The organism is Sphingopyxis sp. (assembly GCF_034380315.1).
Classification (GTDB): Bacteria; Pseudomonadota; Alphaproteobacteria; order Sphingomonadales; family Sphingomonadaceae; genus Sphingopyxis.
The window spans coordinates 282,690-339,064 of sequence record NZ_JAXMPB010000002.1 but is presented as its reverse complement, the minus strand read 5'-3'; the positions used below and the strand labels follow the sequence as shown (position 1 = coordinate 339,064).

General features: G+C 64.3%; 57 protein-coding genes (2 of these 57 cut by a window edge). 38 read left to right on the top strand and 19 right to left on the bottom strand.

Translation table 11 applies throughout. The features are described from left to right. The 7 genes from thiD to U0S50_RS04650 form a co-directional block, all read left to right on the top strand. Positions 1-832 carry the 3' portion of a bifunctional hydroxymethylpyrimidine kinase/phosphomethylpyrimidine kinase gene (gene thiD, locus U0S50_RS04680; RefSeq protein WP_322307599.1) on the top strand. Its footprint begins 311 nt before the window's first position, so only the last 832 of its 1,143 coding nucleotides appear in the window; the start codon falls outside the window, past its left edge; its stop codon occupies positions 830-832. Positions 833-866: 34 nt separating this feature from the next. Next, positions 867-1,424 carry a ribonuclease HII gene (locus U0S50_RS04675; RefSeq protein ID WP_322307598.1) on the top strand — a complete coding sequence of 186 codons (558 nt, stop codon included), beginning with the start codon at positions 867-869 and terminating at the stop codon, positions 1,422-1,424. 28 nt (positions 1,425-1,452) lie between these two features. Beyond that, positions 1,453-2,349, top strand: a complete 897-nt coding sequence (locus U0S50_RS04670; RefSeq protein WP_322307597.1) for an oxidoreductase — start codon at positions 1,453-1,455, stop codon at positions 2,347-2,349. A 29-nt stretch (positions 2,350-2,378) separates the two neighbouring features. Continuing rightward, positions 2,379-3,413, top strand: coding sequence for a DUF2804 domain-containing protein (locus U0S50_RS04665; RefSeq protein WP_322307596.1), 1,035 nt, complete (start codon positions 2,379-2,381; stop codon positions 3,411-3,413). A gap of 260 nt (positions 3,414-3,673) precedes the next feature. Then, entirely contained in the window at positions 3,674-4,813 is a 1,140-nt protein-coding gene (locus U0S50_RS04660; protein ID WP_322307595.1) for a site-specific DNA-methyltransferase, read from the top strand. Positions 4,814-4,923: 110 nt separating this feature from the next. Continuing rightward, the gene (gene folP / locus U0S50_RS04655) at positions 4,924-6,054 is read left to right on the top strand and encodes a dihydropteroate synthase (protein WP_322307594.1); all 1,131 of its coding nucleotides are present in this window, start codon (positions 4,924-4,926) and stop codon (positions 6,052-6,054) included. A 100-nt stretch (positions 6,055-6,154) separates the two neighbouring features. Beyond that, positions 6,155-6,535, top strand: a complete 381-nt coding sequence (locus tag U0S50_RS04650; RefSeq protein WP_322307593.1) for a host attachment family protein — start codon at positions 6,155-6,157, stop codon at positions 6,533-6,535. Positions 6,536-6,567: 32 nt separating this feature from the next. Here U0S50_RS04650 and U0S50_RS04645 read toward each other — a convergent pair whose 3' ends face one another. Then, positions 6,568-8,001 (bottom strand): sigma-54 dependent transcriptional regulator, encoded by a 1,434-nt coding sequence (locus U0S50_RS04645; protein ID WP_322307592.1) that lies wholly within the window; start codon positions 7,999-8,001, stop codon positions 6,568-6,570. Between the two features lie 257 nt (positions 8,002-8,258). On the opposite strand from U0S50_RS04645, the gene U0S50_RS04640 reads away from it, so the two are divergent. The 6 genes from U0S50_RS04640 to U0S50_RS04615 all read left to right on the top strand — a co-directional run bounded on the left by U0S50_RS04640 (position 8,259) and on the right by U0S50_RS04615 (position 13,016). Continuing rightward, the gene (locus U0S50_RS04640; RefSeq protein ID WP_322307591.1) at positions 8,259-8,381 is read left to right on the top strand and encodes an aa3-type cytochrome c oxidase subunit IV; all 123 of its coding nucleotides are present in this window, start codon (positions 8,259-8,261) and stop codon (positions 8,379-8,381) included. A 12-nt stretch (positions 8,382-8,393) separates the two neighbouring features. Further along, the gene (locus U0S50_RS04635) at positions 8,394-9,521 is read left to right on the top strand and encodes an NAD(P) transhydrogenase subunit alpha (protein ID WP_322307590.1); all 1,128 of its coding nucleotides are present in this window, start codon (positions 8,394-8,396) and stop codon (positions 9,519-9,521) included. Positions 9,522-9,669: 148 nt separating this feature from the next. Then, positions 9,670-10,269 carry a fasciclin domain-containing protein gene (locus U0S50_RS04630; RefSeq protein WP_322307589.1) on the top strand — a complete coding sequence of 200 codons (600 nt, stop codon included), beginning with the start codon at positions 9,670-9,672 and terminating at the stop codon, positions 10,267-10,269. Positions 10,270-10,436: 167 nt separating this feature from the next. After that, positions 10,437-10,718: a proton-translocating transhydrogenase family protein gene (locus U0S50_RS04625; RefSeq protein WP_322307588.1), complete on the top strand. Its 282-nt coding sequence runs from the start codon at positions 10,437-10,439 to the stop codon at positions 10,716-10,718. A 59-nt stretch (positions 10,719-10,777) separates the two neighbouring features. Further along, positions 10,778-12,205, top strand: coding sequence for an NAD(P)(+) transhydrogenase (Re/Si-specific) subunit beta (locus U0S50_RS04620; RefSeq protein WP_322307587.1), 1,428 nt, complete (start codon positions 10,778-10,780; stop codon positions 12,203-12,205). A 112-nt stretch (positions 12,206-12,317) separates the two neighbouring features. Beyond that, on the top strand, positions 12,318-13,016 hold the full coding sequence (locus U0S50_RS04615; protein ID WP_322307586.1) for an aspartate/glutamate racemase family protein: 699 nt from the start codon (positions 12,318-12,320) through the stop codon (positions 13,014-13,016). A gap of 54 nt (positions 13,017-13,070) precedes the next feature. Here U0S50_RS04615 and U0S50_RS04610 read toward each other — a convergent pair whose 3' ends face one another. After that, positions 13,071-13,493 (bottom strand): DUF2147 domain-containing protein, encoded by a 423-nt coding sequence (locus tag U0S50_RS04610; protein WP_322307845.1) that lies wholly within the window; start codon positions 13,491-13,493, stop codon positions 13,071-13,073. Between the two features lie 103 nt (positions 13,494-13,596). Here U0S50_RS04610 and U0S50_RS04605 point away from each other — a divergent pair, with 103 nt between their 5' ends. From U0S50_RS04605 to U0S50_RS04570, 8 genes are all read left to right on the top strand, one after another. Further along, entirely contained in the window at positions 13,597-14,799 is a 1,203-nt protein-coding gene (locus U0S50_RS04605; RefSeq protein WP_322307585.1) for a parallel beta-helix domain-containing protein, read from the top strand. Beyond that, the gene (locus tag U0S50_RS04600; protein ID WP_322307584.1) at positions 14,796-15,821 is read left to right on the top strand and encodes an SO2930 family diheme c-type cytochrome; all 1,026 of its coding nucleotides are present in this window, start codon (positions 14,796-14,798) and stop codon (positions 15,819-15,821) included. The genes U0S50_RS04605 and U0S50_RS04600 overlap by 4 nt, the downstream gene beginning before the upstream one ends. An 8-nt stretch (positions 15,822-15,829) precedes the next feature. Further along, positions 15,830-16,474 carry a maleylacetoacetate isomerase gene (gene maiA, locus U0S50_RS04595; RefSeq protein ID WP_322307583.1) on the top strand — a complete coding sequence of 215 codons (645 nt, stop codon included), beginning with the start codon at positions 15,830-15,832 and terminating at the stop codon, positions 16,472-16,474. A 230-nt stretch (positions 16,475-16,704) separates the two neighbouring features. Beyond that, complete coding sequence (locus U0S50_RS04590; protein ID WP_322307582.1) at positions 16,705-18,531, top strand: TonB-dependent receptor; 1,827 nt, start codon at positions 16,705-16,707, stop codon at positions 18,529-18,531. A 36-nt stretch (positions 18,532-18,567) separates the two neighbouring features. Next, positions 18,568-19,014: a MarR family winged helix-turn-helix transcriptional regulator gene (locus U0S50_RS04585; RefSeq protein ID WP_322307581.1), complete on the top strand. Its 447-nt coding sequence runs from the start codon at positions 18,568-18,570 to the stop codon at positions 19,012-19,014. Continuing rightward, a complete protein-coding gene (locus tag U0S50_RS04580; protein WP_322307580.1) occupies positions 19,007-19,288 on the top strand; it encodes an HPr-rel-A system PqqD family peptide chaperone in 282 nt (93 codons plus the stop codon). Before U0S50_RS04585 ends, U0S50_RS04580 begins: the two co-directional genes overlap by 8 nt. Next, positions 19,285-20,151: an HprK-related kinase A gene (locus U0S50_RS04575; RefSeq protein ID WP_322307579.1), complete on the top strand. Its 867-nt coding sequence runs from the start codon at positions 19,285-19,287 to the stop codon at positions 20,149-20,151. Before U0S50_RS04580 ends, U0S50_RS04575 begins: the two co-directional genes overlap by 4 nt. Further along, the gene (locus U0S50_RS04570; RefSeq protein WP_322307578.1) at positions 20,148-21,194 is read left to right on the top strand and encodes a nucleotidyltransferase family protein; all 1,047 of its coding nucleotides are present in this window, start codon (positions 20,148-20,150) and stop codon (positions 21,192-21,194) included. Before U0S50_RS04575 ends, U0S50_RS04570 begins: the two co-directional genes overlap by 4 nt. Here the strand turns inward: U0S50_RS04570 and U0S50_RS04565 are convergent. After that, positions 21,158-21,826: an HAD-IA family hydrolase gene (locus tag U0S50_RS04565; protein WP_322307577.1), complete on the bottom strand. Its 669-nt coding sequence runs from the start codon at positions 21,824-21,826 to the stop codon at positions 21,158-21,160. The genes U0S50_RS04570 and U0S50_RS04565 overlap by 37 nt on opposite strands. A 47-nt stretch (positions 21,827-21,873) precedes the next feature. Here U0S50_RS04565 and glmU point away from each other — a divergent pair, with 47 nt between their 5' ends. The 9 genes from glmU to U0S50_RS04520 all read left to right on the top strand — a co-directional run bounded on the left by glmU (position 21,874) and on the right by U0S50_RS04520 (position 28,515). Continuing rightward, positions 21,874-23,232: a bifunctional UDP-N-acetylglucosamine diphosphorylase/glucosamine-1-phosphate N-acetyltransferase GlmU gene (gene glmU, locus U0S50_RS04560; protein WP_322307576.1), complete on the top strand. Its 1,359-nt coding sequence runs from the start codon at positions 21,874-21,876 to the stop codon at positions 23,230-23,232. Between the two features lie 4 nt (positions 23,233-23,236). Further along, positions 23,237-23,791, top strand: a complete 555-nt coding sequence (locus U0S50_RS04555) for a GNAT family protein (RefSeq protein ID WP_322307575.1) — start codon at positions 23,237-23,239, stop codon at positions 23,789-23,791. Next, positions 23,788-24,102: a hypothetical protein gene (locus U0S50_RS04550; RefSeq protein ID WP_322307574.1), complete on the top strand. Its 315-nt coding sequence runs from the start codon at positions 23,788-23,790 to the stop codon at positions 24,100-24,102. The genes U0S50_RS04555 and U0S50_RS04550 overlap by 4 nt, the downstream gene beginning before the upstream one ends. Positions 24,103-24,111: 9 nt before the next feature. Next, a complete protein-coding gene (locus U0S50_RS04545) occupies positions 24,112-24,747 on the top strand; it encodes a Pr6Pr family membrane protein (protein ID WP_322307573.1) in 636 nt (211 codons plus the stop codon). A gap of 30 nt (positions 24,748-24,777) precedes the next feature. Then, on the top strand, positions 24,778-25,002 hold the full coding sequence (locus tag U0S50_RS04540; RefSeq protein WP_322307572.1) for a CopG family transcriptional regulator: 225 nt from the start codon (positions 24,778-24,780) through the stop codon (positions 25,000-25,002). Continuing rightward, the gene (locus U0S50_RS04535) at positions 24,999-25,367 is read left to right on the top strand and encodes a PIN domain-containing protein (protein WP_322307571.1); all 369 of its coding nucleotides are present in this window, start codon (positions 24,999-25,001) and stop codon (positions 25,365-25,367) included. The genes U0S50_RS04540 and U0S50_RS04535 overlap by 4 nt, the downstream gene beginning before the upstream one ends. Before the next feature lie 16 nt (positions 25,368-25,383). Further along, positions 25,384-27,207: a glutamine--fructose-6-phosphate transaminase (isomerizing) gene (gene glmS, locus U0S50_RS04530; RefSeq protein ID WP_322307570.1), complete on the top strand. Its 1,824-nt coding sequence runs from the start codon at positions 25,384-25,386 to the stop codon at positions 27,205-27,207. Between the two features lie 178 nt (positions 27,208-27,385). Further along, positions 27,386-28,066 carry an HAD family phosphatase gene (locus U0S50_RS04525; protein WP_322307569.1) on the top strand — a complete coding sequence of 227 codons (681 nt, stop codon included), beginning with the start codon at positions 27,386-27,388 and terminating at the stop codon, positions 28,064-28,066. A gap of 50 nt (positions 28,067-28,116) precedes the next feature. Next, the gene (locus tag U0S50_RS04520; protein ID WP_322307568.1) at positions 28,117-28,515 is read left to right on the top strand and encodes a DUF6157 family protein; all 399 of its coding nucleotides are present in this window, start codon (positions 28,117-28,119) and stop codon (positions 28,513-28,515) included. An 83-nt stretch (positions 28,516-28,598) separates the two neighbouring features. On the opposite strand, the gene U0S50_RS04515 is transcribed toward U0S50_RS04520, so the two are convergent. Continuing rightward, positions 28,599-29,504: an SDR family oxidoreductase gene (locus U0S50_RS04515; RefSeq protein WP_322307567.1), complete on the bottom strand. Its 906-nt coding sequence runs from the start codon at positions 29,502-29,504 to the stop codon at positions 28,599-28,601. A gap of 193 nt (positions 29,505-29,697) precedes the next feature. Between U0S50_RS04515 and U0S50_RS04510 the strand changes: the two genes are divergently transcribed. Further along, positions 29,698-31,083 carry an OprO/OprP family phosphate-selective porin gene (locus tag U0S50_RS04510; RefSeq protein WP_322307566.1) on the top strand — a complete coding sequence of 462 codons (1,386 nt, stop codon included), beginning with the start codon at positions 29,698-29,700 and terminating at the stop codon, positions 31,081-31,083. Positions 31,084-31,147: 64 nt separating this feature from the next. Here U0S50_RS04510 and U0S50_RS04505 read toward each other — a convergent pair whose 3' ends face one another. The 7 genes from U0S50_RS04505 to U0S50_RS04475 form a co-directional block, all read right to left on the bottom strand. Then, on the bottom strand, positions 31,148-31,531 hold the full coding sequence (locus tag U0S50_RS04505) for a hypothetical protein (protein ID WP_322307565.1): 384 nt from the start codon (positions 31,529-31,531) through the stop codon (positions 31,148-31,150). Between the two features lie 106 nt (positions 31,532-31,637). Next, positions 31,638-32,336: a phosphate regulon transcriptional regulator PhoB gene (phoB, locus tag U0S50_RS04500; RefSeq protein WP_322307564.1), complete on the bottom strand. Its 699-nt coding sequence runs from the start codon at positions 32,334-32,336 to the stop codon at positions 31,638-31,640. Then, the gene (gene phoU, locus U0S50_RS04495) at positions 32,336-33,055 is read right to left on the bottom strand and encodes a phosphate signaling complex protein PhoU (protein WP_322307563.1); all 720 of its coding nucleotides are present in this window, start codon (positions 33,053-33,055) and stop codon (positions 32,336-32,338) included. The genes phoB and phoU overlap by 1 nt, the downstream gene beginning before the upstream one ends. A gap of 25 nt (positions 33,056-33,080) precedes the next feature. Continuing rightward, positions 33,081-33,863, bottom strand: a complete 783-nt coding sequence (pstB, locus tag U0S50_RS04490; RefSeq protein WP_322307562.1) for a phosphate ABC transporter ATP-binding protein PstB — start codon at positions 33,861-33,863, stop codon at positions 33,081-33,083. A 2-nt stretch (positions 33,864-33,865) separates the two neighbouring features. After that, positions 33,866-35,080, bottom strand: a complete 1,215-nt coding sequence (gene pstA / locus U0S50_RS04485; RefSeq protein ID WP_322307561.1) for a phosphate ABC transporter permease PstA — start codon at positions 35,078-35,080, stop codon at positions 33,866-33,868. A gap of 49 nt (positions 35,081-35,129) precedes the next feature. Beyond that, positions 35,130-36,506, bottom strand: a complete 1,377-nt coding sequence (gene pstC, locus U0S50_RS04480) for a phosphate ABC transporter permease subunit PstC (protein ID WP_322307560.1) — start codon at positions 36,504-36,506, stop codon at positions 35,130-35,132. A 126-nt stretch (positions 36,507-36,632) separates the two neighbouring features. Beyond that, a complete protein-coding gene (locus U0S50_RS04475) occupies positions 36,633-37,682 on the bottom strand; it encodes a substrate-binding domain-containing protein (protein ID WP_322307559.1) in 1,050 nt (349 codons plus the stop codon). 160 nt (positions 37,683-37,842) lie between these two features. On the opposite strand from U0S50_RS04475, the gene U0S50_RS04470 reads away from it, so the two are divergent. Continuing rightward, positions 37,843-38,202, top strand: a complete 360-nt coding sequence (locus tag U0S50_RS04470; RefSeq protein WP_322307558.1) for a putative quinol monooxygenase — start codon at positions 37,843-37,845, stop codon at positions 38,200-38,202. Positions 38,203-38,341: 139 nt separating this feature from the next. Here the strand turns inward: U0S50_RS04470 and uvrA are convergent, their stop codons facing one another. Further along, a complete protein-coding gene (gene uvrA, locus U0S50_RS04465; RefSeq protein ID WP_322307557.1) occupies positions 38,342-41,248 on the bottom strand; it encodes an excinuclease ABC subunit UvrA in 2,907 nt (968 codons plus the stop codon). Positions 41,249-41,470: 222 nt separating this feature from the next. Between uvrA and U0S50_RS04460 the strand changes: the two genes are divergently transcribed. Together U0S50_RS04460 and U0S50_RS04455 are read left to right on the top strand one after the other, a co-directional pair. Further along, the gene (locus U0S50_RS04460; protein ID WP_322307556.1) at positions 41,471-41,884 is read left to right on the top strand and encodes a hypothetical protein; all 414 of its coding nucleotides are present in this window, start codon (positions 41,471-41,473) and stop codon (positions 41,882-41,884) included. Positions 41,885-42,332: 448 nt separating this feature from the next. Beyond that, the gene (locus U0S50_RS04455) at positions 42,333-42,674 is read left to right on the top strand and encodes a UrcA family protein (protein ID WP_322307555.1); all 342 of its coding nucleotides are present in this window, start codon (positions 42,333-42,335) and stop codon (positions 42,672-42,674) included. 36 nt (positions 42,675-42,710) lie between these two features. On the opposite strand, the gene U0S50_RS04450 is transcribed toward U0S50_RS04455, so the two are convergent. The 7 genes from U0S50_RS04450 to U0S50_RS04420 all read right to left on the bottom strand — a co-directional run bounded on the left by U0S50_RS04450 (position 42,711) and on the right by U0S50_RS04420 (position 53,352). Then, positions 42,711-43,445 carry a LytTR family DNA-binding domain-containing protein gene (locus U0S50_RS04450; RefSeq protein ID WP_322307554.1) on the bottom strand — a complete coding sequence of 245 codons (735 nt, stop codon included), beginning with the start codon at positions 43,443-43,445 and terminating at the stop codon, positions 42,711-42,713. Between the two features lie 2 nt (positions 43,446-43,447). After that, a complete protein-coding gene (locus tag U0S50_RS04445; RefSeq protein WP_322307553.1) occupies positions 43,448-44,620 on the bottom strand; it encodes a sensor histidine kinase in 1,173 nt (390 codons plus the stop codon). A gap of 93 nt (positions 44,621-44,713) precedes the next feature. Then, complete coding sequence (locus U0S50_RS04440) at positions 44,714-46,069, bottom strand: MATE family efflux transporter (RefSeq protein ID WP_416194959.1); 1,356 nt, start codon at positions 46,067-46,069, stop codon at positions 44,714-44,716. Positions 46,070-46,167: 98 nt separating this feature from the next. Next, positions 46,168-48,855: a valine--tRNA ligase gene (locus U0S50_RS04435; protein WP_322307551.1), complete on the bottom strand. Its 2,688-nt coding sequence runs from the start codon at positions 48,853-48,855 to the stop codon at positions 46,168-46,170. Positions 48,856-49,082: 227 nt separating this feature from the next. Further along, positions 49,083-51,146, bottom strand: coding sequence for a S9 family peptidase (locus tag U0S50_RS04430; protein ID WP_322307550.1), 2,064 nt, complete (start codon positions 51,144-51,146; stop codon positions 49,083-49,085). A 41-nt stretch (positions 51,147-51,187) separates the two neighbouring features. Continuing rightward, positions 51,188-52,471: an amidohydrolase family protein gene (locus U0S50_RS04425; RefSeq protein ID WP_322307549.1), complete on the bottom strand. Its 1,284-nt coding sequence runs from the start codon at positions 52,469-52,471 to the stop codon at positions 51,188-51,190. Continuing rightward, entirely contained in the window at positions 52,444-53,352 is a 909-nt protein-coding gene (locus U0S50_RS04420) for a neutral zinc metallopeptidase (protein WP_322307548.1), read from the bottom strand. Before U0S50_RS04420 ends, U0S50_RS04425 begins: the two co-directional genes overlap by 28 nt. A 162-nt stretch (positions 53,353-53,514) precedes the next feature. On the opposite strand from U0S50_RS04420, the gene U0S50_RS04415 reads away from it, so the two are divergent. The 4 genes from U0S50_RS04415 to U0S50_RS04400 form a co-directional block, all read left to right on the top strand. After that, complete coding sequence (locus tag U0S50_RS04415) at positions 53,515-54,672, top strand: patatin-like phospholipase family protein (protein ID WP_322307547.1); 1,158 nt, start codon at positions 53,515-53,517, stop codon at positions 54,670-54,672. 44 nt (positions 54,673-54,716) lie between these two features. After that, entirely contained in the window at positions 54,717-55,502 is a 786-nt protein-coding gene (locus U0S50_RS04410; RefSeq protein ID WP_322307546.1) for a 3-hydroxybutyrate dehydrogenase, read from the top strand. Between the two features lie 73 nt (positions 55,503-55,575). Continuing rightward, positions 55,576-56,211 carry a DUF4893 domain-containing protein gene (locus U0S50_RS04405; RefSeq protein WP_322307545.1) on the top strand — a complete coding sequence of 212 codons (636 nt, stop codon included), beginning with the start codon at positions 55,576-55,578 and terminating at the stop codon, positions 56,209-56,211. A gap of 44 nt (positions 56,212-56,255) precedes the next feature. After that, positions 56,256-56,375: the start of an amidohydrolase gene (locus U0S50_RS04400; RefSeq protein ID WP_322307544.1), read on the top strand. It continues 1,206 nt past the right edge of the window; 120 of the gene's 1,326 nt are visible here — the first part of the coding sequence; its start codon is at positions 56,256-56,258; the stop codon falls past the right edge of the window.

Sequence of the window (56,375 nt, the reverse complement as noted above, 5' to 3'; positions counted from 1 at the left end):
TTTCGACCCGGTGATGATCACGACCAGCGGGTCGGTCCTGGCCGACCCCGCGACGATCAGGGCTTTCGGCGACCTGATGCGCCGCGCCGCCGTCACGACCCCCAATCTGAACGAGCTGGCGGCGCTGGGCGGCATCGACGGCGTGCTGGCGCATGGCAGCGCGCTGCTCGTCAAGGGGGGGCATGCGGAGGGCGATACGGTCGTGGATCGCCTGTTCGAGCCTGACGCGGGAGAGGTCGCGCGCTGGGAAGCGCCGCGGATCGATACGCGGCACATGCATGGCACCGGCTGTACGCTGGCAAGTGCCGTGGCGACCGGGCTGGCGCAGGGGATGCCGCTGGAACCTGCCGTCGCGCGCGGGCGCGATTTCGTCAGGCTCGCGCTGCTCGATGCGCCGGGTTTGGGGGAGGGCCATGGCCCTATGGGGCATCATGCCGTGCGCAACGACGGATTGTTCACCGGCCCTGCGCTTAACCAGATCAGCCTTCCGGCCCGGGATTACGGGGTTTCGACCGCCTTCTACAAGCAGATGGGGCTGACGCAGATCGTCGATAGCCCGTCGAACGGTTATGCGCGCTTCGAAGCGGCGAACGGCGTCACCCTCTCTGTCCATGTCGGCGGCGCCGATGCGGGCGGTACGGTGACATATCTGGAAAGCGGCGCGCTTGACGCCTGGGTGGCTTATCTTGCCCGTCGCGGCGTCCGTTTCGACCAGATGCCGCGCGACGAGGAATGGGGCTGGCGCGAGGCGCGGCTGACCGACCCGGCGGGCAATCGCTTGTGCCTCTATCAAGCGGGTGAATATCGGAGATATCCGCCGTGGCGCATCTGACGCTGTTCGCCCGCGCGTTGGCGCTGGAGGGGACGTGCTGATCGCGGGGGTCGACGAGGCCGGGCGCGGGCCGCTCGCGGGGCCGGTGGTCGCCGCGGCGGTGATATTGTGCGCCGACGGGATCGACGGCCTTGACGACAGCAAGAAACTCACCGCCCGGCGCCGCGCCGCGCTGGAGGACGAGATAAGGGCGCGATGCCGCTGGGGGATCGGCGAGGCAAGCGTCGAGGAAATCGACCGCATCAATATATTGCAGGCCACATTTCTAGCCATGACCCGCGCCGTGGAGGCACTGGGGTGCGATTCCGTCGAACTGCTCGTCGACGGCAATCGTTTGCCCAATTGGCGCTATGCGGCGCGCGCGGTGGTGGGCGGCGATGCGCTGCATCCCTGTATTTCGGCGGCGAGCATCCTGGCGAAGGAACATCGCGACCGCTTCATGATCGCGGCGGCTGCCGAGTTTCCCGGCTTTGGGTGGGAACGTAATATGGGCTATGGTACGGCCCAGCATCTGGCGGCCCTGCGTCGGCTCGGCCCGACGCCGCTCCACCGCAACAGCTTCGCGCCGGTCGCGCAGATGCAACTGGTTTGACGCCAAAACCTGGGGAGGGGATGGGGCGATGAGCAGGGGATTTACGGCCGATGACGTCACGGCACAGGGTGGCCGGATTTTCGTCGTAACCGGCGCGAATGCGGGTATCGGGTTCGAAGCGGCCCGGGTCCTCGCGGCGCGGGGCGCGCGCGTGATACTGGCCTGCCGCGATGCAGAGCGGGCAGCGGCGGCGATGGAACGCATCGGCACCGAGGTCCCGGACGCCGATCTGTCGTTTCAACCGCTCGATCTTGCCGATCTCGATCAGGTCCGGGACGCTGCGGCAACTTTGCGGGCCGGACCGCCCATCGACGTGCTGATCAACAACGCCGGGGTGATGGTGCCGCCGCGGACATTGACGCGGCAGGGTTTCGAAATGCAATTCGGGGTCAACCACCTTGGCACCTTTGCGCTGACCGGCCTGTTGCATCCGCATGTGCAGGACCGCATCGTGATCACCGCCAGCCTGGCGCATCGCAGCGGCGAGATGGACTACAGCGATCTCGATGCGAGCCGAAGCTATCATAATTGGCAACGCTATCAGGCGAGCAAGCTTGCGAACCTTCTGTTCATGTTCGAACTCGACCGGCGGCTTGGGGCTGCGGGGCGATCGACCCAGGCGATCGGTTGCCATCCGGGTGTCGCACTTACCGAACTGACGCGGCACCTGCCGCTTCCGCTGCGCTTCATGACGCCGCTCGCCGCCCCCTTCTTCAACAGCGCCGCACAGGGCGCTTGGCCGACCCTGCAGGCGGCAACCGGCGCCCATGTGCAAGGCGGCGACTATCTGGGGCCGCAGGGGCTGGGGGAAGTGTCGGGCCGTTCGGGGCCGGCGCGGTCGACCGGCCGGGCCCGGGACCCCCGGCGCGCGCGCGAGCTATGGGAAAGGTCGATCGATCTGACGGGGATCGATCCGGGTATCTGACAATCAGGGTTCAGCGGCGGGAGAAGAATATGGCGTCTTCGACGAAGCAGCGCGTGATGGACGAAGGCGCGCTGCACGATCAGGCAGGACGCTTGCGCGATCCTGGCTATGCTACGCGAGAGGTGCGTCGCTATGATCGCGCCGCGATCGCCGCCGACCCGGTCCGGATCAAGGAATGGGACTATTATTGCATTCTCGATGCGGATTGCGGTCTGGCGTTGACCGTGGCCGACAATGGCTATGTCGGTTTTCTCGGCGTGTCCTGGATGGATTTGCGGCGCAAAAGCTTCGTCAATCATGGCGCCCTGGTGCCCGAACCGATGGGACGTATGGTGCTGCCAGCCAGCGCGGACAGTGGCGATATCGTCCAGGTGCAGCAGGGGGTGGAGCTGGCTTTCCGGCACGAAAGGGGCGGCCGGCGGTTGACCGTCCATGCACCCGACTTTGGCGACGGGGTCGGGCTGTCGGGCGAAGTCTGGCTTGATCAGCCGGCAATGGACCGGATGGTGATTGCGACGCCCTTTCCCGACGATCCCCATGCCTTCTATTATAATCAGAAAATCAATTGCATGCCAGCCAGCGGACGGGTCAAGGTCGGCGGCGAGTATCATGATTTTACACCGGAAAAGGCGTTTGCGGTGCTGGATTGGGGGCGCGGCGTCTGGACCTATGACAATATCTGGTACTGGGGCTCGGCATCCGGAATGGTCGACGGGCGCTCGTTCGGCTTCAACATCGGATATGGCTTTGGCGATACATCGGCGGCGAGCGAGAATATGCTGTTCGTCGATGGAAGGGCGCACAAGCTGGATCAGGTGACATTCCATTTGCCCGATGGTGCGCTCGACGCTTCGCCATGGCGTTTTTCCAGCAATGACGGGCGTTTTGAACTCGGTTTCCGGCCTGCGGTCAATCGCTGGGACAAGGTCGACGCCGGGTTGGTCAAGACCGAGCAGGATCAGCTGTTCGGCTGGTACTCGGGCACGGTCCTTCTCGACGACGGCACGCCTCTCGCGGTTCGCGACCTTCCGGGCTTCGCCGAGAAGGTGTGGAACCGCTGGTAACGGCGTTGCTCGCGACCTGCTTGGCGAAACGCGATCGATTTGGCGTCCGGATGAAAATTTTTTTCGGGGGTGAGTCTTCATGGCCACACCACCAGTGGTTGAGTCGGCGATTCGCGACCGACTCCATATGTCGTGGCAGACTCCTTTCGTTCTCATTTTCTTAATCATATCGAGAGGCTTGTAACCTAGGGTCCAGCGCTTGACGGCGGACTCCGCCGGACTCATCAGGGCCTTCTTTGGGTACAAGCAAAGGGCGAAACATGGGTGTGATGGAGCGGGTCAAGGCCCCGGCAGCGAAGCAGCGGACGGCAAAGGTGGCGCCCGCGCCGCTGCCGCTCGACACGATCCTGCAGGGCGATTGCATCGAAATGATGCGCAGCCTGCCGGTGGCGTCGGTCGACATGATCTTTGCCGATCCGCCCTATAATCTCCAGCTCGGCGGCGACCTGCATCGCCCCGACGGCAGCCAGGTCGATGCCGTCGATGATGACTGGGACAAGTTCGACAGCATCGGCACCTATGACCGCTTCACCCACGCTTGGCTGAAGGAAGCGAAGCGCATCCTGAAACCCAATGGCAGCATCTGGGTGATCGGCAGCTATCACAATATTTTCCGGGTCGGCGCCGCGCTTCAGGATCAGGGCTATTGGATCCTCAACGATATTGTCTGGCGCAAGGCGAACCCGATGCCCAATTTCAAGGGCACTCGCTTCACCAATGCGCATGAAACGCTGATCTGGGCGTCGATGGGCGAAAAGTCGCGCTACACCTTCAACTATCGCGCGATGAAGACGCTCAACGACGAACTGCAGATGCGCAGCGACTGGTTGATCCCGATCTGCGCCGGGCAGGAACGGCTGAAAAAGGGCGGGCACAAGGTGCATCCGACCCAAAAACCCGAAGCTCTGCTGTACCGCGTTCTGCTTGCCTGCTCGAACCCCGGCGACGTCATTCTCGACCCCTTTTTCGGCACCGGAACGACCGGCGCGGTCGCCAAGCGGCTTGGCCGTCACTATATCGGGATCGAGCGCGAGGACGGCTATATTGCTGCGGCCAAGGAACGCATCGAAATGGCGCTGCCGCTCGATGAAAGCACGGTCAAGACGATGATGGCGCCCAAGGCGGCAACCCGCGTCGCCTTTGGCACGCTGGTCGAAGGCGGCATGATCGCGCCGGGTACGATGCTGACCGACAGCAAGCGGCGCTGGAAGGCAAAGGTCCGCGTCGACGGCAGCCTGGAGTGCGATGGCCAACCGGCAGGATCGATCCACAAGATGGGGGCGGCGCTTCAGGGCGCGCCAAGCTGCAACGGCTGGACCTTCTGGCATATCGATAACGGTCGCGAACTGCGCGTCATCGATGCGGTGCGACAGGATTGGCTGCTCGCCAACGAGGCGTGATCATTCCCGGTCGCGGCGAAAGATACGGCGGACGAGGCATGGCAATCCGGAACGGGGCAGCCCGGTCCAGGCCGCTTCGCCTCGTTTGTCGGGACGTTTAGGGACGACGCATGTTTCAACCGCTGACCAAGGCTGATTTCGGGGGCGCATCGCCCGATGCGCGCATTTACTGCCGTCCCGTCGGCTTCGTCGACCGCCCGCACGAGCTTGACGAAGCCTGTCTGCGCGTGTCGGACACGATGCTCTGGTTTGCTGCCTGGCATATCAGCTTGCGCGACCGCGGCACGGTTCGGTCGGCGATCGTGGCGGTCCCCGAACTTGCGGATTGGGTCGCGGCGATGCCCGGCGGGCTGGGGCAGGCGGCGATGGCGCAGCGCGCCGCGACGGTGCGGCCGCGTGGCGCCTTGCAACTGGGCGATCGCACCGTACGCCTTGGCGAACCCCAGCTGATGGGAATTCTCAATGTCACCCCGGACAGTTTTTCGGACGGTGGAAAGCATGTCGATGAAGCGTCCGCCATCGATGCGGGTTTCGGCATGGCGACGATGGGTGCCGCCATCGTCGACGTGGGCGGGGAATCGACCCGCCCCGGTGCTCCTGCGGTATGGGAAGGGGACGAAATCAAGCGGGTCGAGGGCGTCGTGGCGGGACTTGCCCGCGGCGGCGTTGCCGTGTCGATCGACACGCGCAAGGCGGCGGTGATGGAGGCTGCGCTTGCCGCCGGCGCCACGATCATCAACGATGTGTCGGCGCTTCGTTACGACGACCGCGCGATGGACATTGTCGCGCGGGCGGAATGCCCTGTCGTGCTGATGCACGCCCCGTCGGCGAAAAGCGATCCGCACGAGGGCGGGGATTATGCGCACCCATTGTTTGACGTTTACGACATGCTCGCCGATCGCATCGCGGCGTGCGAAGCTGCGGGCATCGCGCGCGCGCGGATTGTCGTCGATCCGGGTATCGGTTTCGGCAAGGGAGTTGGCGACAATCTCGCGCTGACGAACGGCCTGGCGCTGTTTCACACGCTCGGCTGCCCCATCCTGTACGGCGCGAGCCGCAAGCGGATGATCGGCGCGCTGGACAATGAGGCTGCGGCCGACGAGCGGCTTGGCGGCAGCATCGCGCTTCACTATCAGGCGGCGGGCCTGGGGGCGCAGCTTCTTCGCGTGCATGACGTGGCCGAAACCCGGCAGGCCCTGCGCATCTGGCGCGGTCTGCGCGACACAGCGCTGACCGCCTGATCCCCACGGTTCGGCGCGCGCAAGAAACTTCGTTCGTGGTTCATGCGTCTCTTTCAGGATGGGCCGCCGTTTCTGGCCGCCCGCCCGAACGGAGATTCTCATGCAAATTCCTCATGGTGCCCATGTTGCCGTCGCCGACGGCAAGCGCTTTGTCCTGTTCCGTAACGATGGCGACGAGGCACTGTTGAATCTGGTCGACGCGGACAGTCCGGAGGTAGAGAACAGCAACCGCAGCGGCGCCAGTCCCGAGGTGCGTGACCTTGAGGAGCGGGGTCATGCCGCAGGGGTCGCGGCGCTGCTGAACCAGCGGGTCTTGTCGAACGATATCGAAAAACTGCTCGTTGTTGCCGATCCGCACACGCTCGGCGTGATGCGCGACCATTATCATGGCGAGTTGCAAAAACGGCTGGTCGGCGAGCTACCGAAGACACTGACCAATGTTGATACGCATCAGATCGAGCAAGCGATCACTGCTGCGTAGATGCGGCTGATGCGCGTATTCTTTCGGATGTGTCAGGCCGCTGTGTCGATCCCGAGGTCGCTGAGCTTGCGATAGAGGGTCGAACGTCCGATGCCCAGGCGCCGCGCCACTTCGCTCATCCGGCCGCGATAGTGGCCGATGGCGAGGCGTATCACGTCGGCCTCGATCTCTTCCAGCGGGCGCAGATTGCCGTCGGGCAGGTAAAGGGTGACGCCGATGGCTTCGCCGTTGATCGCGACATCCCTGTCGCCGCCTGCTTTGACGCCGCCCAGCGCAGCGTCGATGGCCGGAAAATCGGCGGCGGTCAGCACATCGGTCTTGCTGCCGACCGCGGCGCGGAACAGCACGTCCTGCAATTGCCGGACATTGCCCGGCCAGGCATAGGCCGCAAGCAGGCGGAGGGCGTCGTCGGTGACGCCGATGCTTCCCATGCCGGGCAGGCTGCCGATCCGGGCCAGCAGGTGGCGGGTGAGCGGGCCGACGTCGCCGCGCCGTTCGCTGAGCGAAGGCAGCGTGAGCTGCGCGGTCGACAGCGCATAATAGAGATCTTCACGAAAATGCCCCGCCTCGATCAGCTTGTCGAGCGGGCTGGCGCTGGTCGCGATGATGCGAACATCCACGCTTTGGCGGATCGAACCGCCGATCATCTGGACTTCGCCGTTGTTCAGAAACTCGACGAGCTTTGCCTGGGTCTCGAGCGGAATGCACTCGACATGATCGATGATGATGCTGCCGCCGTCGGCCTGGACCAGGCGGCCGACCTGGCGATCGAAGGCGCCGGGAAAGGCGCCCCGTTCATGGCCGAAAAGGCCCGAACCGATCAGGCCGGGCGACACCGCCGAACAATCCACCATGACCAGCGCGGCGCGCGCGCGCGGCGAGGCACTGTGGATTGCGCGGGCGAACACTTCCTTGCCGGTGCCGGGCTTGCCATTGATCATCACCGGCACCCGCGCCCGTGCCGCCTTCGCGGCGATGGCCAAGGCGCTGCGGAAATTGGGGCTCGATCCGATGATCGCCTCGAAGGCCAGCGGCGCGCGAAGTTTCTCGGTGAGCGGGCGCAGTTCGTCCTGCGGGCCGCCTGTCGTTATGATGCGGTCGATCGCGCCAAGTAGGCGGTCGGGGGCGATCGGCTTTTGAACGAAGTCGCTGGCACCCGCGCGCATGGCAGACACGGCGACCTCTACGCCGTTGCGCATGGTGATGACGATCACGGGAAGCGCGGGGCGCCAGCGGCGCAGTTCGGTGATGAATTCGGGAAGTGAAAGGCCGGGCACGCCCTGGTCGATCAGCACGGCGTCGAGCGCCATGCCTTCCTGGGTGCCGAGCTTTGCGAGCGCGGTGTCGGTGTCGCCGACCACGACGCTTCGCCAGCCGCCGCGCGACACCAGCGCCGCCAGAAAGCGCTGTTGTGCGGGTTCGCTGTCGACGATCATCACCGTCCTGGTGTCGCGTGTGCTTGCCATAGACTTGGATTCGCCCCTTGAGCCGGGCCGTTTCGACCCTGATTGCATCGTGACAGGCGATAATATGGGAGAGGGGTAAAGGGGCGATTAAGGTCGTGCACCTTTTGCTCGTCCGCAGCTTTTCTTCTCTCCATCCGATCAGATATGCCTATTGAGCATGGGAGGGCACGTGGCTAAGACCGGCGCGACGTCCGATTCTGGCGGTGTCGGCTGATCAACGGATACGGCCGACGGGGAACAGGCAAAGGGGATAAACGATGGCGCAACAGGAAATGAAGGCAGCGAACGAAACCTATGCAGGTTTCCTCAGCCTCCTGAAAGTCGGCACGATCATTACCATCGTCGTGACCGCATTCGTCGTTCTTCTTATCGCTTCCTGACCGGCGATCGCCATGCGCATCGCTGTGCTGAAAGAACTCGCCCCGGGCGAGACCCGCGTTGCCGCTACGCCCGAAACGGTCAAGAAATTCATCGGCCTGGGGGCCGAAGTCGCCGTGGAAACCGGCGCGGGCGATCAGGCTTCGATTGCGGATGCCGATTATGCGGCGGCGGGTGCCACCGTTGCTGGCCGCGCCGACGTACTGAAGGGCGCGAACATCATCCTTGGCATCCAGGGGCCTGATCCCAAGGGGCTGAAGGGCTTTGCCGACGGGGCATGGCTGGCGGCCGGGCTTAACCCTTTCGGGGACCGGGCCCGCGTCGATGACTATGCGGCGCTGGGGCTGGAGGCGCTGGCCATGGAGTTCATGCCGCGCATCACGCGCGCGCAGTCGATGGACATATTGTCGAGCCAGGCCAACCTGGCCGGTTACAAGGCGGTGCTGATGGCGGCGAACGCCTATGGCCGTGCCTTTCCGATGATGATGACCGCGGCGGGCACGGTGAGCGCCGCCAAGGCGTTCATCATGGGCGTCGGCGTCGCGGGGCTGCAGGCGATCGCGACCGCCCGCCGTCTGGGCGCACAGGTCAGCGCGACCGACGTGCGCGCCGCAACCAAGGAACAGATCATGTCGCTCGGCGCCAAGCCGATCTTCGTCGAAAGCGTCGCGGGGATCGAGGGCGAGGGCACGGGCGGCTATGCCACCGAAATGTCCGACGAATATAAGGCGGCGCAGGCCGAACTCGTGTCGTCGCACATCGCCAAACAGGATATCGTGATCACCACCGCCTTGATCCCGGGGCGTCCGGCGCCGCGCCTGATCAGCGATGCACAGCTCGCAACGATGCGCGCTGGCAGCGTGATCGTCGACATGGCGGCCGAAAGCGGCGGCAACGTTGAAGGGTCGGTTTCGGGCGAGACGCGAAAGATTCACGGCGTCACGGTCATCGGCGCAAAGAATATCGCCGCGCTAATGCCTGCCGATACCAGCGCGCTGTTCAGCCGTAACCTGTTCAACTTCCTGTCGGCCTTTTGGGACAAGGAAGCGGGCAAGCCGGTGCTCGACGAGGAAATCGGCAACGCGATCCGGCTGACGCAGGGCGGCAAAGTCGTGAACGAGCGGCTGCTCGCCAGCGCCTGATGGATTTTACGCCTTTGTCCTGTTTCCGGGACGAGGGGAAGCGGACAAGGGCTGACTTTCTTCTGAAACCTTGCGGCGTCATCAGGCGCCGAATCGCGGCGCCTCCACCTTGGCGCCGCGATAGGGGTTTGCGGGAGAATTTCCTTTGATGAACAGATCGGTGCTCGCTGCCGCCATGATCGGCGGCTTGATGCTCGGCGGTTGCGACAACTCGGCGGGCGGCCCGGACGTCGGCGATGCTGCATCGGCGGGGCGACCGGATGCAGGGGCGGCTGCCAGTACAGGCGGCAAGTCGTCGCACATGACGGTTGCCGACCATGTTGCGGCATCTCCGCTGCACAAGATGCTGGCGTCGAACCTGGCGGCCTCGGGCCTTGCGGACCGTTTGGATGGCTCCGCCTCGTTCACCCTGTTCGCGCCCACCGACGCCGCATTCGTGCAGGTGCCGCCGGTCATGCGCGACAATTGGATGCGCCCGGCGCAAAAGGCGCGGCTTGCCGCCGTGGTTGGCCACCACATTGTGGCAGGCCGTCATAGCGGCGCGCAGTTGCAAGCCCGGATCGATGCTGAAGGTGGGCCGATTGTGCTGAAAAGCATCGACGGACAGGACATTGTGATCAGCCGGTCGGGTTCCTCGCTTTTGCTCACCGCGGGAAGCGGGAACAAGGCGATGGTGATACAGGCCGACGTCGCGCAATCAAACGGAATGATCCATGTCGTCGATGCGGTCCTCCTGCCTGCTGGGTAATCATCGCAACATGCTTTTGCAGGTCAGCGAAATTTTATGACGGCGTTCTGCTGCCTTTTCTCTCTTTTGTGAGGCGAAGGGCCCCTTTTTTGGCCGCTTAGGAGTCGACATGCAGCCTTCGTCGCGGCAAGAGTTGCGCCCAGCGGAATCAGCAGGGGAGCGGGCCCGTGGATTTTATTTCCATTTTTTCGATTTTCATTCTGGCCTGTTTCGTGGGCTATTTCGTCGTGTGGTCGGTGACGCCCGCGCTGCATACACCTTTGATGAGCGTGACCAACGCCATCTCCTCGGTGATCATCGTCGGGGCGTTGATCGCCAGCGCCGCCGCCGGATCGGCGGTGTCGAAATGGCTCGGGCTCGCCGCGGTGGTGATGGCCAGCATCAATATTTTCGGCGGCTTTGCTGTCACCGAACGCATGCTGGCCATGTACAAGAAGAAAGAGCGTTAAGGCGCTGACGAAAACCGTTTTACCGGACTGCCTGCTGGCGGCCTGACGGGGGATTATTCATGCACGAACTGGCACCGATCAATCCATGGGTCGCACTGGCCTATCTGGTCTCCGGGGTTTTCTTCATCTTGGCGCTGCGCGGATTATCGTCGCCCGCGTCCTCGCGCCGCGGCAACCGCTTCGGTATGGCGGGCATGGCGATTGCGGTCGTCACCACGCTGTTGACGCACGAGCTGGCGAATCCGGTCGAGGTGCTGGGCGCGATCGCGATCGGTGCCGTGATTGGTATAGTCATGGCGCGGCGGATCGCGATGACCGCGATGCCGCAGCTCGTGGCGGCCTTTCACAGCCTTGTCGGCCTTGCCGCGGTGGCGGTGGCGGCGGCGGCCTATCTGAATCCGGGAGCGTTCGGCATCGCCGATGAGGCGGGCCAGATATTCGCGGTCAGCCGGGTCGAAATGGGCCTTGGCATCGCCATCGGCGCGATCACCTTTTCGGGATCGGTTATCGCCTTCCTGAAACTCAACGGCAATATGTCGGGTTCGCCGATCATGCTGCCGGGCCGGCACATCATCAATCTGGGCACGTTGGCGGGCATCATCGGTCTCGTTGCCTATTTCACCGTCGATCAGTCCCCATGGGTGTTCTGGACCGTCACGGGGCTCAGCTTCCTGATCGGCTTCCTCTTGATCATCCCGATCGGCGGCGCCGACATGCCGGTCGTGGTGTCGATGCTCAACAGCTATTCGGGGTGGGCAGCCGCCGCGATGGGCTTCACGCTCGGCAATACCGCGATGATCATCACCGGCGCGCTGGTCGGCGCGTCGGGCGCGATCCTGTCGTACATCATGTGCCGGGCGATGAACCGCAGTTTCATCAGCGTGATTGCAGGCGGATTCGGCGCGGACGATTCCGGCGGCGGCGCGGGCGGGACGAAGGAACAGCGCCCCTGGAAGCCGGGAAGCGCCGACGATGCGGCCTTCCTGATGAGCCAGGCCGAAAATGTCATCATCGTTCCGGGATATGGCATGGCGGTGGCGCAGGCCCAGCATGCGCTGCGCGAAATGTCCGACCTTCTCAAGAAAGAGGGGGTGAACGTCAAATATGCCATCCACCCCGTCGCAGGCCGTATGCCGGGGCATATGAACGTGCTGCTGGCCGAAGCGAACGTCCCCTATGACGAGGTGTTCGAACTGGAAGATATCAATAATGAATTTGCCCAGTGCGACGTCGCCTTCGTCATCGGCGCCAACGACGTGACGAACCCCGCGGCCAAGACCGACAAGACATCGCCGATTTACGGCATGCCGGTGCTGGACGTGGAAAAGGCAAAGACGGTGTTGTTCGTGAAGCGCTCGATGGGCGGGGTCGGCTATGCCGGGGTCGACAATGATGTCTTCTATATGGATCAGACGATGATGTTGCTCGGCGACGCCAAGAAGATGGCCGACGATATCGTCAAGGCGCTGAGCGGCAGCGGGCACTGATTTTTCCGAAAAACCGCTCGGCCTGTGCTTGTCGAAAGCCCCGTTCTGCTTCTAAGGCGCGGCGAAATGATCGGGTCTCGACGTGCCGGGGCCGAACGGAGTTTTGGAATATATGCGCAAGATCGGCCTGATCGGTGGAATGAGCTGGGCGTCGACCGAGCTTTACTATCGGCATCTCAACAAGGGCGTGCAGAAACGGGCAGGCACCAGTTGCTCAGCCCCCATTTTGCTGGAAAGCCTTAATTATTGCGAGTTGTCACGGCTGACGACGGCAGAGCAATGGGCGCACGCGCGCGACGTGCTCATCGCATCGGCACATCGACTGGAAGCGGCGGGCGCCACGGCGCTGATGATCGCCGCAAATTCGATGCACAAGGTTGCCGAAGAGGTCGCGGCCGCCATTTCGATTCCGATCCTGCATATCGTCGACGAAACCGGCGAAAAGATGCAGGCCGACGGGGTGAAGGCGGCGGCGGTCATCGGCACGCGCAATGTGATGACCGAGGCATGGTTCCGCCAGCGGCTGGTGCGTCACGGCCTGACGCTTGCGCCTTATGATGTCCAGCGGGTCGAGGAAATCGATCGCATCATCTATGATGAACTGATGCAGGGCCGCGTGACTGAGGAATCGCGGCGTACGATGCGGACCTTCATTACCGACATCGCCAAACAGGATATCCAGGCGCTGGTTCTCGCCTGTACCGAACTGGTCATGCTTGTCGATCCCGACGCAAATGTCCTGCCCATCTATGACACGACGCGCATCCACGTCGCGGCGGGCGTCGACTGGATATTGGGCGACGCGCCCTGACCGGGCGCCATTTGCGCCATATGTCCGGATGCGCGTCGCGGGATGGGCAGGGGCTCAGTTCACGCGCGTCCAGGTTACGGTGCGGCAAAAGACGCTGACACAGCCCTTCATCGTCATCTTGTTCCCGTCGGCGCGCAAATGGGCGGTGTAATAGCGGCCGTCCTCCGGGCTATAGCCTTCGCCTTTCCAGCCAGCGCCATGCGGCACCAGGTTCCAGTATATCTGAAGCCCCGATACCATGCGGCTGCGCTTGGTTTTGTCGGGATTGCGCTCGTCGCGCTGTCCGCCCGGCGGTTCGTTGATCAGCAGGCGCTCGATGCGGCCGCACATCTTGGCTCCGCACGCGGCCATCGCCACGATGCCCTTGCCATCGTCGGTCTTCCAGCGTCCGCCGATTGAGGCAGGCGCGGCAGCGACCGACGGCACGGCAACCAGCGCAACAAGGGCGACCAGCACCCCGGATTTTTGATAAGGCATCACGATTGCTCCCCCGGTATTTTTTGTAACATGCATGTCAGCAACATCGCTTGGCATCCGTCAACTCTTGCCGCATGTTTGTGCGAAAACAGTGGAGAGAAAGATGCGATTCCATATGCTCACGCTCGCGGCGGCTGCGGTTGTCGCCTCCGCCCCCGTTCACGCCAAAACGATTCGGGTGAACGCCGACGACGCCAGCGCCAATGAAAGCCTTCAGGAAGCGCTGATCCTCGCCGAACCCGGCGATGTCGTCGAACTGGGCGCCGGAACATGGAAACTCACCGACGGGCTGTCGCTCGACGTCGCGGGCGTCACATTGCGCGGGGCCGGGGCGGGCGCCGATGGAACGATCCTCGACTTTACGGAGCAACGCGGGGCAGGCGAGGGGCTGCTCGTCACGTCCGACGATGTTTTCCTGACCAGCTTTGCCGTGCTCAACACCCGGGGGGACGGGATCAAGTCAAAGGGGGCGGACCGCATCGTCTATCATCAGCTTCGCGTCGAATGGACGGCGGGGCCGAAGGAAACGAACGGCGCCTATGGCATCTATCCGGTCGAAAGCACCGACGTTCTGGTCGATAGCGTCTATGTGCGCGGGGCGTCGGATGCCGGCATTTATGTCGGTCAGTCGAAAAATATCGTCGTCCGCAATTCGATCGCCACTGAAAATGTCGCGGGGATCGAGATCGAGAACAGCTATGACGCCGATGTCTACGACAATATTGCGTTCCGCAACACGGGGGGGATATTGGTATTCGATCTGCCCAGCTTGCCGATGCAGGGCGGGCATAATGTCCGTGTCTTCGACAATGTCGTCAGCGACAACAGCACCCCCAATTTCGCGCCAAAGGGCAATATCGTCGCCAGCGTGCCGACCGGGACCGGGGTGCTGGTCATGGCGAACCGCAATGTCGAGGTTTTCGACAATCTCTTCGATCAGAACGGCACCGCCAATGTGATGATCGTCGGCTATCGCTACGAACATAAGGACCCGAAATATCAGCCGCTGCCACGGGCCATCGTCGTGCGCGACAATGAACATGGCAAGGCGGGCTATGCGCCCGCGTTTCCAGGCGGGGCGGAAATGGCCGCAGCGTTCGGCGGCGCGATCCCGCCGGTCCTGTGGGACGGATCGGGCGACGCCATCGTCAATGAAGGCGTCGGCGTGCTGTCACTGAACCTGCCCGATGTCGCGACGCCGCAAAGCGAGGCAAAGCCGTCGCCGGTCGACCTTCGCCGGGCCGATCTTCCGCCCGCGCTTCCGGGCATCGTCCTTCCCGCCGCGATGGAGGCGAAGGTCCGGTGAAGCGGATCGTCGCGGCTTTCGCTGCCGCGCTGCTGTGCGCTGGCGGGGCAACGGCGGTTCCGGCCGATGGCCCTGATCAGGCCATCATCGAAGGCTCCACCTTGCCGCGCAAATTGTCGGATTTTGGCTTGTTCCGGCGGGGCACTGCCGAACTGGCGAATGGTGTCGCGCCCTATGATCTGCATACGCCGCTGTTCAGCGATTATGCGGACAAGGCGCGCGGGATCTGGCTTCCGGCTGGGGGCAAGGCGCAGGTCCGCGCGGACGGCACCATCGACTTTCCGCGCGGCACGGTCCTGGTCAAGAGCTTTTCCTGGCCGGGGCATAATGGTGGCAGGCCGGTCGAGACTCGCCTGTTGATTCATCGCTCGGATGGCTGGGTCGCCTTGCCCTACGTCTGGGACGCGGACGGAAGCGATGCAACGCTGGCGGTCGGCGGGCGGCGGCTGCCGGTCGACATGGCCGGTGCGGACGGCGCCGCGCGCACCATCAGCTATGCGGTACCGAACAAGAACCAGTGCAAGGAATGCCATTCGGAAAAAGGGTCGATCGTTCCCATCGGGCCCAAGGCGCGCAATCTGATGTTCGCGCCGGCGTGGCAGGGCTTTGCCGCCGGTCGGTTTGCCTGGCCCGCACAGCGACCGGCTTCGCTTCCCCGCTGGGACGATCCCGCGAGCGGCAGCGTCGCGGAACGCGCGCGGGCGTATCTCGACGTCAACTGCGCTCATTGCCACAATCCGGCCGGCAGCGCGTCGAACAGCGGGCTGTTCCTGCGCTGGACCGACGACCCTGCGGGCGTCAATTACGGCATCGAAAAGCGCCCCACCGCCGCCGGACGCGGCAGCGGCGGCATGGAATTCGCGATCCGGCCGGGCCATCCTGAGCAAAGTTTCCTTCTCTATCGTCTCGAAAGCCTTGATCCCGGAATTGCGATGCCGGAGGTCGGGCGCGTGACGGTCCATCGCGAAGGCCAGGATTTGCTGCGGCAATGGATTGCGGAGATGCCGGAATCAAAGCATTAGTCCGGTCCATGATTCATCCACAAACCCCGCTCGTCCTGCATGGCTATTTTCGCTCTTCGGCCAGCTATCGTGTTCGTATCGCGCTTAACCTGAAGGGGCTGGACTATGACCCGGTCGAGGTCAGCCTGATCGCCGGGGAACAGCGCAGCGACGCCTTTCTGGAACAGAATGCGCAAGGGTTTGTTCCGATGCTCGTCGCCGGGGATGATGTGATCATCCAGAGTATGGCAATCATAGACTGGATCGACCGCAGCTATCCCGAGCCCCGACTGATCCCCGACGATCCGATGCCGCGCGCCGTCGCGCTGGCACAGGCCAATGTCATCGCCTGCGACATCCATCCGCTGAACAATCTTCGGGTCCTGAAATATCTGACGAAGGATCTCGGGCTTAACGAGCAGACCAAGGATCGCTGGTATCAGCACTGGATCATCGAGGGGTTCGAGGCGCTGGAGGCGATGGCGGGCGAGGGGCGCTATCTTGGCGGCGACGCACCGGGTATCGCCGACTGCTGCCTTGTTCCGCAGATGTATAACGCACGGCGTTTCGACGTTCCGCTCGACGCCTATCCGCGCCTCGTCGCCATCGACGCCGCCTGTATGGAAGTTGACGCATTTCAAAGGGCGCACCCCGACGCGGCCAAGCCCGCGTGATCCGACTGCTGACCGGCGCGGTTTTGCTGGCGCTGCCGCCAGCGGCGATGGCGCAAGAGGCAAGCAGCGACGAGCCGGAACCGGTATCCAGCCACGATTGCTGCATAGCGTCAGGCTTGGCGGCGGATATCATTATCGTCAGGGGGAGCGGCCAACTGTCCCGGACCGATGGTGACGGGGCGCAGGGCAGTACCCTTGTCTCTGCCCTGCGACCAGGGCTTGGCGCGCGCATGGAAAACCGCCTGCGCGACGAGGCCGGAATCGTCCAGTTCCGTCGCAGCGACGGGCGCAGCGCGCATCCGACCAGCCAGGGCGTGACACTGCGCGGGCTGGGCGGCAATGCGTCAAGCCGGGCGCTGGTCACGCTCGACGGGGTGCCACAGGCGGACCCTTTTGGGGGATGGGTGGCATGGCCTGCCTATGATGCGGTCAATCTCGGCGGTGTCATTGTGACGCGGGGAGGCGGCAGCGGAGCCGACGGTCCGGGCGCGCTTGCAGGGACCATCGGGCTCTATTCGACGATGACCGACGGCGTGGAGGCGAGCGCGGCTTATGGCAGCCGCGAAAGTCTGGACTTCGCGGCTTCGGCGGGCGGCGCGATCGGTTCCGGCCAGGTCGCTGTCGATGGGCGTTACAGTCGCGGTGACGGCTTCGTCCCGATCGCACGGGGGCAGCGCGGCAGCGTCGATCGTGCGGCGCCCTATGAACAGGGCGGGCTTGGTCTGCGGCTCCGTTTCGATGCCGGCGACAACAGCCGGATCGAAGCGAGTGTGCGCGGCTTTTTCGACCGGCGCGACCGGGGTGTCGATTTCACCCGCAGCCGGGTCGATGGGGTCGATGCCAGCCTGCGCGTCCTGCACGACCCCGGCGGCGCGGCGCAATGGCAGGCGCTCGCCTATGTCCAGCTCCGCGATTTCGAAAGCGGATTCGCGAGTGTCGCGGCGACAAGGAACAGCGTCGCACCGGCATTGGCGCAGCGCGTTCCCGCCACCGGGCTGGGCGCGCGGTTCGAACTGCGTCCGGCGATCGATGGCGCCCATCCGCTGCGCATCGGTGTCGATTGGCGGCGCACCGTCGGACGCACCGAGGAGGATTATTTTTTCAGCGGACTAAGGCCGAACCGTCATCGCAGCGCCGGGGGTGATAGCGACACGGTGGGAGCCTTCGCCGAATGGGTGACGGGCGATCGTTCCGATGGATTGCTGCTGACTGTTGCGGGGCGCGTCGATCGCTGGTGGCTGGGCACCGGTTATCGCAGCGAGCGCAATATCGGCGGTACGACGATTACCGACCTCGATTTTCCGGCGCGTGACGGCTGGGAGGCCAGCGGGCGTGCCGGGCTGCGCTGGACCTCGAACAAGCTTTCGTTGCGCGCCGCCGTCTATCGCGGGTGGAGGCTGCCGACGCTGAACGAACTTTACCGTCCGTTTCGGGTCGGTTCGGAAACCACGCTCGCCAACGCCGCTTTGAAACCGGAACGGCTGTGGGGCGGAGAGGCCGGATTGGACTGGAATGACGGGACGACGATCCTTTCGGTTACGGCCTTTGCCAATCACCTGTCGAATGCCATCGCCAATGTGACGATCGGCGCCAATCTCAACGAACGGCAGAATCTGGACGCTATCGACGCAAAAGGCGTGGAGTTCTTGGCCGAACGCCGGCTGGGGGCCTTGTCGCTTCGCGCGACCTGGGCCTTCACCGACGCCAGGGTTCGCGCATCGGGGGCGGCTTTGCCGCTCGACGGGCGCCGACCCGCGCAGATCGCGAAACATGGCGGCAGCCTGTCGCTGCGGTCGCGAAATGGCGGGGATGTCGATGGTTTTGCGACGCTGCGCTATATCGGCAAACAGAATGAGGATGATCTGGGGTTGCAGATATTGGACGATGCGCTGACGCTCGACGCAGGCTTGTCGTGGCGCGTCTCCGGGGCTCTCCGTTTCGAAGCGCGCGGCGAAAATCTGTTCGATGAACTCGTACCTGCAACAATTTCGTCCGCAGGCGTGATCGAACGCGCGACCCCGCGCACGCTCTGGGTCGGGGCCCGGGTCGCGTTCTGACTCTTCACAGACGATGCTTTGGCGATAAGGTGGGATATGGCCGCGAAGACACTCAACCTCGACAATTTTCTGCCCTATCGTCTGTCGATCGCCTCGAACGCCCTGTCGGGGCGGATCGCCACCGAATATCAAAACCGTTTTGGCCTGAAAATTCCCGAATGGCGCCTGATGGCCGTGCTGGGGGAGGGGCGGCCGATGACCCAGCGCGAACTGGTCGAAGCCACGCGAATGGACAAGGTTACGGTGAATCGGGCCGCAAAGGTTCTGGCCGACCGCGACCTGATCGCGCGTCAGGCGCATCAGGACGACGGGCGGTCGCATCATCTGGAACTGACGCAGACCGGACGCTCGCTCTATGACGCGATCGTGCCCGCCGCGCTTGCCAGCGAGGAACGGCTGGAAGCACAGATCAGCGATGCCGAACGCGCGACATTGATGACGATCCTGGCAAAGCTGATTGCCGCAGCAGAGGATTATGACTGAGCCAATCTATGCCGCGGCGCCCGCCGATGCGTTGCGGTTCGAACCACTCGGAGAGTTGACGGCGGTATTCGACCGCCGGTCGATGCAGACCCATCTGGTCGTGACGCCGATGCCTGAAATACTGGCTGCGCTCGGCGACGGAGCATGCCGCGCAGACGCGCTCGCCGACCGGCTGGCGCGCTCCTTCGATCTGGAGGCAGAGGGTGATGCGGTCGCGATCCTGTCCGATCGGCTCGCGGAACTGGCGCGCATGGGGCTGGTGGAGGCGGGGTGAGGCACGCCACGCGCATCGCCGTAGGGCCGGTGCAATTCCGCATCGGCAGTGACTGGGCGGGCCCGATCGCGGCGCTCGATCGCTTGTACGCGGCCTATCCGCAGGATGGACAGCGCCCAGCCGATGCGACCGTACGGCTGTTTGCAGCGCGTCCCTGGCGGCGCTGGCTGCGTCCGTCGGTACATATCGGCGGGGACTATGTGGTTCCCGACGCGCTCCCGCTGCCGCTCTCCATGGGATTGCTGGCGGCTGAAATGGGGATGAACCTCCAGGTCGCGCTCGGCTGGCGGCGGCACCTGTTGCTGCATGCGAGCGCGGTTGCCCGTGACGGCCGCGCGCTCATCATGTCCGGGGAATCGGGATCGGGAAAATCGACACTCGCGGCGCTGCTCGGCGAAAGCGGTTGGCGGCTGATGGGCGATGAATTCACGTTGATCGACCCGCAAGGCGGCGATGCGCTGGCCTTTCCGCGCGCGGTCAGTCTGAAAAACGCGGCCATCGCCGAAATGACCGCGCGGGTTGCCCCGGCGCGTTTCGGGCCGCTGCTTGCCGCGACGCCAAAGGGAGACATTCGGCACATGATCCCACGCGCCGACGCGCTGGCCGCGATGCACGAAGCGGTGCGTCCGGCGCTGTTGCTGTTCCCGCGCTTCGGCGGCGAGCCGGCGATCGAGCGGATCGGGGAGGGGGAGGCCTTTGTCCGGTTGACCGAGGCGTCGACCAACTATGTTGCGCTGGGCGAACCGGGCTTTTCCGCCTTGACCCGCTTGGTGCGCGAAACACCGGCGCTCACCATCAGCTATCCCGACAGTGCCACCGGCATGGCGATGGCCGAACAGCTTTGGGCCGAGGCGGTTCGGTGAGCGCGATCGATCTGCTGATCGGCCTGTTGGCGGGGCGGCAGGACCCGGCAACGCTGGCGCCAAAGGATTGGGATGGCGTGATCGGCGTCGCCCGGGCCGAGGTGCTGCTCGCAACGCTCGCGCATCAGCTTGATGGAGCGAGCGTGCCGCCGGCTGTCGCAGCATTGTTCGCCGATCAGCGGGCGGCTGCCGCCGTTGCGCAGAAACAGGCGCTGTGGGAAGCCGAGATGGCCCGCCGCTCGCTCGACCCGGCGGGGGTCGAGTTCGTCCTGCTGAAGGGGACGGCCTATGCTGCGGCGCGCCTGCCTTGCGCCGACGGGCGCCAGATCGGCGATCTCGACATATTGGTGCCCTGGCACGACATCGGGCGGGCCGAAAATCTCGCGCTGATCGACGGATGGGAATGGGTCAAGCAGGACGCCTATGACGACGCCTATTACCGCGATCATATGCATGAACTGCCGCCGCTGATCCACGCAAAGCGCGATCGGATGATCGACGTCCATCACACGATTCTTCCGCGCACCCATCGCGTGACGCCCGACGCGCTCGCGCTGGTCGGCGATGCCGTGCGGACCGACATGGGCTTTCGGGTGCTCAATCCCGCCGACATGGTGTGTCATTGCGCCGCGCATCTGATCGCGGATGGCGACCTTCAGGGGGGCTTGCGCAACCTGTGGGATTTTCATTGTTTGACACGCGATTTTGCCGCGGCCGATCCGGGCTTCTGGGATCGCCTCGACCAGCGCGCGGCGATCCACGGATTGGAAGGGGCGGTCCATCGGGCGGCTCGACTGGCGCGCGACGTGTACGGCGCGCAGCTATCCGGGTGCTGGGACCGTCACGACCCGGGGGACCGCTGGTTCGTTCGGCGCCTCATGGCCCGTGACGATTGGGGGCGTCCGACGCAGTTTCTAATGCAACAGGCCTTTTATATCCGGTCGCACTGGCTGCGCATGCCGCCGCTCATGCTGGCACGCCATTTGTGGACCAAATGGCGCAAGCGTCACAGCGACGCCAGCAGGGGCAACAGCTCGTCATAATGGTGGATGCTATGGTCGGCCCCCAGCGCCGCCACGGGGACTTGCGCAAAGCCAAAGCCGACCGCGACGCTGGTGACGCCCGCGCCGCGCGCCGCCGCGACATCGAACGGAGAATCGCCGATGAAGGCGGCCCGGCCGCCGCCGCATCGCCTGGCCATCTCGATCACGGAATCGGGGGCGGGCTTGAGGCGGCCGGGGCCAAGCGTATCGCCCCCGATCACCGTGACGAAACGGTCGAGCAGTCCGGTCGCGGCGAGCAACGCGCGCGCCAGCGGTTCGGACTTGTTCGTCGCCACGCCCAATATCGCACCGGCCGCATCGAGCCCGTCGAGCGCCGCCATCAACCCGGGATAGGGCCGGCAATCGCGTCCCATATGCGCGCGGTAATGATCGATCAGCACTGCATAGAGACGGTCGACCAGCGCCTCGTCGCCACCGCCCCGGCGCTCCAGCGCCATCGTCAGCATCTGGCGTCCGCCGCCGCCGATTAGCGCACGGACCTCGTCGACCGCCATCGCTTGCCGACCGTCCGCGGCTAGGGCGTGGTTCAGGCTTGCCGCCAGCTCGGCGCTGGTGTCGAGCAGCGTGCCGTCCAGGTCGAAGCCGACAATGCGAAAGGGAAAGGGCGCCATTCGCCCGCCTTGCCGCGACGGTCTGGAAACCGCAATGATTTGCTGGCATGGCGTCGGGCATGAACAAAGCAATCGCCGCCATCATTCTCGCCGCGGGCAAGGGCACCCGCATGAAATCCGACCTGCACAAGGTTCTGCACCCGATTGCAGGGCGGGCGATGCTCCTGCACCTCCTCGACGGGCTCTCTGGGCTGGACCTTGCTGCAACCGTCGTCGTCGTGGGCGACAAGCGCGAGCAGGTCGAGCAGGCTTTGGACGGGTCGGGTGCCAGCGTCGCGGTTCAGGATCCGCAGCTTGGCACGGCCCATGCGGCCTTGCAGGCGAAGGACCGGCTTTCGGGTTTCGATGGCCTGGTCCTCGTTTGCTTCGGCGACTGCCCCAGCTTGACGGCCGCCACGGTGCGGCGTTTGTGCGAAGCGCTGGATGGCGATGCGCGGGTCGCGGTTCTTGGCTTCCGGCCCGTCGACAGCGGTGCCTATGGACGGATCATCGCCGACGCCAACGGCCATGTGCGAAAGATGGTCGAGCACAAGGATGCGACCGCCGAGGAACGCGCGACGGACCTTTGCAATTCGGGGGTCATCGTTGCCCGGTCGCAGCATATGTGGCGCCTGCTCGAAGCGGTCGGCAACGACAATGCGGCGGGCGAATATTATCTGCCCGATGTCGCGATGGGCGCGATCGCGGAGGGGGCGCGGGTCGTCGTCGTCGAGGCCGACGAGCATGAGGTCGCCGGGATCAACAGCCGCGCCGAACTCGCGGCGGCGGAAGCGCAGTGGCAGGCGTTCAAGCGCGAAGAGGCCATGGCGAACGGCGCCTCGCTGCGCGCCCCGGAAACCGTTTGGTTTTCGTGGGATACCGAACTCGGCCGCGACGTGACGATCGAACCCAATGTCGTGTTCGGCCCCGGCGTGAAGATCGCCGACAATGTCGTCATCCGCGCGCACAGCCATATCGAGGGCGCGAGCATTGCCAGCGGCTGCGAAGTCGGCCCCTTTGCGCGGCTGCGTCCCGGGACGATCCTTGATGAAAAGGCGAAGGTCGGCAATTTCGTCGAGACCAAGAAGGCGCATTTGGGCAAGGGGGCAAAGGCCAATCATCTGACCTATCTGGGCGATGCCACAGTGGGGGCCGGGGCGAATATTGGCGCGGGCACCATCACTTGCAATTATGACGGCTATTTCAAATATCAGACGGTAATCGGCGACAATGCCTTCATCGGATCGAACAGCGCGCTCGTGGCGCCGGTAAAGATCGGCCAGGACGCGATCGTCGCGGCGGGCAGCGCCGTGACGCGCGACGTCGCCGACGGCGAACTGCGGCTGGTTCGCGGCGAACAGCTTGTAAAGCCCGGCTGGGCCGACCGCTTCCACGATGCCATGCGCAAGAAGAAAGCAGGAAAATAGTCAAATGCCAGCCCCAACCCTGATCGCCGACCGGCTGATACTCCGTCAACTGCGGGCCGATGATGCCGAGGCGCTCTTTCCTGTCCTGTCCGACACCGATGTAATGATCTGGTGGTCCAGTGCCGCGCATGAAACGCTCTCCGAAACCAGGGCCTATGTTGCGAAAAATGCGGAAGAGGGGCAGGGCTTTCAATGCTGGGCGATCACGGTCGGTGACGATGTGGCGCGTGGGTGGGTCATATTGATGGACGGCAAACCGGGCGTGAAGGAAATCGGCTATATTCTCCATCGGGACAAATGGGGCAGCGGCATCGCTCGGGAGGCCGTTGCGCGCGTGATCGACTATGGGTTCGACGAACTTGGTTTGCGCCGTATCTTTGCCGACACCGATCCGGAAAACAGCGGATCGATCGGACTGCTCGGACGGCTGGGCTTTCAGCAGGAAGGCTATTTACGGGCTGAGTGGGAGACGCACATGGGCGTGCGCGATACGCTGATCTTCGGCCTGCTCCGCGATGAATGGGCAGACGGCCGGGAATATGGGAAAGCGGCGGCATGAGCGATCGTTACAGTGAGGCACCTTTTCTGCGTTTCGTCGATGCCTGGGTGCTGAAGGCAATCGGCCATCTCGACGATGCCACCGACGCCTATTGCACCGCGATGGTGCCCAGTCTTGAGAAGAGTTTTGGCATCAAGGGAAGCTGGCCCGACATCGTCGCCAAACAGATGAACTTTGCCCCTGATCTGCCCGCGCAGATTCTGCGCATCTGGGCTGAAGGCAAGGCACGCTATGAAGAAGGGAATGGCGAACCCGCCGACCCCGTGCAATTCGCGATGATCTTCGTCGATCGGAATTTCGCACAGCGCTAGGGGGCGGGCATGGACGCGGCGGGACGGACCGGGCAGATTCGGATTGTTCACGGAATCGCGGCGCTGGTCGCCTGGACCGGGCTCGGCCTTCAGCTTGGCCTGTTGGTCCGTGACTATTTGGCCGACGGGTTGTCGGCCGGGGCGGCGCTCTGGCGCTTTCTGGGCTATTTCACCATCGTCACCAACCTGTTCGTCGCCCTGGTCGCGAGCGCCGCGGCGCTGGCTCCCCGGCACCGTCTGGCATCGCCGCGCGTGCGCTTTGCCGCTCTGTGCGCCATTTTGTTGGTGGGCATCGTCTATTCGCTTGCGTTGCGGCATGTGTGGGATCCGCAAGGGTTGCAGGCTGTGGTCGATCATGCGCTGCACGATGCGGCGCCGCTGCTGTTCCTGCTCGGCTGGTTATACGCCCCGCACGGGATGCTTGGCTGGCGCGATCTTGTCTGGGCGCTTCCCTTTCCGCTGGCTTATCTGGCCTATGCGGTGGCGCGCGGTGCGGTGGAGGGTTGGTACGCTTATTATTTCCTAGACCCGTCGCATCAGGGCTGGGGCGCTTTCTGGGGCACGGTGGCGGCGATCGTCGCAGGTTTTTTGGTCATGGCCGCGCTGATCCTGATGCTCGACCGGTGGCTCGCTCGCCGGGCTTGAATTGATATCATGATATGATATCAGCGCGTCATGCGTTTCCTCGCCGACCTTCCCGACGACGATGTCCAATGGCTCGACGCGCTCGCCGTTGAACAGGGCGTGTCGCGGGCCGAACTCGTGCGCCGGGCGGTGGCGACCTATCGGGCAGAGGTTTCGGGCGACGCGATCGACAATGCGTTCGGTCTGTGGAAGGCGCGGGCCGACATTGGCGACGGCCTGAAGTATCAGCGGCGCCTTCGCGGGAAGCGCGAATGATCGCGGCACAGTTCGACAGCGACATTTTGTTCGATGCGCTGAACGGCGTAGAGGCGGCGCGTGCCGAAATCCGGCGCGCGGGTCGTCGCAGCATCAGTCGTATCAGTTGGACCGAGGTGATGGCCGCGGCAGAGCCGGTCGATGTAAAGGCGGTCGAGGCTTTTCTAGGCTGTTTCCAGATCGAGGAAGTCGGCGATGCGGTGGCGCGCCGCGCGGCGGCCCTGCGCGCCGAGCGCAAGGGGCTGACGCTTGCCGACGCCTTTGTACTGGCCACGGCCCAGTTGACCGGACGCATTCTCGTCACACGGAATATCAAGGTTTTTCCGGCATCGATGCCGGGCATTCGTATCCCCTATACCCTCTAGCGAAAGCCAGCGAAGCATGTGCGGAATTATCGGAATTGTCGGCAAGGACCAGGTCGCGGATCGGCTGGTCGACGGCCTCAAGCGCATGGAATATCGCGGGTATGATTCGGCGGGCGTGTGTACGGTGGAGGGCGGGGCGCTTGTCCGCCGCCGCGCGGAGGGCAAGCTTGTCAATCTGGTAAAGGAACTGGCGACCAACCCCGCGCCGGGAACCCTCGGCATCGCGCATACGCGCTGGGCGACCCACGGCGCGCCGACGACAAGCAACGCGCATCCCCATGCGACCGGAGAGGTCGCGTTGGTGCACAATGGGATCATCGAGAATTTCAAGCCGCTTCGCGAGGCGCTCACGGCGCGTGGGCGCCGCTTCGAAAGCGATACCGATACAGAGGTCGTCGCGCACCTCGTCAGCGAACAGGTCGAAGCGGGCAAATCGCCGCAAGCGGCGGTCCAGGCGGTTCTGCCGCAACTGCGCGGTGCCTTTGCGCTGGCCATCGCCTTTCGCGGCCATCCCGACCTCCTGATCGGTGCGCGGCTCGGCTCGCCGCTGGTCGTCGGCTATGGCGAAGGGGAGACCTATTTGGGCTCCGACGCCTTGGCGCTCGCGCCGCTGACCCAGAAAATCGCCTATCTCGAAGAGGGCGACTGGGTCGTCATCACCCGCGACGGCGCGCAGATATATGATACCGAAAACAATCCCGTGACGCGCGAGATCACGACGTCGGGCGTCACCGCCGCGACGATCGAGAAAGGCAATTATCGCCACTTCATGCAGAAGGAGATTTTCGAGCAGCCGACGGTGGTGGCGCAGACTCTCTCCTCCTACATCCGCCCGCTCGAACAGACCGTTGCGCTGCCGCAGATGGATTTCGACCTAAGCGCGATCGACCGCATCACCATCGTCGCTTGCGGCACCAGCTTCTATGCCGGCATGGTCGCCAAATATTGGTTCGAAACCTTTGCCCGCGTCCCCGTCGACATCGATGTCGCGTCCGAATTCCGCTACCGCGACCCCGTGCTCCAGCCCGGCGGGCTCGCGCTCTTCATCTCGCAGTCGGGCGAGACCGCCGACACGCTTGCGGCGCTGCGCCATTGCAAGGCCAATGGCCAGACGATCGCGGTCGTCGTCAATGTGCCGACCAGCAGCATGGCGCGCGAGGCCGACCTGTTGCTCCCCACCCACGCCGGCCCCGAAATCGGCGTCGCCTCGACCAAGGCCTTCACCTGCCAGCTCGCGGTGCTCGCGGCGCTCGCGGCGCATCTGGCGCTCAAAAAGGGCAAGCTCAGCGCCGCCGACGAACGCGACATCGTCAAGCATCTGATCGAGGCGCCCGCCGCGCTCAACGCGGCGCTTGGGCATGACGAGGAAATCGCCGCGATGGCGCACCTCGTCGCCCCGGCGCGCGACGTCCTTTATCTGGGGCGTGGCCCCGACTATCCGCTCGCGCTCGAAGGTGCGCTCAAGCTCAAGGAAATCAGCTACATCCATGCCGAAGGCTATGCCTCGGGCGAAATGAAGCACGGCCCGATCGCGCTGATCGACGAGGCGGTTCCGGTCATCGTCCTCGCGCCCTCGGGTCCGCTCTTTGAAAAGACCGTCAGCAACATGCAGGAAGTGATGGCGCGCGGCGGCAAGGTCGTGCTGATCAGCGATGCCGAAGGCCTCGCCGAAGCCGGCGACGGCTGCATGGCGACGATCGAGATGCCCAAGGTCCACCCGCTGATCGCGCCGCTGGTTTACGCGGTGCCGGTGCAATTGCTGGCCTATCATGTCGCGGTGGCGAAGGGCACCGACGTCGACCAGCCGCGCAATCTGGCGAAGTCGGTGACGGTGGAATAGGCGCGCCTTCGCCTCGGGCTGACGGTGTCGGTGTTTGCGAGTTTTGTGGGGACAAGCGGATGCCCGCGGGGCAATGCGGCAAGCTGGTTGCCATCGTGGTCAACGGCGTTATCCCGGACAAGGGAAAAGGCCAAAGCCGCCGGTGGCGTGGCCAGGAACCGGGTCCTATAGAGGCGCCATGTCTCTCCCCGATCTTATGCCCCCTGGTGTGAAAGCCATCATCTTCGACTTCGACGGCGTCGTCGCCGACAGCGAGGTCCGCGCGAACCGTTCGCTGTCGGAAAGCCTGACCGCGATCGGCATGCCCGCCACCTATGAGGAATGCCTGCGCGACTATTACGGCCATAATTGGCAGGAGACGCAGCGGCTGATCGAGGCGCGGTTTGGGCGTCCGCTGCCCGCCGATTTTCGCGAACGGCATCGCGAGCGGGCGCGCGCACGCTTCATGGAGGGCTTTGACGCGGTGCCGGGTGTCGCCGCCTTTCTCGATACGCTGGGCTCTCTGCCGCGTGCGATCGCTTCGTCCAGCCGTGCCGAATATATCGACTGGGCTCTCGGCCTGTTCGGACTCGGTCATCATTTCGGCGGCCATGTGTACAGCGCCGATGGATGGGACCGCGGCAAGCCGCATCCCGACATTTATCTCGCTGCGGCGCGCGGGCTTGGCATCGCGCCCGCGCAGTGCCTGGCGATCGAGGATTCGCCGACGGGCGCGATGGCGGCCTTGTCGGCGGGAATGTCGGTCATCGGTTTCTGCGGTGCCGGACATATTCTCGACCGGGCGGCGCATGGAGAAAGGCTGCGTGCCGTTGGCGTGCAGCGGCTTGCCTTTGAATTCCAGGAGATTAGTCTTTCCTGAGCTGGCCGCCGCGGCCGGTCGTTCGTTCGGCAGATAAAGGGGAGCCCCGGGTGGCGCACAGCAGCAATTATCATTCGACACTGATCGCCATCGCGCCCGATTGCGCCGCAACCACCGGCGTCGTCCCGCCCAAGCCCGACAGCGTTGCCGGGCGCCATCACGCGATGCTCACAGCTGCGCCCTACAGCATGACCAGCGACGATCTGTTGTTCGCCGTTCATGCGGCCCGAAACGGCCTGCCCGAAACGGCGGAGCATCGTGCCGAATTTTTTGCAAAGCCGAAGGCGTGCCTGCGGGCGTCGCCGCTTCCCAAGCAATATGGCTGGGGGATTCACCATGATGCGGAGGGGCGGATCGCACTCTATGCGGTGGGCTCCGCCGATTATGTCAGGCTCCAGAATGATCCCCGGACCCGGACGGTTGCTGCGGTGCGGAGCAAGCGCGCCTGACGCGCGCTACTCCCGTCACATCGCCACCCCGCTGCATCGCGATCCCGGCCGCACCGGGCCGGGATCGCGATGGCGTTCGGTTGTCAGCCTGCAAGCGCCTGCAGCGCGTGCATCACCACCACCGACTGTTCGCTTCCCGACTGGGGCACGATTTCGCCGCTGCGGTCGATGATCCTGTCCCAATGGGCGGCCACGCCCTCGGGGGTGCGCTCTCCTTCGGGAAGCGCCACGCCCGGGGTCGCGGTGATATAGGCGGCGTGATAGGCGCCCGCACCGGCACCGACGATCATATTGGTCGGCGCATCCTCGCTGACGAGGAACAGCGCGGCTGGAACGACATTTTCGGGCGTGAATTTTTCGAACAGTTCGGGCGGAAAGATATCCTCGGTCATCCGGGTGCCCGCCACCGGCGCAATGGTGTTGCAGCGGATGTTGTATTTCGCGCCTTCGAGGTGAAGCGTCTTGGTCAGGCCAGCGAGCCCGAGTTTCGCCGCGCCGTAATTGGCCTGGCCGAAATTGCCGTAAAGTCCGGTCGACGAAGCGGTCATCAGGATGCGGCCATAGGCCTGGTCGCGCATCAGGTCCCAGCACGCCTTGGTGACGTTGGCGCTGCCGATCAGGTGGACTTTCACCACCAGGTCGAAATCGGGCATGTCCATCTTGGCGAAGCTCTTGTCGCGCAGGATGCCGGCATTGTTGATCAGAATGTGGACGCCGCCCCATTCTTCCTTCGCGCGCGCGACCATTTCGACCATCTGTTCATATTCGGTGACGCTGCCGCCGTTCGACATGGCGGTTCCGCCCGCGGCGCGAATTTCCTCGACAACCTGCAGCGCGGCGTCCGAATGGCCGGTGCCGTCGCGTGAGCCGCCCAGATCGTTGACCACCACCTTGGCGCCCCGCCGTGCGAGTTCGAGGGCATAGGCCCGGCCAAGGCCGCCGCCCGCCCCGGTAACGATGGCAACGCGGCCGTCAAATTTGATGCTCATGATGGTCTCCCGAATGACGTCTGGAAAAGTTTCGCATGAAAACGCGACTGTCCTTAGCCCAAGCGGCGGGGCAGGCAAGGGGAGATAAAAATGGCCATCGCAACAAAAATGTCACGCATTTGACGTGCAACTGTCATTTGTTGGTCATAACAGCGCCCCCAGATCGTCACCTTTACGCAATGGAGCGAGACCCATGCGCCGATTTCTGACTGCCGCCCTGCTCGGAAGTACCATGCTGGCCCTGCCGGCGACCGCCCACGCCCAGTCCGCGGCCCAGCCGATGACCGCAGAGGAAGCCGCCGCGCTGCGCGCCGAACTGGCGGCGCTGAAGGCGCAGGTTCAAACGCTGGAAGCGCGGCTCGACGTCGCTACCGCCCAAGCCGCGGCACCGGCACCGGCCACCGCGCCGCTTTCGGCTGTTCCGGCCAAATCGCCCGATACCAAGCCCGCAACCGAAATCACCTGGAAGGGCGCGCCGGAAATCAAGCGCGAGGATGGCTGGAGCTTCAAGCCGCGCGGCCGCATGCAGGTCGATCTTGCCGGGATCGATACGCCTGACGGCGTGACCGGGATGCGGGGTGGGCTCGCTACCGAGTTCCGCCGCGTCTATCTGGGGTTCGACGGAAAGATCCCCGGCGGCTTTGCCTATCGGGTGGAGGCCGATCTGGCGAACAGCAGCGTCGAACTCACCGACGTCTATCTGACTTACGGCACCGGACCGCTTTCGGTCACGGTCGGACAGGTCAAGCCCTTCTGGTCGCTTGACGAGATGACCAGCGACCTTTTCACCAGCACGATGGAGCGCGCCGCCTTCACCCAGGCCTTTGGCTTCGAACGCCGCGTCGGCTTGTCGGCCCAGTATAAGGCCGGGGCGTTCTTGCTGCAGGGCGGCGTCTTTGGCGCCAATGCCAGGGATCTGCTGAACGACGCCAATCAGGCGATCAGCGTCGACGGCCGCGCCGTGTGGATGCCCAAGCTTGGCGAGACACAGCTTCACCTTGGCGGCTCGATCCACCTTCGCGATTTCAACGATCCGGCGGCAACGGTGCGGTATCGGGCGCGTCCCTTTGCGCACACGACCGATGTGCGGCTTGTCGATACCGGCGCCATCGATGCCAAGGGCGAGCGCGGCATGGGTCTGGAGGCGGCGTTGCTCAGCGGGCCCTTCCATGTCGCGGGCGAAGCCTTTTGGCAGACCGCACGCCGCACCGGCGCGCCCGACCCGACCTTCTTTGGCGGCTATGCCGAGGCGGGGATGGTGCTGACCGGCGGCGACAGGCGCGGGTATAAGGATGGCGCCTTCGACCGGTTGAAACCATCCCGGCCGATCACGGCCGGGGGGATCGGCGCCTTCGAACTGAACGCTCGCTATGACCACCTCGACCTCAACGACGGCGGGCTGATCGGCGGACGACAACAGGCGGCGCTGCTCTCGCTCGTCTGGGCGCCGATCGACTATGTCCGCGTCACCGCCAACTATGGAAAGCTGTGGATCGACAACGCCCGGATCGCAGCGACGAATGGCGACCGCGACTATAGCGCCGATACGTTCGGGTTGCGGACCCAGGTTGATTTCTGATCCGCTTGACCGGTCCGTCCCGGCGCAAGCCGGGGCGGGCGGTCATCGTCCGGGCGCCGCAGGCCTATCGAGCGTTCGATCCGCGGGCGGCGGCCCGGAAAAAGACTGCCGCGACGAGCCACAACAGCGTTAACGCGCCACTCGAAAACAGCACGCCGGCGCCGCCATCGGGCAGGCCGGCGGTCGTTGGGGCGGTGGCGATCGACAGGCCGAACAAGGCTTGCATGATGGCGGTGCCCAGCATCGCGCGCGCCATTCCGGCGGAGGCCAAACGGGCCGCAAAGGCACCGACGGCAGCGGCCATGACGATCAGGAACCAGCCCATCCCCGTGCCGTCGTCACGGACGATCGTGCTCCATATCGTAACAAAGGCGGTGCCGATCGCGACCCCCGCGCCGATCCGATAATAGAGCGCGCTGCGCCGTGCCGATGGATCGGTCTTCGCCATCAAATGCCCTCCGGCCGGAATGTCGCGGCGGGATCACCATAGCGCACGCTCTTGTCGCGCGCCATCGCGGCTTGGGGCGGTGCAAGGGCACCCGCCCCGATCGGTATCAGACACTTTTTCCGGCATCGAGGGCATAGCCCGCCGATCGCACTGTGCGGATGATGTCGGCGGTGCCGGGCAGGTTGATCGCCTTGCGCAGCCGACGAATATGAACGTCTACGGTGCGCAGTTCGATGTCGCTGTCCTGGCCCCATACGCTGTCGAGCAACTGTCCGCGCGAAAAGACGCGGCCGGGATGTTCCATGAAATGCCGGAGCAGGCGGAACTCGGTCGGCCCCATGTTCACCACCTGGCCGCTGCGCACCACCTTGTGCGCCACCGAATCGAGCTCAATATCGGCATAGCTCAGCATCTCGCCGGCCAGCGCGGGGCGCAGGCGGCGGAGCACCGCCGACACGCGGGCGACCAGCTCGCGCGGGCTGAACGGCTTGGTGACATAATCATCGGCGCCGGTCTCGAGGCCGCGGATGCGGTCTTCTTCCTCGCCGCGCGCGGTCAGCATGATGATCGGGACGTTGGCCGACTTGGGGTTGCGCCGCAGGCGGCGGCATACCTCGATTCCGGGCAGGCTTTCGATCATCCAGTCGAGCAGGACGATGTCGGGTACGCGCTCTTCGACCAGAACCAGCGCTTGTTCCCCGTCGGGGGTCTGGCGGACCGAAAAACCCTCGCGCGCGAAGTGCCAGACGATGAGCTCGGCAATCGCCTCGTCATCCTCGATCAGCAACAGGTCAGGCTGGGGCATCAGCCTTGCTCCTGCTCCGCGGCGCCGTCCTCGGGCTGTTCGCCGCGCTCGCGTTCCTCCATCCGCTCGCCGGTCACGACATAATAGACCATCTCGGCGATATTGGTCGCATGGTCGCCCATGCGCTCCAGATTCTTGGCGACGAACAGCAGATGCGCGCTTTCCGAAATCAGCTTCGGATTTTCCATCATGAAGGTGACGAGGGTGCGAAAGATGCTGTTATAGAAATCGTCGACATTCTTGTCGCGAACGGTGACGCGGATCGCCAGTTCGGCGTCGCGCGCGGCAAAGCTGTCGAGTGCGTCGTGAACCAGTTCGATCACCAGGCTCGACATCGACATCAGCACCGGGATCGCTTCGATCGACCGCGTCTGGTCCATCAGGGCGACGCGCTTGGCGATATTCTTTGCATAATCGCCGATACGCTCGACGACTGACACGATCTTCAGCGCCGCGATCATCTCGCGCAAATCGTCGGCCATCGGCGCACGCAGCGCAATGGTCTGCACGGCCAGCTGTTCGACCTCGGCTTCCAGTGCGTCGATCTTCTTGTCGTCGCGTACCACCTGTGCGGCCAGTTCCTGGTCGCCCTTGCTCAGCGCGGCCATGGCCTGAAGCAGCGCCTGTTCGGCGCGCCCGCCCATTTCGCTGATCAGCCCGCGCAGGCGGTTGAGGTCCTCGTCGAAAGCCTTGACCGTATGATCGTTCGTTAGTGCCATCACTCTTGTCCTCTTGCGCCGCGGCTTAGCCGTAGCGGCCGGTGATATAGTCCTTGGTGCGTTCCTGCTTCGGATTGGTGAATATGTCGGTGGTCTTGCCATATTCGACCAATGTGCCGAGGTGGAAAAAGGCGGTGCGCTGCGACACGCGGGCCGCCTGCTGCATATTGTGGGTGACGATCACGATCGCATATTTGCCGCGCAGGTCGTGGATCAGTTCCTCGATCTTCGCCGTCGCGATCGGGTCGAGCGCCGAACAAGGCTCGTCCATCAAAATGACTTCGGGATCGACGGCGATCGCGCGGGCGATGCACAGCCGCTGTTGCTGGCCGCCCGACAGCGCGGTGCCGCTTTCGCCAAGCCGATCCTTGACCTCGTCCCACAGCCCGGCGCGGGTCAGCGCGCGTTCGACGATGACGTCAAGGTCGGCCTTGGTCGCAGCGAGCCCGTGGATGCGCGAGCCATAGGCGACATTGTCATAGATCGACTTGGGAAAGGGGTTCGGTTTCTGGAACACCATGCCGACCCGGGCGCGCAGCTGCACCACGTCCATCGACGGCGCGTAAATATCCTCGCCATCGAGTTCGATGCGGCCGGTAACGCGGGCGCTGGCGACCGTGTCGTTCATCCGGTTGAGCGACCGCAGAAAGGTCGATTTGCCGCAGCCCGACGGGCCGATGAAGGCGGTGACAAGGTCGGTTCCAACGTCGATCGAAACGTCGTTGATCGCCTGTTTTTCGCCATAGAAGACATTGACCCCCTGGGCCCGCATCTTGGGATCGGCGATGTGAAGATCGTCTTGGGTCATGGTCACCAGCGTTTTTCGAATTTGTTGCGGAGATAGATGGCGAGGGCGTTCATCGACAGCAGCACGACCAGCAGTACGATGATCGCGGCAGAGGTTTTCTCGACGAAGCCGCGGTCGACCTCGTCGGACCAGAGGAATATCTGCATCGGCAGCACGCTCGACGGCGAACAGATGCCGCCGGGTACGTCACCGATGAAGGCGCGCATTCCGACGAGCAGCAAGGGAGCGGTTTCGCCCAGCGCGCGCGCCATGCCGATGATCGTTCCGGTCAAGATGCCGGGCAGGGCAAGGGGCAGGACATGGTGGAACACCACCTGCACCGGGCTGGCGCCGACCCCCAGCGCCGCGTCGCGGATCGATGGCGGCACCGCCTTGATCGCGTTGCGGCTGGCGATGACGATCACCGGCATCGTCATCAGCGCGAGCGTCAGCCCGCCGACCAGCGGGCTTGCCTGGCAGATGCCGAACCAGTTGATGAACACCGCGAGTGCCAGCAGGCCAAAGATGATCGACGGGACGGCGGCCAGATTGTTGATCGACACCTCGATCAGGTCGGTCCAGCGGTTCTTGGGCGCATATTCCTCCAGATAGAGGGCGGCGAGCACCCCGGTCGGAAAGGCGATCAGAAAGGCGATGAAGATCGTCAGTACCGACCCCTTCAGCGCACCCCAGATGCCCGCGACCGCGGGGTCGGTGGCATCGGCGTTCTTGAAGAAGGGCCAGTGAATGCCCGTCGACAGCTTGCCCGCCTTTTCCAGTTCGGCGACGCGCTCGCCCAGCGCGCCCTTCGCGCCTTCCTTGGCGGCGATGTCGATCTGGCTCGACGCGGGCAGTTCAAAGACCGTCTTGCCTTTCAGCAGGTCGGGGTCGTCGCGAATCTCGCGGCGCACTTCTTTCCACGCATTCTCGCTGATCAGTTCGGACCCGCCATCGCCCAGCGCCTCGTCGGCGGCAAAGGCGACAATGTCGGCCAGCCCGGCATTGGCGATCACCTGATCGGCATCGGGATCGTCCAGCCGGCCCGCGTCGATCGTCAGCGGGGTCGCGGCAAAATCGATCGGCACCGCGACATGGGTATAGGTGAAACCGCGCGCGCCATTACCGACCATCACGAACAGCAGAAAGGCAAGGAAGGCACCCGAGGCCAGAACGGCGGCCAGCCCCATCAGCCGGAAGCGGCGTTCGGCGGCATAGCGGCGGGCGATGCGCGTCTGCATTGCCGCGCCTTTCCAGTCGGTCGGGGCCGTGGAGCGAGAGGAGGCGTCCCTATTCATAAGCTTCGCGATACTTTTTGACGATGCGCAGGGCGACGATGTTGAGCAGCAGCGTGACGAGGAACAGCACGAGGCCGAGCGCAAAGGCGGCGAGCGTCTTGGCGCTGTCGAACTCCTGGTCGCCGGTCAGCAGCTTGACGATCTGCGCGGTCACCGTGGTGACGCTGGCAAAGGGGTTGGCGGTCAGATTGGCGGACAGGCCCGCGGCCATCACGACGATCATCGTTTCGCCGATCGCGCGGCTGACGGCGAGCAATATGCCGCCCATCACCCCGGGCAGGGCGGCGGGGATCAGCACCTGGCGGATCGTTTCATTGGGCGTCGCGCCCAAGGCCAGCGATCCGTCGCGCATCGCCTGCGGCACTGCGTTGATGCTGTCGTCGGCCATCGACGAGACGAAGGGGATGATCATCACACCCATCACGATACCCGCGGCGAGCGCACTTTCGGTCGAGGCGTTGGGGATGCCGATCATCACCGCAAATTCGCGCAAGGCAGGGGCAACGGTCAGCGCGGCGAAATAGCCGTAAACCACGGTCGGAACCCCGGCCAGAATCTCGAGCAGCGGCTTCACCCATTTGCGCACCGCGGGGGCGGCATATTGGGTCAGATACACCGCGGTCATCATGCCGATCGGGATGGCGACGATCATCGCGATGATCGCGCCGATCAGCACCGTGCCCCAGAACAGCGGAATGCCGCCGAACGTATCCTTGACCGCGGCGCCGCTCTGCGGGTTCCAGTGGGTGCCGAACAAAAGCTCGGCGGGCGATACGAGCTGGAAAAAACGGATCGATTCGAACAGCAGCGACAGCACGATGCCGAATGTGGTCAGGATCGCGACGAGCGAGGCGAGCAACAGCACGCCCATCACGATCCGTTCGACCCGGGTGCGGGCGCGGAAATCGGGCTTTAGCCGGGTAAAGGCATACAGCCCCCCGGCGAGTGCCAGCGCCAGCATCGCGGCGATGCCGATCATGCCGTAATGGCGGGTCGCGTCGGCATAGGGTTCGACCAGCGCCGCTGCGGCGGGCAGGCGTACGGCGGCCTGCGCCCCTTGCGCGACATTGCGTGCGTCGGACAGGATGGCGGCACGTTCAAAACCAAAGGCGGGCAGGCTCTGCGCGGCTTCGCTCGCCAGCACCTGATTGGTGATCAGCGCGGGCGAAACGCTCGTCCAGACGGCCAGAAAAATTGCGGCGGGGGCGAACAGCCACAGCGCGACGTACCAGCCGTGATATTGCGGGCGCGAATGCAGCTTGATGTTCGCGCGGCTCGCCAGCATCGTCGAGCGCGCGCGGCCGGCCAGCCAGCCGATCAGGCCAAGGCCAGCGACAAGCAGCAAAAGGGCGGCGGGGTTGAAACTCACGTGGCTGTTCCGAACCTTCTCAATCCGTTCGCTTTCGGCGCGATCGCGGCGCTGTGGGCGCGAACGGGAGTAGGGAAAAAGGCGGCGGCCGGAAAGGGCGAACCTGCTCCGACCGCCAGCGGGGGGTTACTTCAGCACCGATCCGTCGAGCGGCGTCATGTTCGTCGCATTGGCGGTCGCGGTGGCGGCGACATCCTTGGGCGATACGATCAGGCCCTTGGCGGCCAGATAGCTGCCTTCGCCCGCGCCTTTCAGGAATTCGGCGACATATTCGGCGATGCCGGGGATCACCCCGACATGGGCCTTCTTGACATAGATGAACAGCGGGCGCGAACCCGGATAGCTGCCGTCGGCGATCGCGGCATAGGTCGGGGCGACGCCCTGCACCGGAACCGCCTTGATCTTGTCCTTGTTGGCATCGAGATAGGAAAAGCCGAAAATGCCCAGGCTCGACGGGTTCTTGTCGAGTTTGGAGATGATCAGATTGTCATTCTCGCCCTGCTCAACATAGAAGGGCGCGCCGCGCAGACCGGTGCACACCGCGTCATGCTTGTCCTTGTCGGCGTCCTTCAGCGCCTTCATTTCGGGGTTGGCGTCGCAACCCTTGCCCATGATCAGTTCCTTGAACGCATCATAGGTGCCGCTGGTCGACGGCGGGCCAAAGACCGAGATGGCGACCGCAGGCAGCGCCGGGTTGACGTCCTTCCACGTCTTCGCGGTGTTGGGCTTGCCATAGGGGTTGGCGGCCAGCGCCTTGTACACATCTTCTTCCGACAGTTCGAAACCGGGGCCGCGCGCCGCTTCGCCCAGCGCGATGCCGTCGATGCCGACCTGGATTTCGACGATGTCCTTCACGCCATTGGCGGTGCAGGTGTCGAATTCCTTCTTCTTCATGCGGCGCGATGCGTTGATGATGTCGGGGGTGTCGCCGCCGACGCCCTGGCAAAAACGTTCAAAACCGCCGCCGGTGCCGGTCGAATCGATCTTCGGGGTCTTGTTGCCGGTCGCTTCGGCGAATTTTTCGCCCGCCGCGGTGGCAAAGGGATAGACGGTGGAGGAACCGACGGCGCTGATATAATCGCGCGCCGCGCCGCCGGACGAAGCCTGGTCCTGGCAGGCGGAAAGCGCCAGCGCGCACAGTCCGGCGCCGGCGGCAAGAGCGATTTTCTTGACCATGAAACTGTCCTGTCGGGGGTCGTTACCGAACCAAGCCGCCACCCCCGCGGCGACTCGCTGAGCCGCCAATGGGGGTTTTGTGTGACGTGTTTGTGACAGAGACCGTCATGGAAGTGTCATGGAGCATGTTCCGGCGCCATGACTCGCTGGCGAGCAAGAAATGCGCCATGCTGGCCTTGCGCCCTTTCGTGACGTGATCCAGTTTACTGAAATGATCCTCATAACCGGCCACGTCGTCCTCACCCCCGAGCATCGCGGGCGTATGATCGCGCTCGGCGCCGAGCATAGCGCGCGGTCGCGCGGCGAGCCGGGGTGTCTGGCGCATCATTGCCACATCGATGTCGAAAACCCCGACCGGCTGGTGTTCGTCGAGGAGTGGGAGGGCGTCGATGCGGTGCGCGCCCATTTCGCGCTGCCCACCGCGCGCGCCTTCGTTGCCGAGATGCGCGCGCTGTCGCCGGCGCCGCCGGTGATCCGCATCCATGCCGCCGAGGATATAACCGCGACGTTGATGGGGTAGGGGGCGGTTCCGCGCGTTGCGGTCTTCCCCACTCTCGTCACCCCGGACTTGATCCGGGGTCCCGCTAAACGACCTTGAAAAGCGGGGCCCCGGATCAAGTCCGGGGTGACGGTGAAGAAAGCATGGGGGGCGTTCGGCCCTATTTCCCCAGCAACGGCGCCAGATATTGCCCGGTAAAGCTGCGCGGTTCCTGGACCACATCCTCCGGCGTCCCCGCCGCGACGACTTCGCCGCCCTTGACCCCGCCTTCGGGGCCCATGTCGATGATCCAGTCGGCGGTCTTGATGACGTCGAGATTATGTTCGATCACCACCACGCTATTGCCCTGATCGACCAGCGCCTGCAACACCTCCAGCAGCTTTCGAACATCCTCGAAATGCAAGCCCGTCGTCGGCTCGTCGAGGATATAGAGCGTCTGCCCGGTCGAACGCCGCGATAACTCCTTGGCCAGCTTTACCCGCTGCGCCTCGCCGCCCGACAGCGTCGTCGCCTGTTGCCCGACCTTGATATAGCCAAGCCCGACGCGGACCAGCATCGCCATCTTGTCGCGGATCGCCGGCACCGCCTTGAAAAACTCCGCCGCATCCTCGACCGTCATGTCGAGCACGTCGGCGATGCTCATCCCCTTGAACTTCACCTCCAGCGTTTCGCGGTTATAGCGTTTGCCGTGGCAGGTCTCGCACGTCACATAGACGTCGGGCAGGAAGTGCATCTCGATCTTGATCAGGCCGTCGCCGGTACAGGTTTCGCACCGCCCGCCCTTGACATTGAAGCTGAACCGCCCCGGCTTGTATCCGCGCGCCTGCGCCTCGGGCAGCCCGGCGAACCAGTCGCGGATGACGGTGAAGGCGCCGGTATAGGTCGCGGGGTTCGACCGCGGGGTGCGGCCGATCGGCGACTGGTCGATGTCGATCACCTTGTCGCAATGTTCGAGGCCGGTCAGTCGGTCGTGCGGCCCCGCGACCAGCCGCGCGCCGTTCAGCGTGCGCGCCGCGCTGGCATAAAGCGTGTCGATGACCAGGCTCGACTTGCCCGACCCCGACAGGCCGGTGACGCAGGTAAAGGTGCCGAGCGGGATCGTCGCGGTGACATTGGCAAGATTGTTCGCGCGCGCGCCGGTCAGCACCAGGTCGAACCCGTTGCCGGGGCGGCGGTGCGCGGGCACCGCGATCTGCTTGGCGCCGGTCAGATAGGCGGCGGTCAGGCTTTTCTTGCTTGCCAGCACCTGTTTCAGCGTGCCCTGCGCGACGATCTCGCCGCCATGAACCCCCGCGCCGGGCCCCATGTCGACAATATGATCGGCGGTGCGGATCGCGTCCTCGTCATGCTCGACGACGATCACCGTATTGCCAAGGTCGCGCAGCCGCCTCAGCGTCGCGAGCAGCCGGTCATTGTCGCGCTGGTGAAGGCCGATAGACGGTTCGTCGAGCACATAGAGCACGCCCGACAGGCCGCTGCCGATCTGGCTGGCAAGCCGGATACGCTGGCTTTCGCCGCCCGACAGCGTGCCCGAGGTGCGATTGAGGTTGAGGTAATCGAGCCCCACATTGTTGAGGAAACCCAGCCGCTCGTTGATTTCCTTCAGTATCGCCTTGGCGATCTGGCGCTGCTGTTCGCCGAGCTTGTCCTCGAGCGTGCTGAACCAGTCGAGCGCGTCGGCGACCGACCGCTGCGCCGACAGGCTGATGTCCTCGCCCGCGATCTTGACCGCCAGCGGCTCGGGGCGCAGCCGGGCGCCGTGGCAGGTTTCGCACGGCTGGGCGGTCTGATACTTGCCCAGCTCCTCGCGCATCCAGGCGCTTTCGGTCTGCAACATGCGGCGATTGAGGTTGCCGATGACGCCTTCGAACGCCTTGTGGGTGGTATAGCTGCGCTTGCCGTCCTTGAAGGTCAGCTCGACGGGCATTCCGCCGGTGCCGTGGAGGATGATCTGCTGCACCGCGCCGGGCAGGGCCTGCCACGGCGTGTCGAGCCCGAAGTCATAGGCTTTGCCCAGGCTTTCCAGCACTTGCATATAATAGGGCGAGGGCGGGTTCGATTTCGCCCACGGCACCACCGCGCCCTTTTTCAGGCTGAGCGCATGATTGGGGACGACCAGATCGGGGTCGAACTCCAGCCGCTCGCCAAGCCCGTCGCACGCGGGGCAGGCACCCTGCGGTGCGTTGAAACTGAACAGCCGCGGTTCGATCTCGGCGATCGTGAAGCCCGAAACGGGGCAGGCGAATTTTTCGGAAAAGATGATGCGGTTCGCGGGGATGCCCGCGCCCTTCATCTTCTGTTCCTGCGCGCTGCCGCTTTCCTCTTCTTCGCGGCCCGGCACCGTGCCGTCGGCAAGGTCGATATAGGTCAGCCCCTCGGCCAGCTTCAGCGCGGTTTCGAAACTGTCGGCGAGCCGCGTTTCGATACCGTCGCGCACGACAATGCGATCGACGACAACCTCGATGTCATGCTTATACTTCTTGTCGAGCGCCGGGGCGTCCTCGATCTCGTAAAATTCGCCGTCGATGCGGACGCGGGTGAAACCCTCTTTCTGCCACTGTGCCAGTTCCTTCCTATACTCGCCCTTGCGGCCGCGCACGACCGGGGCGAGCAGATAGGCGCGGGTGCCTTCGGGCAATTGCATCACGCGGTCGACCATCTGGCTGACGGTCTGGGCGCTGATCGGTTCGCCGGTCGCGGGCGAATAGGGGATGCCGACGCGCGCCCACAAAAGGCGCATATAGTCATAGATTTCGGTGACGGTCGCGACGGTCGAGCGCGGGTTGCGGCTGGTCGTCTTCTGTTCGATGCTGATCGCCGGCGACAGGCCGTCGATATGTTCGACATCGGGCTTTTGCATCATCTCCAGGAACTGGCGGGCATAGGCCGACAGGCTCTCGACATAGCGGCGCTGCCCTTCGGCATAGATGGTGTCGAACGCCAGGCTGGATTTTCCGCTGCCCGACAGGCCGGTGATGACGATCAGGCTGTCGCGCGGCAGATCGACGTCGACGCCCTTCAGATTATGCTCGCGCGCGCCGCGCACCGAAATATGGGTGAGACTCATGGGAGAGGTGTGTTCCAGATTTGTTCTTGGTGCGCAAGGGGGCGCATCGGTCGCTTTTGAAGATTAAGTGTGAAGATAGGGGCGGCGGCCTCGTGCTGCAATGCGCCGAAATGTGGGGCAATGTGCCGTGACGTTCGGGGGCAGGTCTGCCTGTCGGGAACGCCAGGGGGCGGCGGTGCGTTTTCCGGGGCAATGGACTCTGCTTGTTCGAAAAGGAGATGCATGATGACACCGTTGATCTGGCCGGCGATGGCGGCCTTCGCAGTCGCCGCGACGGCGCCGGTTTCGGCTGCTCCCGCTCCCGCCCCGGCCCAGCCTGATCAGGCCCAACCGGCGTCGCCTGGTCCCGCGGCGGCGCAGGACAGGAAACTACCAGATGGAACGACGCCGCAGGAACGCTCGAACACCGCTAAACTCAATGCCGAACAGGCGCAAAGGGCGCGTGCGGACAATGTCACCTACCAACAGGAGGTGTCGGCGGCGAAGCAGCAGGTCGCGCATGATCAAAAGGTCTTTGCGGACGAAACCGCCGCCTATGAAGCCGAAAAGGCGCGCATCGCGGCGATGTCGGCCGAGGAACGCATGAAATGGGAACGGGAAAAGGCATCGCCCCAAAACCCTCCGCAGCCGCAATAGGCGATGTGATCGCGCCGCAGGCGATCTAGCCCGCGCTATTCTCTTCTTCTCCGTCGTCGGGGCCCTCTCTTCCTTTCGGGGGGCGGAGGGCCTCCAGTCGCGGGCGCTCATCCTTGCACGGCCGTTCGTCGTCGGTGCCCGCGAGCAACTCCTCCTGATTTCGCAAGCTACCGTCGCCGTCAGCGCTGTCGGGAAAAGCCGCGCCCAGCCCTCTCATACTGGAAAATCAGCGTTTTGATGCGCCTGTCGCAACCTTTGGCTCATCATTTGGCCATTGGTCGATGCCGCAACGCCGTTCGTCGTTCCAATCGACCAGCCGGCTGGCCCCGTCGAAGCTGAAGTGAAATCGGACGGGGCGGCGCACATAACAAGGATGCGGGGCAGGAGATTGCGGTCTCCCCGGTCCGGATCTTCTGTCCCGCATCCAGTGACAAGAGAGGACTCCCCCATGGCGAAATTTTCCTTCATTCTGGCGGCCGCATCGCTCGCTGTCGCCGGTGCCGCAGCTCCCGCGCTTGCCGACGAAAACGTCGGTCAAAGTGTCGAGGTACCCTATGGCGATCTCAATCTTTCTACGGCCGAAGGCCGTGCGCAGCTTGACCAACGGATCAATCGTGCGGTGCGCAACGTGTGCCGGATCGAGGATTATCGAGACGCGCGGCAGATGGCAGAGCATCGTGAATGCCGAAAAGTGGCGATGCGCGGCATCGAAACGCGGCTTGCCGCCATTCTCGGCGGAAAGGGCGCGCATCTGGTCAGCCGCAATGACGGCAGCGTTGCCGCACATTGAACGAATTGGACCGGTAAGAACCGGCCGGGAAGGCGATCATGCCCCGTGCATGATCGCCTTTACATCGTGCAAATAGGTGCGTCCGATGCGGTGAATGCCGCCTTCGCCAAGGTCCACACTCCACGCACCATCCCCATGATGCTTTAGCCCGACGATACCGTCGCGGCGGATCATCTTGGACCGGTGGATCCGCATGAAGCGCTCTGGGTCCATTCGGGCTTCCAACGATTTGATCGTTTGGTGGATCAGCCAGCTTCGTCCCCCGACATGCAGGCGCATGTAATCACGCTCCGCCTCGATCAGGTCGACCTGGCCCGCATCGATCCGCAGCATCTCGCCACGGTTCTGAACCCAAAATTCGTTGATCCACTGACTCTTGGCGGAGTGCGCGCGTTCCGTGCTGCGCCATTCGCGCACCTTGGCGATCGCGCGGGCCAGGCGGTCGGGCGATACCGGCTTCAGCAGATAATCGACCGCAGCGACGTCAAAGGCGGCGACCGCATATTGGTCGAACGCGGTGACGAACACCACGGCGGGCGGGTTGTCATGCTTGTCGAGCGCGGCCGCGACATCGAGCCCGTTGAGGTCGGGCATCGCGATGTCGCACAGCAACAGGTCAGGGGCCAGCGCCTCGACCATGCGCAGCGCCGAAGCACCATCGCTGGCGGTTCCGACAAGCGAAATCCCGTCCTGCTGTCCGGCCAAAATCTGCAGTCGTTCGATCGCGAGCGGTTCGTCATCGACGATCAATGTACGCAAGCTTTGTATCATGGTCAGCACCCCTCCCGAGCCATGGGCAACCAAAGCGACACGAAAAAGCCGCCGGTATCGCTCCGGCCCCATTCGCATCCTGCCGATGGACCATAGCGCGTCAACAGCCGTTCGCGGACATTGCCGAGTCCCAGTCCGGTTCCAGCCGCGGGCGTCGGGGCCTTTGCATCAATGTCGTTCTCGACGCGGATCACCAGCACGCCATATTCATTTGCGGCGGTCAGCCGGATCGCAATCTTCCCTTTGCTGGGGCCGACGCCATATTTGATCGCATTCTCGATGATCGGTTGCAGGATCAGGACCGGAACACAGGCGTGGCCCAGTTCCTCCGGAACATCGACCTCTACCTGCAGGCGATCGGGGAAACGGGCCTGCTCGATATCGAGATAGAGGCGCTGGAGTGCGATTTCTTCGTCCAGGCTGACGAGTTGCTCGGGATCGATGGCCAGGCTGGAACGCAGGAAGGAGGAGAGGTTCATGATCATCGCCTCTGCCTCATTCTTTGACCCGCGCATGACGAGCGTTGAAAGCGAGTTCAGCGTATTGAACAGGAAATGCGGATTGACCTGGTAATGAAGCGCACGCAGCTGCGCATTCTTCGCTTCCAGCCGAAAATGATTGGCGCGCCGTTCGACCGCCCGCATTTCGTTGGCATAGCCGAGCGCGACATACAGCGCGGCCCATACGGCGAAAAAGAAATACCAGCGGATCGAACTGTCGATAACCAGGACCAGTTCCCATGCGATCGGGAATTTGGCCTGAACCTCGTCGATGACCTTCGACGTGTCGGCGGCGGGAAACCAGTAAAAGAACACCAGCAGGTTGATGCAGGCGTAGATGACGACCAGCGGCACTGCCGCGCCCATCGCCACGGCCAAACGCGCACGAAAGCTCTGCGGCTGGACCCGCTGAACGAGTTGGTAGAGAACAAATGTGCACAGGATGCCGGCGATCACGACCAACGCGCGGCGCCCGACAAAGTCCCATTGATCGGGCGCGCCGGTCAACAGGGCGAGCCCCGTTGTCGTCAGGAAGTAGATCAACCACATGGCGATGATCGAACCGATCGCAACGCGCGGATTGACACGGGCATCGGATGCCCGCCAACCCGGCGCAGCGGCCAACATCTTCGCACGCTGATCGCGCAGCGCGGCCTTGCCTGGAGTCATGGTCATTGAGCTTGCTCTAGCGCCAAACCTTGGGAAAAGGCCAGCGTTGCGGCGGTCGCCAGTCGAAGGCGCCCGCGCTTTGGTCGAAAGGTTGCGGCATCATCCCGGCTGATCCATCCTTCGGCGCCAGTGTCCGCGCCGATAGATGGCCCACGCCATGATCAGGGCGCAGAAGGAGGAGGCAAGGAAACTCCACCAGATGGCGTCGCCGCCGAGCACAGGGTAGCTTGCGTAATAGAGGCCGAGACGGATCGGAAACATCGACAGCGCGAGGATGATCAGCGGCGGAATGACCGAACCGTTGGCGCGCAGCGTCCCGATGAGGACGATCGTGGTTCCGAAAGGAAGGAAGGTCCAGCTGGCGATGTGCTGGATATGGCGCGCGACCTCGATCGCCGGGCTCTCCTTGTCGAGAAAGAGCGACAACGCCGCGCGGTCGAACAGCAGCAACAGGGTGATGAGCACTCCGGTCATCGCCAGATTGATGGCGATGCCGCTGTTGGTGACGGTGCCGACGCGATCCCAGCGCGCGGCGCCGATATTCTGTGCGGCCATGGCACTGACCGCCGCGCCGACGGCAAGCGCGGGCATTTGAATATAGCTCCAGAGCTGCAGCGTCGCCGCATAGGCGGCGGAGGTGACGAGGCCTTCGCGATTGACCAGTCCGACCATGACGAGCCCGGCGCTGGATATGACCAGCATCTGTGCGCCCATGGGCACGCCCTTGGTGACAATGAACCGCAATTCGCTCCATTTGGGCAGCAGATAGGCGAGTTCTGCCCCGCGCAGGCGCAAGACATGGTCACGGGCATAGAACCAGCCCATCATCGCGGCGAGGCTTACGGTCCCTGCGATCGCGGTCGCGAGCGCGCTTCCGGCGATGCCGAGGCGCGGGACGGGGCCGAGGCCCAGGATCAGGATCGGGTTCAGGACGATATCGATCGCCACCGACAGGATCATGAAGCGCAGCGGGGTCACGGCATCGCCTGCCCCGCGCGACGCCATCATCAGCGTGACCATCGCCATGCTTGCAGGCACGGCGATGAAGATCACGCGCAAATAATCGTGGGCCAGGCCGAACGCCTCGTCGGGTGTTTTGAGCAGGCGCAACAATGCGTCGGAGCCGAACCAGCCGGCAATGGCGATGACGAGGGAGAAGATCAGCGCCATGCCGACGATACCGCCGGTCGCGCGGCGCGCCGCATCGACGTCGCCGCGGCCGATGGACTGGCCGATCAGGACTGTCGCAGCCATTCCAAAGCCGAAAAAGGTCGCGAACATCAGGAACATGATGATGTTGGCATTGGCCGTCGCGGCCAGCGCGCTTTCGCCCAGAAAATGTCCGACCCAGATCGAGTTGACCGACCCCGATATCGTCTGGAGGACATTCGACGCCAGGGTCGGCAGGGCGAACAGGATCAGTGTTCGGGCGATCGGGCCGTCGGTCAGGTCCATTCGACCGCCGTTTCGCGCGGTTTGCCGCGGCGGCACCGGTCCCGCAGCCGGATCGGCCGCCGCCCCGACGGGCGACGGCGTCACGGACGTGTGGTCCTTCACCCCAGTCGAGAAAGCGCGGTGGTCAGGCGTTCCGCCTCGGCCGCCTTGGCATCATGGTCGGCGCGTGCCTTTTCTACCGCTTCGGGCTTCGCGCGCTCGACGAAGGCCGGGTTGGCGAGGCGGCCGGCGAGGCTGTCGCGTTCCTTGGCCGCGGCGGCGAGCGCCTTGGTCAGCCGCTCGCGTTCGGCGGCAATGTCGATCACTCCCTCCAGCGGCACGGTGATCGTTTCACCTTCGACGACAAGCTGAGCCGAAGCCCCCGCCGGGGCGGGGTCGAAACGCACGGCCTCGAGGCGGGCGAGGCGGTCGAGCTGGGCGCCCAGCTTGGCGGCCCGTTCCTGAAGCGCTGCGGGGAAATGGGCGGTCAGGCGTGCGCCCGGCGGCAGGCCGAGTTCGGCCTTTGCGCCGCGCAGCTCGCTGACCAGCTTGATCAGCCAGTCGATGGCGGCGCTGGCATCAGCATCCTTGTCGGCTGCCGGCGCGGGCCACATCGCGGTGATCAGCGGATATCCGGCGCGGTCGCCAAGGCCCGTCCACAGCTCTTCGGTGATAAAGGGCATGAAGGGGTGAAGCATGACCAGAATCTGGTCGAGCACCCAGCCGGCAACCGCTTTCGTCTCCTCGTCGATGCTGCCCTTGATGAGTTCGAGATACCAGTCGCAGAAACGATCCCAGGCAAAGCTGTAGATCGCATTGGCGGCATCGTCGAAGCGATAGGCGGCAAAGGCCTTGTCGATCGCGGCCACGGTCGCGGCGACTTCGCCGATGATCCAGCGGTTGACCGGCAGCGTCGCCGCCGGTGCTTCGAGGCTGGTCGAGGCCGAAATGCCATTGGCTTCGCAAAAGCGCGCCGCGTTCCACAGCTTGGTCGCGAAATTGCGGTATCCGGCGAGGCGCGCGTCATCCATCTTGATGTCGCGGCCCTGGCTTTCCATCGCGCTCATGAAAAAGCGCAGCGCGTCGGCGCCGTACTGGTCGATCAGGCCGAGCGGGTCGACGACATTGCCCTTCGACTTCGACATTTTCGAACCGTCGGGCGCGCGGACGAGGCCGTGGAGATAAAGCGTCTTCCACGGCACGTCACCCATGAACTCCATCCCCTGCATCGCCATGCGCGCGTCCCAGAAGAAGAGGATGTCGAAGCCCGAGATGAGGACGTCGTTGGGATAATGGCGCTGGAGAAGTTCGGTGCTCTCAGGCCAGCCGAGCGTTGCGAAGGGCCAAAGGGCAGAAGAGAACCAGGTGTCGAGGACGTCGGGGTCGCGGGTAAGGGGCACGCCTTCGCCAGCTTCGGCCCGTGCCTCATCTTCGGTTTCGGCAACGAATATCCGGCCGTCATCGGCATACCATGCCGGTATCTGGTGTCCCCACCAAAGCTGGCGCGAGACGCACCAGGGCTGGATATTCTCCATCCAGTTGAAAAAGGTCTTTTCCCACGTCTTGGGGACGATGTTGATCCGCCCGTCGCGCACCGCCTGTATCGGCGGCTGCGCCAGCGTTTCGGCATCGACATACCATTGGTCGGTCAGCCAGGGTTCGATGATCTTGTTCGAACGGTCGCCGAACGGGGTCTGGATGGTGCGCGGTTCGGCGTCATGTTCGCCGCCGTCCTTGTCGATGTGCGGGATCAGATAGCCGCCTTCCTTCATCCGCTCGATCACCAACTCGCGCGCGCCATCGACGCCATCGTCGGCGAAGCGGTGCAGGCCGATGAACTCGGCGGGGATCATTCCGTCGCGCGTCTGGACGACATTGGCGTCCGCGTCGAACATGTTGAGCATGTCGGCTGGTTTGAAGCCCGCGCGCTTGCCGACTTCGAAGTCGTTGAAATCATGTCCCGGGGTGATCTTCACCGCGCCCGAACCGAGTTCAGGATCGGCATGGTCGTCGGTGACGATCGGAACGACGCGGCCGGTGATCGGCAGCACGACTTTCGCCGCTGCCGCGATCAGGCTGGCATAGCGTTCGTCGCTCGCGTTCACCGCGACCGCCATATCGGCCAGCATCGTTTCGGGGCGCGTCGTCGCAACGACGATATAATCCTTGCCGTCGGCGGTTCGCGCGCCGTCGGCGAGGGGGTAGCGGAAGTGCCAGAATTTGCCCTGAACCTCGACCGTTTCGACCTCCAGGTCCGAAATCGCGGTCTTGAGGCCGGGGTCCCAGTTCACCAGCCTTTTGTCGCGATAGATCAGGCCCTTCTTATGCAGGTCGACAAACACCTTGACCACCGCGCGGGTGAAATGCGGGTCCATCGTGAACTGTTCGCGGCTCCAGTCCATCGAACAGCCCAGGCGGCGGAGTTGCCCGGTGATCTGGCCGCCGCTTTCGGCCTTCCATTCCCAGACCTTGTCGATGAAGGCTTCGCGGGTGAAATCGGTGCGCTTTTGCTGCTGCTGGTTGAGCTGGCGCTCGACCACCATCTGGGTCGCGATGCCGGCATGGTCCATGCCGACCACCCACAGCGCATCCTTGCCGCGCAGCCGTTCGTAGCGGACGAGTATGTCCTGCAACGTATTGTCGAGCGCGTGGCCGATGTGCAGCGCGCCGGTGACGTTGGGCGGCGGGTTGACGATGGTGAAAGGCTGCGCGTCGGGGCGCGCGGGACGAAAGAGTCCGCGGCTTTCCCATTCATGGGCCCATTTTGCCTCGATGGCGGCGGGATCGAAGGTTTTTTCCATTGGCATAGCGGCCGCGCTTTGCCAGCCATGGTGCGGCGCGGCAAGGGGGGAGATGGCCCGCGTTGCCGTCAGCGTGCGTGTGCGAACCGATAATCGGATGTTTCGATCGCGCCGGGCTTGGATGGGACAGGAAGGGGCCGATCCGCCTTTGGGCCTGCCCCTTCCATCACAATATCTGGTCGCAACCTCTGGGCCCCGACTGTCGCCGGGCTTCCCCTCGCGCGGCGGCGGGTCTATTTCTTGAGATGCTTGTTCAGCCAGCCGAACACGGTCTGATACCATTGCACGCTGTTCTGGCCCTTGAGAATCCAGTGGTTTTCATCGGGAAAGACCAGCAACTCGCCCTCGATCCCCTGGCGCTGGAGCGCGGTGAAGGCGGCGAGGCTCTGGCTATAGGGGATACGGAAATCCTTTTCGCCGTGGATCACCAGCATCGGTGTTTTCCAGTTGGTGACATGGTTCACCGGATTCCATTTTTCCGCGTCGCGGCGGGTCCACCATGGGCCACCATGGTCCCATTCGTCGAACCACAGCTCCTCGGTTTCGAACGCCATGGCGCGCAGGTCGAAGACACCGGCATGGTTCACCAGGCATTTGAAGCCATCGTTCCAATTGCCCGCGATCCAGTTCATCATATAGCCGCCATAGGAACCGCCGAGCGCACAGGCGTTGGCGGTATCGAGCTGCGCGTCCTGCGCGCCGGCGGCGGCGAGGCCCAGCTTCAGATCTTCGAGCGGCTTGCCGCCCCAATCCTTGTTGATGCTATCGGTAAAGGCCTGGCCATAGCCCGAGGAGCCGTGGAAATCGATCGTCACCGCCGCGTAGCCGGGGGCGGAGAATAGGCGCGGGTTCCAGCGCGTCGACCAGCCGTTGCCAAAGCTGGATTGTGGCCCGCCATGGACCAGGAAGGTGACCGGCAATTTGCCGGTGGCGTTGGCGGGCTTGACGATCTGGCCCCATACCGTGTCGCCGTTGGCGCCCGCGAAGCGCAGCCGCTCGACCTTTACCGGGTCGATTTCCGCCAGCTGGGCGCGGTTGACGTCGGTAAGGCGCGTGACCTTGCCCTTGGCATCGCGCAGCCACAGATCGGTGGGCACGGCAATGCTGTTGCGCGAATAGAGCAGCGCGCCGCCGGGCAGCGGGGTGACGCTGCCGATATTGCCTTCCCATTGCTCGGCCGTTGCCTTCAGCCTTTCGACCTTGCCGGTCCTGGCATCGACGCGAAACACCGGATGGTCGAGCACGTCCTGCGCGGTGACATAGAGCGACTTGCCGTCGGGTGCCCAGGCGATCGAGCCGACCGAACGATCCCAGGCGTCGGTCAGTTTCTTCGTCTCGCCCGTGTCGAGATTGCGCAGCATCAGCACCTGGCGGTCGGCTTCATAGGTCGGGCGCGCCATCGCGGCATAGGCCAGCCATTTGCCGTCGGGCGACGGAGCGGGCAGGGTGTCGGTCGCCTTGTTCCCCTCGGTCAGGTTCGCAGGGGGCATGCGCGCATCGACAAGGACGCTGTAGATGTCGAGATTGGTCGAGGTCGGCTCGTCCCTGTCGGCCTTGCGCAGCGTGAAATAGATGGTGCGGCTGTCGGGCCCCCAGGCCAGCTCCTCGCCGCCGCCAAAGGGTTTCGACGGCGTGTCGCCGACCAGCGTGGCATCGATCGGGCGCGCGGCCGTCGCCTTTCCACCTTCCAGATTGAAAACGAACGGGCGGCTATAGGTGCCGGGGGTTTCCCAGCTGTCCCAATGGCGCACGAAACCGGCGCCATCCTTGTACAGGCGGCCGGTGCCGGGGCCGGGGGCCTCGCCCTTGTCTTTCGCGTCGCAACCGAAGTCCGTGCATTCACGGGGAATGTCGCCCCACGCGAGCAGGCGCTTGCCATCGGGCGAAATCTTGAAACCGCCGATGTCGGCCTTGGTATCGGTGACTTGCACCGCATCGCCGCCCTTGGGATCGACGCGCCACAGCTGGCTGCTGCCCGATGCCGCTGACAGGAAATAAAGCTGACCATCGGGGCCGAAGGCGGGGTCGCTTTCATTCTTGCCCGGTGTGTCGGCAATCCGCACCGGTGCGCCATCCTTTGCATGGCGGTCGATCAGCCAGAGGCCGGTTGAGCGCTTGAAGCTGTCCGGCGCGGTCTCGGTCATCTGATAGGCGACCCAGCGTCCGTCGGCCGAGGCGGTCGGCGCGGCGACGCGGTTCAGCGTCGCGAGATCGGTTTCGGTCATCGGCCGGGCATAGGCCGGGACGGAAAGGGCGGCGGTCAGCGCGATCGCGCTGCAGAGCAGATGGTTACGCATGAAAGGGGTTTAGCAAGGCCGGACACGGACGCAAGCGCTGCTTAACGGACCAGCACGCCGCCCTTCATGACATGGTCGATCGCTTCGAGCGCGCGAATGTCGGCAAGCGGATCGGCGCGGACCGCGACCAGATCGGCATAACGGCCGGGAACGATCGCGCCGATGTCGCTGCGTCCCATTTCCTCGGCCGCACGGCCGGTGGCCGACTGGATCGCCTGCATCGGCGTCATGCCGTACCGGACCATATAGGCGAATTGCCGGGCGTTGAGCCCGTGCGGATAGACGCCGGCGTCTGTCGCGAACCCGATGTTGACGCCCAGCTCCACCGCACGGCGAAAAGCCTGCCGCTGCGCCGCGGTCGTGTCGCGGTTCTTGCGCAGATATTCGGCGGGCCAGCCTTTGCTGGTCCCGATTTCGTCGATGTAATCGCCGTTATAAATATCCATCGCAAGCCAGGTGCCGTGCGCCTTTGCCATTTGCAGCGCCTCATCGTCGGCGAGGCTGGCATGTTCGATGCTGTCGACCCCGGCGGCGATCGCATTCTTGATCCCCTGCGCGCCGTGGGCGTGGGCGGTCACGCGCTTGCCGCGCGCATGGGCGACTTTCACGATCGCGCGCAGCTGCGCCTCGCTGAGCTCGGGCGCGCCGGGTTCGGTGCCGATCGCAAGCACCGCGCCGGTCGCGATCGTCTTGATGAAGTCGGCGCCATGGTCGAGCAGGTAGGTCGTCTTTGCCGCCGCCTCTTCGGGCGACGCCGCGACGCCGAGTCGCATGTCGGCGGGCAATTGCTCGTTCGGGACGACGCCGTTGAGTTCGCCGCCGCCCTTCGGGATCGTCAGGTAAGCGCCGGCGACCCACATGCGCGGGCCCGGCACGTCGCCGCGCTCGATCGCGTTGCGCAGCGTGACGTCGGTAAGCCCGCGATAGGTGCCGACATCGCGGACGCTCGTGAAACCGGCGTCGAGCGTGACACGCGCGTTACGGGCGCCGACCAGCGCGGTTTCGGCGGGAGAGGCCTTCATCGGCGCCGCCAGATCGGCGCTCTGGCCGAGGTCGGCGAGATGGGTGTGAAGGTCGATCAGCCCGGGCAGGACGGTATAGGCGGACCAGTCGATCCGTGTAGCGCCCGCGGGCATGGCGCCGCACGGCGCGACCGACGCGATACGCTCCGCCTCGATACGGATGCATTGGCCCGTGCGCACCGTGCTGGAGACGCCGTCGATCAGCCGCCCGGTCTCGACATAGATCGTCTGCGCCGCTGCGGGTGCCGCCAGCAACGCCGTCGCCAGTGCGGCGGTCAGATGGCCGCGGCGAAGCTGTCGCACTGGCGCGGGTCTCCGGTCTGCAGGCCGCGGCGCAGCCAGCTCATCCGTTGTTCGCTCGTCCCATGGGTGAAGCTTTCGGGTACCGGCCGCTGCCCGGCCGAGCGCATCAGCGTGTCGTCCCCGATCGCATTGGCGGCGCGCATCGCTTCTTCCATGTCGCCCGCTTCCATGACCGGCTGACCCGCGCGGTTGCGCGCGCGGGCAGCCCACACCCCGGCATAGCAATCCGCCTGAAGTTCCATGCGGACCTGGAGCGCATTGCCCTCCGCCTGCGAGCTGCGCGCCTGGGCGCGGCGCACCTGATCCGAAATGCCGGAGATCGTCTGGATATGGTGGCCGACTTCATGCGCGACGACATAGGCCTGCGCGGCATCGCCCGCCGCGCCGAATTTCTGTTCAAGCTCGCGAAAGAAGCTGGTGTCGAGATAGACGCCCTGGTCGGCAGGGCAATAGAAGGGGCCCATCGCGGCCTGCGCGGCGCCGCATTTTGATTCGTTTCGTTCGGTGAAGAAGTTGAGCCGGGGCTTCTGATAGCCGTTGATCAGCCCGCCCCACACCGTGTGTGTCGAACCGAAGACGTTGCAGGCAAAGCGTTCGGCCTGGGTGTCGCAAGCAACGCCTTGCGCCCCGCGGCTGTCGGCCATCGGGTCGGCGGTTCCGCCGCCGCCGGTGAACATCTGCATTCCACCGCCGAAGAACAGGAAGGCGAGCGCGCCGAGGATCAATATCGTTCCGCAGCCCATCTTGCGACCCAGCAGCATGGGAAGAAACGCAAACAGAAGATTGCCGAGCCCGCCGCCGCCTCCACCGCCGCCAAAGCCACCGCCGCCGCGGCCGAGGTCGCGAATGTCGTCGCCGGGATCATAATCGTCGAGGCGCATCCTGTTTCTCCCACGGTCAAGGGGCTGTCGTCGCCTCGTTGTGGCAGCAGCATCGGGCAATTGGAAGGGGGCTTGGCTCCCGGCGCGCTTGCATCGCGTGGTGTTGCGGTGCACAAATATTGCGACCATTGCTTGCAATCGAAAGGGCAGGTTTCGAGTCCCATGCCGCGTCGCGCTGCCAAATCCGCCTTGCCGGTCCCGGAACTGGTCGTGCTCGTCCTGCAGGGCGGCGGAGCGCTCGGGGCCTATCAGGCCGGGGTGTATGAAGCCTTGATCGAACGCGGTATCGAACTGGATTGGGTGGCCGGGATTTCGATCGGCGCGATCAATGCCGCCATCATCGCGGGGAACGAGCGTGACCGCGCCGTGGCCAGAATGCGCGATTTCTGGAATGGTGTGTCATCGGCGCTTCCCGCGCTGCCATCGCCCGACAATGACCTGTTCCGGGAATGGCGACACCTGGGGGCTGCGGCACAGGTGGCGACCTTCGGCGTTCCCGGTTTTTTTACGCCGCGATGGCCGCCCCCCGCTTTCGCGCCGCGCCAGACGCCCGCCGCGGTCAGCCTTTACGACACCGCGCCGCTGATCCAGACCCTCGATCGGCTCGTCGACTGGGATCGGCTGAACAGCGGCAAGGTACGGCTGTCGGTGGGGGCCGTGGCGGTCGAAACGGGAAATTTCCACTATTTCGATACGCAGAACGAGCGGATCGATGTTCGGCATATCCTGGCTTCGGGCGCCTTGCCGCCCGGTCTGCCGCCGGTCGAGATTGACGGGCATTGGTATTGGGACGGCGGGCTGGTGTCGAACACGCCGCTCGAACATGTGGTCGAAGCGGCGCGGGATGACATGCTGGTCTTTCAGGTTGATCTGTTTCCGGCGCGCGGCGACCGGCCGCACGATCTGGAGGAGGCGTGGTCGCGTGAAAAGGATATACGCTATTCCAGTCGTACGCGCCGCATATCCGACGGGTTGGTCCGGCGGCGCAAGGAACATCGGCTGATCCACCGGATGCTGGCCAAGCTGCCACCGGAGTTCGACGAACTGGCCGAGGTAAAGGCCGTGCGCAGGTTGATCGACCGAAAGGCTCTGAACGTCGTCCAGCTGATCCACGAACCGCCCAAATGGCAGACGGGCGCGCGGGATTTCGAATTTTCCCGCGCGACGATGGAGGTCAACTGGTCGATGGGCCGGGCGGCGGTCGAAGCCGCGATGAAGGACGGTCATTTGCTGGCCGAAAGCATTGCGGAAGGACGATCGGAAAGTTTTGCCGTGCATTCGGACGCGCTGCAGCCCAAGGCCGATCCCGATATCTCGTAACATTTCGCTCCTAACACTCTGGCCAATGCCGAAAGGAAGTTCGCATGTTTCTCCAAGGAAAGACCGCTCTTGTCACCGGATCGACGTCGGGCATCGGGCTCGGCATTGCCAAGGCATTTGCGGCCGAAGGGGCGAATGTGATCATCAATGGCTTCGGTGACGCCGACGCCATCGAGGCCGAACGCGCCGCGTTGGAGCAGGCGAGCGGCGCAAAAGCCGCCTATGACGGCGCCGACCTGACTCAGCCCGAGGCAATTGCCGACATGTTCGCCCGGGCAGAGGCTGACATGGGCGGGGTCGACATATTGGTGAACAATGCGGGCACGCAATTTGTGTCGCCGGTCGAAGATTTTCCGCCCGAAAAATGGGACCTGATCCTGGCGCTCAATCTGAGCTCGGCCTTTCACACCATCCGTCACGCGGTTCCCGCGATGCGCCGGAAGGGGTGGGGACGGATCATCGGTACGGCATCGGCGCATTCGCTCGTCGCCTCGCCGTTCAAATCGGCCTATGTCGCCGCGAAGCACGGGCTTGCCGGGCTCACCAAGTCCGTGGCGCTCGAGGTCGCGAGCGCGGGGATTACGGTGAATTGCGTCAGCCCCGGCTATGTCTGGACGCCGCTCGTCGAGAACCAGATTCCCGATACGATGAAGGCGCGCGGACTGACCCGCGAACAGGTGATCAACGACGTCCTGCTTGCCGGACAACCGACCAAGCAATTCGTCACCGTCGAACAGGTTGCGGCGCTGGTGCTGTTCTTGGCGCGCAACGAGGCGGCCAATATCACGGGTGCCAATCTGAGTGTCGATGGCGGCTGGACCGCCGCATAGGTCACTGTGGCCCTTGAGCAAATTTCGCTGCGCCCCTAAGGTTAACGGACAACCGGACCGGGAGAGGCGGAAAATGTGGGGACGCAATTTATTGATTTTTGCTGCGGCGGCTGGGCTGGGCGGGTGCCAGACCCTCCCGTCTTTGCCGCCGTCGGCGGCCGACGCGCCGGCTGCGGGAACGTGGCGGGGAACCGCGACGGACCAGGACAAGGCGCGCATTCGCGGCTGGTATGCCAGCTGGCAGGCTGCGCTGGCCGATGCGCGTGCCCGGGGGCACGGCGCGGACATCCAGAACGAAGGGGCGTTGCTGCAACCGATGGCGGCGCTTCCCAATCCGCATCTGCCCGCGGGCGATTATCGCTGTCGCACGATCAAGGTCGGGTCACAGGGGCGCGGGACGCTGGGCTATATCGCTTATGGCTGGTTCCAGTGCCGGGTGTCGGCCGAACAGGGGCTGTACAGCCTGACCAAGCTGACCGGATCGCAGCGGCCGATCGGACTGATCTTTCCCGATGATCTGAAACGACAGATATTCCTGGGGACGCTGGAACTGGGCGATGAAAAAATGCCCGTGAACTACGGCAGCGACCGGATGCGCGACATGGCGGGGTTGATCGAGCGGATCGATGACAATCGCTGGCGCCTGGTGCTTCCTGCTCCGGCCTATGAATCGCTGCTGGACGTGATCGAACTGGTCCCGGCTGCCTGAGCGCGGCCGCGACCGAATATTCTGGAATTGTGAAGGACGTGACGATGCGAAATCTGTGGACCGGCGCGGGCGCGCTGATGATGGTGCACGCTATGGCGGTTCCCGCGACGGCGCAGACGATCGGCGAGCAGGTCGAAAAGGACATGCCGTCGCTGATGGAAATC

Coding starts and splice junctions, on each gene's coding strand:
- U0S50_RS04670 (WP_322307597.1), top strand. CDS start 1,453: ATGAGCAGGGGATTTACGGCCGATGACGTCACGGCACAGGGTGGCCGG.
- U0S50_RS04665 (WP_322307596.1), top strand. CDS start 2,379: ATGGCGTCTTCGACGAAGCAGCGCGTGATGGACGAAGGCGCGCTGCAC.
- U0S50_RS04660 (WP_322307595.1), top strand. CDS start 3,674: ATGGGTGTGATGGAGCGGGTCAAGGCCCCGGCAGCGAAGCAGCGGACG.
- folP (WP_322307594.1), top strand. CDS start 4,924: ATGTTTCAACCGCTGACCAAGGCTGATTTCGGGGGCGCATCGCCCGAT.
- U0S50_RS04650 (WP_322307593.1), top strand. CDS start 6,155: ATGCAAATTCCTCATGGTGCCCATGTTGCCGTCGCCGACGGCAAGCGC.
- U0S50_RS04645 (WP_322307592.1), bottom strand. CDS start 8,001: ATGGCAAGCACACGCGACACCAGGACGGTGATGATCGTCGACAGCGAA.
- U0S50_RS04640 (WP_322307591.1), top strand. CDS start 8,259: ATGGCGCAACAGGAAATGAAGGCAGCGAACGAAACCTATGCAGGTTTC.
- U0S50_RS04635 (WP_322307590.1), top strand. CDS start 8,394: ATGCGCATCGCTGTGCTGAAAGAACTCGCCCCGGGCGAGACCCGCGTT.
- U0S50_RS04630 (WP_322307589.1), top strand. CDS start 9,670: ATGAACAGATCGGTGCTCGCTGCCGCCATGATCGGCGGCTTGATGCTC.
- U0S50_RS04620 (WP_322307587.1), top strand. CDS start 10,778: ATGCACGAACTGGCACCGATCAATCCATGGGTCGCACTGGCCTATCTG.
- U0S50_RS04615 (WP_322307586.1), top strand. CDS start 12,318: ATGCGCAAGATCGGCCTGATCGGTGGAATGAGCTGGGCGTCGACCGAG.
- U0S50_RS04610 (WP_322307845.1), bottom strand. CDS start 13,493: ATGCCTTATCAAAAATCCGGGGTGCTGGTCGCCCTTGTTGCGCTGGTT.
- U0S50_RS04605 (WP_322307585.1), top strand. CDS start 13,597: ATGCGATTCCATATGCTCACGCTCGCGGCGGCTGCGGTTGTCGCCTCC.
- maiA (WP_322307583.1), top strand. CDS start 15,830: ATGATTCATCCACAAACCCCGCTCGTCCTGCATGGCTATTTTCGCTCT.
- U0S50_RS04590 (WP_322307582.1), top strand. CDS start 16,705: ATGGAAAACCGCCTGCGCGACGAGGCCGGAATCGTCCAGTTCCGTCGC.
- U0S50_RS04585 (WP_322307581.1), top strand. CDS start 18,568: ATGGCCGCGAAGACACTCAACCTCGACAATTTTCTGCCCTATCGTCTG.
- U0S50_RS04580 (WP_322307580.1), top strand. CDS start 19,007: ATGACTGAGCCAATCTATGCCGCGGCGCCCGCCGATGCGTTGCGGTTC.
- U0S50_RS04565 (WP_322307577.1), bottom strand. CDS start 21,826: ATGGCGCCCTTTCCCTTTCGCATTGTCGGCTTCGACCTGGACGGCACG.
- glmU (WP_322307576.1), top strand. CDS start 21,874: ATGGCGTCGGGCATGAACAAAGCAATCGCCGCCATCATTCTCGCCGCG.
- U0S50_RS04555 (WP_322307575.1), top strand. CDS start 23,237: ATGCCAGCCCCAACCCTGATCGCCGACCGGCTGATACTCCGTCAACTG.
- U0S50_RS04550 (WP_322307574.1), top strand. CDS start 23,788: ATGAGCGATCGTTACAGTGAGGCACCTTTTCTGCGTTTCGTCGATGCC.
- U0S50_RS04545 (WP_322307573.1), top strand. CDS start 24,112: ATGGACGCGGCGGGACGGACCGGGCAGATTCGGATTGTTCACGGAATC.
- U0S50_RS04540 (WP_322307572.1), top strand. CDS start 24,778: ATGCGTTTCCTCGCCGACCTTCCCGACGACGATGTCCAATGGCTCGAC.
- U0S50_RS04535 (WP_322307571.1), top strand. CDS start 24,999: ATGATCGCGGCACAGTTCGACAGCGACATTTTGTTCGATGCGCTGAAC.
- glmS (WP_322307570.1), top strand. CDS start 25,384: ATGTGCGGAATTATCGGAATTGTCGGCAAGGACCAGGTCGCGGATCGG.
- U0S50_RS04525 (WP_322307569.1), top strand. CDS start 27,386: ATGTCTCTCCCCGATCTTATGCCCCCTGGTGTGAAAGCCATCATCTTC.
- U0S50_RS04515 (WP_322307567.1), bottom strand. CDS start 29,504: ATGAGCATCAAATTTGACGGCCGCGTTGCCATCGTTACCGGGGCGGGC.
- U0S50_RS04510 (WP_322307566.1), top strand. CDS start 29,698: ATGCGCCGATTTCTGACTGCCGCCCTGCTCGGAAGTACCATGCTGGCC.
- U0S50_RS04505 (WP_322307565.1), bottom strand. CDS start 31,531: ATGGCGAAGACCGATCCATCGGCACGGCGCAGCGCGCTCTATTATCGG.
- phoB (WP_322307564.1), bottom strand. CDS start 32,336: ATGCCCCAGCCTGACCTGTTGCTGATCGAGGATGACGAGGCGATTGCC.
- phoU (WP_322307563.1), bottom strand. CDS start 33,055: ATGGCACTAACGAACGATCATACGGTCAAGGCTTTCGACGAGGACCTC.
- pstB (WP_322307562.1), bottom strand. CDS start 33,863: ATGACCCAAGACGATCTTCACATCGCCGATCCCAAGATGCGGGCCCAG.
- pstA (WP_322307561.1), bottom strand. CDS start 35,080: ATGCAGACGCGCATCGCCCGCCGCTATGCCGCCGAACGCCGCTTCCGG.
- U0S50_RS04475 (WP_322307559.1), bottom strand. CDS start 37,682: ATGGTCAAGAAAATCGCTCTTGCCGCCGGCGCCGGACTGTGCGCGCTG.
- U0S50_RS04470 (WP_322307558.1), top strand. CDS start 37,843: ATGCGCCATGCTGGCCTTGCGCCCTTTCGTGACGTGATCCAGTTTACT.
- uvrA (WP_322307557.1), bottom strand. CDS start 41,248: ATGAGTCTCACCCATATTTCGGTGCGCGGCGCGCGCGAGCATAATCTG.
- U0S50_RS04460 (WP_322307556.1), top strand. CDS start 41,471: ATGATGACACCGTTGATCTGGCCGGCGATGGCGGCCTTCGCAGTCGCC.
- U0S50_RS04455 (WP_322307555.1), top strand. CDS start 42,333: ATGGCGAAATTTTCCTTCATTCTGGCGGCCGCATCGCTCGCTGTCGCC.
- U0S50_RS04450 (WP_322307554.1), bottom strand. CDS start 43,445: ATGATACAAAGCTTGCGTACATTGATCGTCGATGACGAACCGCTCGCG.
- U0S50_RS04445 (WP_322307553.1), bottom strand. CDS start 44,620: ATGACCATGACTCCAGGCAAGGCCGCGCTGCGCGATCAGCGTGCGAAG.
- U0S50_RS04440 (WP_416194959.1), bottom strand. CDS start 46,069: ATGGACCTGACCGACGGCCCGATCGCCCGAACACTGATCCTGTTCGCC.
- U0S50_RS04435 (WP_322307551.1), bottom strand. CDS start 48,855: ATGCCAATGGAAAAAACCTTCGATCCCGCCGCCATCGAGGCAAAATGG.
- U0S50_RS04430 (WP_322307550.1), bottom strand. CDS start 51,146: ATGCGTAACCATCTGCTCTGCAGCGCGATCGCGCTGACCGCCGCCCTT.
- U0S50_RS04420 (WP_322307548.1), bottom strand. CDS start 53,352: ATGCGCCTCGACGATTATGATCCCGGCGACGACATTCGCGACCTCGGC.
- U0S50_RS04415 (WP_322307547.1), top strand. CDS start 53,515: ATGCCGCGTCGCGCTGCCAAATCCGCCTTGCCGGTCCCGGAACTGGTC.
- U0S50_RS04410 (WP_322307546.1), top strand. CDS start 54,717: ATGTTTCTCCAAGGAAAGACCGCTCTTGTCACCGGATCGACGTCGGGC.
- U0S50_RS04405 (WP_322307545.1), top strand. CDS start 55,576: ATGTGGGGACGCAATTTATTGATTTTTGCTGCGGCGGCTGGGCTGGGC.